47 protein-coding genes and 3 pseudogenes (1 of these 50 cut by a window edge) are annotated in these 56596 nt (G+C 71.3%); 27 read left to right on the top strand and 23 right to left on the bottom strand.

Features of this window, described 5'->3' with window-relative positions; genetic code table 11:
- Both ACIBAF_RS20500 and ACIBAF_RS20495 read left to right on the top strand, forming a co-directional pair.
- Positions 1-1753, top strand: the 3' portion of a protein-coding gene (locus tag ACIBAF_RS20500) for a hypothetical protein (protein ID WP_399464635.1). 35 nt of this gene lie to the left of the window's left edge; 1753 of the gene's 1788 nt are visible here — the last part of the coding sequence; its start codon lies off the left edge, out of view; the stop codon is at positions 1751-1753.
- Positions 1754-1862: 109 nt separating this feature from the next.
- Complete coding sequence (locus ACIBAF_RS20495; RefSeq protein WP_399464634.1) at positions 1863-2402, top strand: DinB family protein; 540 nt, start codon at positions 1863-1865, stop codon at positions 2400-2402.
- Positions 2403-2404: 2 nt separating this feature from the next.
- On the opposite strand, the gene ACIBAF_RS20490 is transcribed toward ACIBAF_RS20495, so the two are convergent.
- Together ACIBAF_RS20490 and ACIBAF_RS20485 are read right to left on the bottom strand one after the other, a co-directional pair.
- Positions 2405-2920: a hypothetical protein gene (locus ACIBAF_RS20490; protein ID WP_399464633.1), complete on the bottom strand. Its 516-nt coding sequence runs from the start codon at positions 2918-2920 to the stop codon at positions 2405-2407.
- A 274-nt stretch (positions 2921-3194) separates the two neighbouring features.
- Entirely contained in the window at positions 3195-5321 is a 2127-nt protein-coding gene (locus tag ACIBAF_RS20485; protein WP_399464632.1) for an alpha-galactosidase, read from the bottom strand.
- Positions 5322-5458: 137 nt separating this feature from the next.
- Between ACIBAF_RS20485 and ACIBAF_RS20480 the strand changes: the two genes are divergently transcribed.
- From ACIBAF_RS20480 to ACIBAF_RS20460, 5 genes are all read left to right on the top strand, one after another.
- Complete coding sequence (locus tag ACIBAF_RS20480) at positions 5459-6496, top strand: LacI family DNA-binding transcriptional regulator (protein ID WP_399464631.1); 1038 nt, start codon at positions 5459-5461, stop codon at positions 6494-6496.
- A gap of 79 nt (positions 6497-6575) precedes the next feature.
- Entirely contained in the window at positions 6576-7898 is a 1323-nt protein-coding gene (locus ACIBAF_RS20475) for an ABC transporter substrate-binding protein (RefSeq protein ID WP_399464630.1), read from the top strand.
- Positions 7899-7915: 17 nt separating this feature from the next.
- The gene (locus ACIBAF_RS20470) at positions 7916-8839 is read left to right on the top strand and encodes a carbohydrate ABC transporter permease (RefSeq protein WP_399464629.1); all 924 of its coding nucleotides are present in this window, start codon (positions 7916-7918) and stop codon (positions 8837-8839) included.
- A gap of 8 nt (positions 8840-8847) precedes the next feature.
- The gene (locus ACIBAF_RS20465) at positions 8848-9663 is read left to right on the top strand and encodes a carbohydrate ABC transporter permease (RefSeq protein ID WP_399464770.1); all 816 of its coding nucleotides are present in this window, start codon (positions 8848-8850) and stop codon (positions 9661-9663) included.
- A 100-nt stretch (positions 9664-9763) separates the two neighbouring features.
- Complete coding sequence (locus ACIBAF_RS20460) at positions 9764-12238, top strand: CBM35 domain-containing protein (protein WP_399464628.1); 2475 nt, start codon at positions 9764-9766, stop codon at positions 12236-12238.
- 45 nt (positions 12239-12283) lie between these two features.
- Here ACIBAF_RS20460 and ACIBAF_RS20455 read toward each other — a convergent pair.
- A pseudogene (locus ACIBAF_RS20455) lies at positions 12284-13692 on the bottom strand (cytochrome P450).
- Between the two features lie 175 nt (positions 13693-13867).
- Here ACIBAF_RS20455 and ACIBAF_RS20450 point away from each other — a divergent pair.
- Positions 13868-14089, top strand: a complete 222-nt coding sequence (locus ACIBAF_RS20450; RefSeq protein ID WP_327312951.1) for a hypothetical protein — start codon at positions 13868-13870, stop codon at positions 14087-14089.
- 130 nt (positions 14090-14219) lie between these two features.
- On the opposite strand, the gene ACIBAF_RS20445 is transcribed toward ACIBAF_RS20450, so the two are convergent.
- From ACIBAF_RS20445 to ACIBAF_RS20430, 4 genes are all read right to left on the bottom strand, one after another.
- The gene (locus tag ACIBAF_RS20445; RefSeq protein WP_399464627.1) at positions 14220-15488 is read right to left on the bottom strand and encodes a DUF3533 domain-containing protein; all 1269 of its coding nucleotides are present in this window, start codon (positions 15486-15488) and stop codon (positions 14220-14222) included.
- Positions 15489-15756: 268 nt separating this feature from the next.
- Complete coding sequence (locus ACIBAF_RS20440; RefSeq protein ID WP_399464626.1) at positions 15757-17190, bottom strand: DEAD/DEAH box helicase; 1434 nt, start codon at positions 17188-17190, stop codon at positions 15757-15759.
- 173 nt (positions 17191-17363) lie between these two features.
- The gene (locus ACIBAF_RS20435; RefSeq protein ID WP_079664111.1) at positions 17364-17567 is read right to left on the bottom strand and encodes a cold-shock protein; all 204 of its coding nucleotides are present in this window, start codon (positions 17565-17567) and stop codon (positions 17364-17366) included.
- 281 nt (positions 17568-17848) lie between these two features.
- Positions 17849-18271, bottom strand: coding sequence for a secondary thiamine-phosphate synthase enzyme YjbQ (locus ACIBAF_RS20430; protein ID WP_399464625.1), 423 nt, complete (start codon positions 18269-18271; stop codon positions 17849-17851).
- A gap of 123 nt (positions 18272-18394) precedes the next feature.
- Between ACIBAF_RS20430 and ACIBAF_RS20425 the strand changes: the two genes are divergently transcribed.
- The 5 genes from ACIBAF_RS20425 (at position 18395) to ACIBAF_RS20405 (ending at position 22718) form a co-directional block, all read left to right on the top strand.
- Positions 18395-18478, top strand: a complete 84-nt coding sequence (locus ACIBAF_RS20425) for a putative leader peptide (RefSeq protein ID WP_313884353.1) — start codon at positions 18395-18397, stop codon at positions 18476-18478.
- Between the two features lie 163 nt (positions 18479-18641).
- Positions 18642-19580, top strand: coding sequence for an ABC transporter permease (locus ACIBAF_RS20420; protein WP_399464624.1), 939 nt, complete (start codon positions 18642-18644; stop codon positions 19578-19580).
- Positions 19553-20422, top strand: a complete 870-nt coding sequence (locus ACIBAF_RS20415; RefSeq protein ID WP_399464623.1) for an ABC transporter ATP-binding protein — start codon at positions 19553-19555, stop codon at positions 20420-20422. Before ACIBAF_RS20420 ends, ACIBAF_RS20415 begins: the two co-directional genes overlap by 28 nt.
- A 132-nt stretch (positions 20423-20554) precedes the next feature.
- Positions 20555-21580: an ABC transporter substrate-binding protein gene (locus tag ACIBAF_RS20410; RefSeq protein WP_399464622.1), complete on the top strand. Its 1026-nt coding sequence runs from the start codon at positions 20555-20557 to the stop codon at positions 21578-21580.
- A gap of 61 nt (positions 21581-21641) precedes the next feature.
- Positions 21642-22718: an NAD(P)-binding domain-containing protein gene (locus ACIBAF_RS20405; RefSeq protein ID WP_399464621.1), complete on the top strand. Its 1077-nt coding sequence runs from the start codon at positions 21642-21644 to the stop codon at positions 22716-22718.
- A gap of 12 nt (positions 22719-22730) precedes the next feature.
- On the opposite strand, the gene mltG is transcribed toward ACIBAF_RS20405, so the two are convergent.
- On the bottom strand, positions 22731-23588 hold the full coding sequence (mltG, locus tag ACIBAF_RS20400) for an endolytic transglycosylase MltG (RefSeq protein ID WP_399464620.1): 858 nt from the start codon (positions 23586-23588) through the stop codon (positions 22731-22733).
- Between the two features lie 53 nt (positions 23589-23641).
- Positions 23642-25456, bottom strand: a complete 1815-nt coding sequence (locus ACIBAF_RS20395; RefSeq protein ID WP_399464619.1) for an ABC transporter ATP-binding protein — start codon at positions 25454-25456, stop codon at positions 23642-23644.
- Between the two features lie 93 nt (positions 25457-25549).
- Here ACIBAF_RS20395 and ACIBAF_RS20390 point away from each other — a divergent pair, with 93 nt between their 5' ends.
- On the top strand, positions 25550-26053 hold the full coding sequence (locus ACIBAF_RS20390; protein ID WP_399464618.1) for a MarR family winged helix-turn-helix transcriptional regulator: 504 nt from the start codon (positions 25550-25552) through the stop codon (positions 26051-26053).
- Positions 26054-26128: 75 nt separating this feature from the next.
- Here ACIBAF_RS20390 and ACIBAF_RS20385 read toward each other — a convergent pair whose 3' ends face one another.
- The 4 genes and pseudogenes from ACIBAF_RS20385 to ACIBAF_RS20370 form a co-directional block, all read right to left on the bottom strand.
- Entirely contained in the window at positions 26129-27547 is a 1419-nt protein-coding gene (locus tag ACIBAF_RS20385) for a cation:dicarboxylate symporter family transporter (RefSeq protein WP_399464617.1), read from the bottom strand.
- Positions 27548-27718: 171 nt separating this feature from the next.
- A complete protein-coding gene (locus ACIBAF_RS20380) occupies positions 27719-29341 on the bottom strand; it encodes a peptide-N4-asparagine amidase (protein WP_399464616.1) in 1623 nt (540 codons plus the stop codon).
- A gap of 269 nt (positions 29342-29610) precedes the next feature.
- Positions 29611-29769 (bottom strand): annotated as a pseudogene (locus ACIBAF_RS20375) (IS982 family transposase); the annotation flags it as partial.
- A 62-nt stretch (positions 29770-29831) separates the two neighbouring features.
- Positions 29832-30464, bottom strand: a complete 633-nt coding sequence (locus ACIBAF_RS20370; RefSeq protein WP_399464615.1) for a L,D-transpeptidase family protein — start codon at positions 30462-30464, stop codon at positions 29832-29834.
- 365 nt (positions 30465-30829) lie between these two features.
- On the opposite strand from ACIBAF_RS20370, the gene ACIBAF_RS20365 reads away from it, so the two are divergent.
- The 4 genes from ACIBAF_RS20365 (at position 30830) to ACIBAF_RS20350 (ending at position 35619) form a co-directional block, all read left to right on the top strand.
- Positions 30830-32647, top strand: coding sequence for an ABC transporter transmembrane domain-containing protein (locus ACIBAF_RS20365; RefSeq protein ID WP_399464614.1), 1818 nt, complete (start codon positions 30830-30832; stop codon positions 32645-32647).
- Entirely contained in the window at positions 32644-34425 is a 1782-nt protein-coding gene (locus ACIBAF_RS20360; RefSeq protein WP_399464613.1) for an ABC transporter ATP-binding protein, read from the top strand. The genes ACIBAF_RS20365 and ACIBAF_RS20360 overlap by 4 nt, the downstream gene beginning before the upstream one ends.
- A 402-nt stretch (positions 34426-34827) precedes the next feature.
- A complete protein-coding gene (locus ACIBAF_RS20355) occupies positions 34828-35298 on the top strand; it encodes a DUF5709 domain-containing protein (RefSeq protein WP_399464612.1) in 471 nt (156 codons plus the stop codon).
- Positions 35299-35361: 63 nt separating this feature from the next.
- Positions 35362-35619 (top strand): type B 50S ribosomal protein L31, encoded by a 258-nt coding sequence (locus ACIBAF_RS20350; protein WP_399464611.1) that lies wholly within the window; start codon positions 35362-35364, stop codon positions 35617-35619.
- 71 nt (positions 35620-35690) lie between these two features.
- Here ACIBAF_RS20350 and ACIBAF_RS20345 read toward each other — a convergent pair whose 3' ends face one another.
- Positions 35691-36485, bottom strand: coding sequence for a metal-dependent hydrolase (locus tag ACIBAF_RS20345; protein ID WP_399464610.1), 795 nt, complete (start codon positions 36483-36485; stop codon positions 35691-35693).
- A 145-nt stretch (positions 36486-36630) separates the two neighbouring features.
- Between ACIBAF_RS20345 and ACIBAF_RS20340 the strand changes: the two genes are divergently transcribed.
- Positions 36631-39144: a DEAD/DEAH box helicase gene (locus ACIBAF_RS20340; RefSeq protein WP_399464609.1), complete on the top strand. Its 2514-nt coding sequence runs from the start codon at positions 36631-36633 to the stop codon at positions 39142-39144.
- 64 nt (positions 39145-39208) lie between these two features.
- On the top strand, positions 39209-40075 hold the full coding sequence (locus ACIBAF_RS20335) for an acyl-CoA thioesterase (RefSeq protein ID WP_399464608.1): 867 nt from the start codon (positions 39209-39211) through the stop codon (positions 40073-40075).
- 32 nt (positions 40076-40107) lie between these two features.
- Here the strand turns inward: ACIBAF_RS20335 and ACIBAF_RS20330 are convergent, their stop codons facing one another.
- Together ACIBAF_RS20330 and ACIBAF_RS20325 are read right to left on the bottom strand one after the other, a co-directional pair.
- A complete protein-coding gene (locus ACIBAF_RS20330; RefSeq protein WP_399464607.1) occupies positions 40108-41034 on the bottom strand; it encodes a DUF6397 family protein in 927 nt (308 codons plus the stop codon).
- Positions 41035-41173: 139 nt separating this feature from the next.
- Positions 41174-41587, bottom strand: a complete 414-nt coding sequence (locus tag ACIBAF_RS20325) for a roadblock/LC7 domain-containing protein (RefSeq protein ID WP_399464606.1) — start codon at positions 41585-41587, stop codon at positions 41174-41176.
- A gap of 119 nt (positions 41588-41706) precedes the next feature.
- Here ACIBAF_RS20325 and ACIBAF_RS20320 point away from each other — a divergent pair, with 119 nt between their 5' ends.
- Complete coding sequence (locus tag ACIBAF_RS20320; RefSeq protein ID WP_399464605.1) at positions 41707-42135, top strand: PPOX class F420-dependent oxidoreductase; 429 nt, start codon at positions 41707-41709, stop codon at positions 42133-42135.
- Between the two features lie 21 nt (positions 42136-42156).
- On the opposite strand, the gene ACIBAF_RS20315 is transcribed toward ACIBAF_RS20320, so the two are convergent.
- From ACIBAF_RS20315 to ACIBAF_RS20295, 5 genes are all read right to left on the bottom strand, one after another.
- Entirely contained in the window at positions 42157-42762 is a 606-nt protein-coding gene (locus tag ACIBAF_RS20315; RefSeq protein ID WP_399464604.1) for a GTP-binding protein, read from the bottom strand.
- Positions 42763-42861: 99 nt separating this feature from the next.
- Entirely contained in the window at positions 42862-43272 is a 411-nt protein-coding gene (locus ACIBAF_RS20310) for a DUF742 domain-containing protein (RefSeq protein WP_399464603.1), read from the bottom strand.
- A gap of 22 nt (positions 43273-43294) precedes the next feature.
- A complete protein-coding gene (locus tag ACIBAF_RS20305; RefSeq protein ID WP_399464602.1) occupies positions 43295-43732 on the bottom strand; it encodes a roadblock/LC7 domain-containing protein in 438 nt (145 codons plus the stop codon).
- The gene (locus ACIBAF_RS20300) at positions 43729-46329 is read right to left on the bottom strand and encodes a nitrate- and nitrite sensing domain-containing protein (protein WP_399464601.1); all 2601 of its coding nucleotides are present in this window, start codon (positions 46327-46329) and stop codon (positions 43729-43731) included. Before ACIBAF_RS20300 ends, ACIBAF_RS20305 begins: the two co-directional genes overlap by 4 nt.
- A 47-nt stretch (positions 46330-46376) precedes the next feature.
- Positions 46377-47171, bottom strand: a complete 795-nt coding sequence (locus tag ACIBAF_RS20295; protein ID WP_399464600.1) for an MHYT domain-containing protein — start codon at positions 47169-47171, stop codon at positions 46377-46379.
- A 152-nt stretch (positions 47172-47323) separates the two neighbouring features.
- Here ACIBAF_RS20295 and ACIBAF_RS20290 point away from each other — a divergent pair, with 152 nt between their 5' ends.
- Complete coding sequence (locus tag ACIBAF_RS20290; RefSeq protein WP_399464599.1) at positions 47324-47923, top strand: class I SAM-dependent methyltransferase; 600 nt, start codon at positions 47324-47326, stop codon at positions 47921-47923.
- Between the two features lie 4 nt (positions 47924-47927).
- Here ACIBAF_RS20290 and ACIBAF_RS20285 read toward each other — a convergent pair.
- A pseudogene (locus ACIBAF_RS20285) lies at positions 47928-48687 on the bottom strand (alpha/beta fold hydrolase).
- 147 nt (positions 48688-48834) lie between these two features.
- Between ACIBAF_RS20285 and ACIBAF_RS20280 the strand changes: the two are divergent.
- Positions 48835-49164, top strand: a complete 330-nt coding sequence (locus tag ACIBAF_RS20280; protein WP_399464598.1) for a hypothetical protein — start codon at positions 48835-48837, stop codon at positions 49162-49164.
- Positions 49165-49303: 139 nt separating this feature from the next.
- Positions 49304-50224 carry a hypothetical protein gene (locus tag ACIBAF_RS20275; protein ID WP_399464597.1) on the top strand — a complete coding sequence of 307 codons (921 nt, stop codon included), beginning with the start codon at positions 49304-49306 and terminating at the stop codon, positions 50222-50224.
- Positions 50225-50324: 100 nt separating this feature from the next.
- Here the strand turns inward: ACIBAF_RS20275 and ACIBAF_RS20270 are convergent, their stop codons facing one another.
- Positions 50325-50507 carry a hypothetical protein gene (locus tag ACIBAF_RS20270; RefSeq protein WP_399464596.1) on the bottom strand — a complete coding sequence of 61 codons (183 nt, stop codon included), beginning with the start codon at positions 50505-50507 and terminating at the stop codon, positions 50325-50327.
- 249 nt (positions 50508-50756) lie between these two features.
- Here ACIBAF_RS20270 and ACIBAF_RS20265 point away from each other — a divergent pair, with 249 nt between their 5' ends.
- The 3 genes from ACIBAF_RS20265 to ACIBAF_RS20255 all read left to right on the top strand — a co-directional run bounded on the left by ACIBAF_RS20265 (position 50757) and on the right by ACIBAF_RS20255 (position 56502).
- A complete protein-coding gene (locus tag ACIBAF_RS20265; RefSeq protein WP_399464769.1) occupies positions 50757-53705 on the top strand; it encodes a DEAD/DEAH box helicase in 2949 nt (982 codons plus the stop codon).
- The gene (locus ACIBAF_RS20260) at positions 53702-55003 is read left to right on the top strand and encodes an SWF or SNF family helicase (protein ID WP_399464595.1); all 1302 of its coding nucleotides are present in this window, start codon (positions 53702-53704) and stop codon (positions 55001-55003) included. Before ACIBAF_RS20265 ends, ACIBAF_RS20260 begins: the two co-directional genes overlap by 4 nt.
- A gap of 146 nt (positions 55004-55149) precedes the next feature.
- Positions 55150-56502 (top strand): esterase-like activity of phytase family protein, encoded by a 1353-nt coding sequence (locus tag ACIBAF_RS20255; protein WP_399464594.1) that lies wholly within the window; start codon positions 55150-55152, stop codon positions 56500-56502.
- Positions 56503-56596 lie beyond the last annotated feature (94 nt).

The raw sequence follows: 56596 nt of genomic DNA, 5'->3' as shown, positions 1-56596 counted from the left end.
GTCCGTCACCGCGGAACTCGTCGAGGCGCTCTCACCCCGGCTGCGCAAGCGGCTGGACGCGGGGATCGCCAAGCTGGCGGCTCGTCCGGTCGTCCGCGAGGGCGACACCGTACGGATCTCCGTGGACGAGGACACCGACCTCGAACTGCAGGCGCCGGGCGGCACGGTGGCCAGTGCGGACGCGATCCGCTGCGGTTGTCTGCTCGCCCCCGGCTGTCTGCACCGCGCCGCGGCGGCCTCGGCCGCGCCGGTCGCCGACGCCACACCCGACACGGCGCCCGCGTCCTCACCGCACGCGCGGCCGGACGCGCAGACGGGCGCGGGAGACGAGACGGAAGAGGAGGCGGCACAGGGCTCGGAGCCGGAGACCGCCGACCCGGCCCAACTCGCCGCCGCACGGGCCGTGTACGACGCGTCGGCGGCTGTCCTCGAAGCCGGTGCGGACGGCTCCGGCGCCGTGCTCCAGGCGGAGCTCCTGCGCGCCGCGCACACCGCGCGACTGGCGGGACTCCCCCGGGCCGCCGCCTCGGCGGTCTCCGTGGTCACCGGGATCCGCGCGGCCCGCTCCGCCGACCCCGGCTACCGGCAACCCGACCTCGTGGACGCCCTGCGCACCGTCCTCGGCGTGGCCCACCGGCTGCCCTCCGCGAGCGGCCCGGACCTGGCTGAACTGCGCGGCGCCGTACGACAGCCGTACACCCCGGACGGCTCGCTGCGCCTGTACGGCGTCTTCTCCGAGCCGGTGTCGACGGCGACCGGGTACGCGGGCGCGGTCACCTGGACCGCCGACGCCGAGGGCCGCCTCTACACGGTGTCCGACGTGGCCCCGGGCGGCCCGAGCCGGGCGACCGGGGCCGCCGACCGTGCCGTCCGGATCGGCGACACCGCCCTGACCCACCGTGAGCTGTCGCGCGCGGGGCTCGCGGTCTCCGGGGCGACCGTCTCGCCGACGGGGCGGCTCGGCGCGGGAGCGGGGGTGCGGGCGGTGCGCGCGTCCGGCGCCGCCTGGGACGCGGAGCCGCTGGAGAGGCTGTGGGCGGTACCCGTCACCGAGCAGGTGGCCCGCGCTCTGAGCGGTGGCCATGGCCTGCTCTTCCTCGACGTCACTCTGGCGGGCACGGTCCGTGAGGCGGCCGGCGACTGTCTGCTGGCCGACTGCGACGGCCTCCCGCTCCGGCTGGCCACGGCCCACGAGGACCCCGCGCTCCCGTACCGCGACAACCTCCGCCTGTTGGCCGCCGCCCGGGGCAGCCGGCTGCGGGTCGTCGCGCGGCTGGCGCCGGGGCCGCTCCCGCGCGCGCTGCTGCTCGCCGCGGAGCATCCCGCCCGACCGGACGCCCGGGTGGACCTGGGCCTGGACCGCCTGCAACACGCGGACCTGCCCGCCTCCGGGACGGCCCCCGCCGCCACTCCCGCTCCCGTGGAGGACGAGGCGCCGCTGCATCTCCTGCGCCGCCGCGTGCACCAGGCCGTGTCCGGCGGCCGTCGGGTGCTGGCCTTCCCGGACAGCGGGGCGGGCGACGGCGGGCGGCTGCGGCGCGTCGGTCTCGCCACCGCGGGCGACCTCCTCGACGACCTGCGGGCCGCCGCCGCGGACCGCTCCCGCGACGCCTTCGGCCGACTGCTGCCCGCCGACACCGGCCGCTTCGCCCGCGCCTGGCTGGCCGCGGCCGTCTACACCTCCGAGGTCGAACGGGCGCTGTGCGCGACGGCCTGGGGCGCGCGGACGGAGGCGGTCCCGGCGGTGCTGTGAAGACGCGAGCCGATGCCCGCCTCTTTAGGTCAGGATCTGACCTCGATGGCTCCTAACGTGGTCCTCGACCGCGGAACAGCCTTCAGGGCAGTAACGGAAGAAGAGGACCATGAGCGACTCCACCACCCTCGCCCAGACCGTCACCGGCGAGCGCGCCGACCTGCTGGAGGCGCTCGCCAAGCAGCGGCACTTCCTGCGCTTCACCACCCGCGACCTCACCGACGAGCAGGTCGGGCAGCGGACCACGGCCAGCGAGCTGTGTCTCGGCGGCCTGATCAAACACGTCACGTCGGTCGAACGGTCTTGGGCGGCGTTCATCCAGGAGGGCCCGTCGGCGATGCCCGACTTCACCAGCATGACCCAGGAGGACTTCGCCCAGCGGGCCGACGAGTTCCGCATGCTGCCGGGTGAGACGTTGGCGGGGGTGCTGAAGGAGTACGACGAGGTGGCGCGCCGTACCGACGAGCTGGTCGCGACCCTGCCCGACCTCAACGCGGACCACCCCCTGCCGTCGGCCCCGTGGTTCGAGCCGGGCGTGCGCTGGTCGGCCCGCCGGGTCCTGCTGCACATCGTCGCCGAGACCGCGCAGCACGCCGGTCACGCCGACATCATCCGCGAGTCCCTGGACGGGTCGAAGAGCATGGGCTGACCTCAGCTGCTCCCGAAGACCTCCGTGACGTCCAGGACGTGGGTCTGCCAGGGCTCCAGGGCGACGAACAGGCCCCGGTCGGCCAGTTCGTCGCCGTCGCGGTCGTACGACTGCGCGGTGAGCAGGTCCGTCAGGCGGAGCGGGCGCCCGCGCAGGTCGCCCCAGGGCAGGGGCAGCCGGGCCTGGGCCGGCTGGTCGGAGTCGTTGACGACGACCAGGTGGCGGGCGTCGGCGTCCGTCCACGTCCAGGCCAGCAGGTTGCGGTGGCTGTCGTTGTCCGGCCAGCCCGTCGGGGCGAGTGGCCGCCACTGGCCCCGGCAGGCGGCGGCCGCGGCCGGCAGCAGTCGGCGGTGGAAGTCGCGCAGCGGCTCGTCGACGGGCTCCTGCGGTCTGCGGGCGAGGAACACCGGTGGACGGACCCGGCGTCCCTCGACGTCCACGTCCGCCGGTACCTGCGGGGCGGCCACTTCGGGTCCGGCCCGCACTTCGCCGGAAGCTGCGGCGGAGCACGACCTCATCGACGCGATCTACGAGCAACTGCCCGGCATCGTCGCCCGTCAGTACTTCACCCGCAGGCTCGACGAAGGCGCCGATGCCGGCGCCCTGAGCGCCGTCAACCGCACCAACGCCGGGGCGCTCTTCCCCCGCCCGGCCACCGTTCCCCGCCGGTCGCGTCACGTCCGGCTGCGACGCCTGCGCCACTCCGCTCAACGGGCCGCCGTCCGCCTGGTCTTCAAGCTCGTCCACCCCCGCGACAACTGGGGCCGCCCATCACGGCCAACGGTCGGCCCCTCACGGCCGGTTCGCGGGCTGTGCGGTGAGGCGGATCAGCAGGACGGCCGGGGTGCGCGGGAGCGAGACCCGCAGCCCGCTGCCGTCCCAGACCGCCGAGCCGGCGGTCGCGGCGGACGGGTGCAGGATCTCCGCCCGTACTGCGCTGCCCGCCAAGTGCCTGACGGGCAGCCGGAGTTCAGGCTCACCACCACGGCGCCAGACAGAGACGTACGACGTCCGGTCGTCGGGCGTCCGCATCCCCAGGGCCAGCCACTCGTCCGTCCACTCGGGCAGGCCGAGCGGCCAGAACGGCGCGGCCTGTGCGAGATCCCCGCGGATCGTCCGGTACGCGCCCACCGCATCGCGCACCAGGGCTAGTTGACGCTGCGTCATCCGATCCAGATGGCCCGAGAGATGGATGCGTCCGAGGAGGGCGCCGCCGAGGGTGAAGGTGATCAGGTCGTCGTCGTAGCCGGGCTGCGGGTAGGCCCAGACGGCCCCCTGTTCGGGCGGGGCGGCCGTCGGCGCGGCGGCGGCGATGGGCGGGTAGCGCAACGGGTCCTGCTGATCGCTGGTGGACTGGAGCTGGGTGACGGCCAGCGTCGCGCCGTCCATCCGCATGCCGCCCGAGGCGCAGTTCTCGACGACCAGACCGGGGTGGCGGTCGAGCACCTCGGACAGCCAGTCCAGGTAGGCCTGGGCGTGGCCGAGCAGTCCGGCCCCCGGTGCGAGGTCGCCGGGCGCGCAGGTGCCCGGGTCGATCACGATGTTGTAGTCGAGCTTGAGGTAACCCACGCCCCAGTCGCCGACGATGCGGTCCACTGTCCGGTCCAGGTGCGCGCGGGCCGCCGGATGCCGTAGGTCGAGCTGGTGGCGGCCCTGTTCGGCGAGGCGTACGCCGTCGCGCTGGAAGAAGGCGTCCGGCGGCAGCGCGGCGGCGACGGGGCTGCGCACCCCGACGACCTCCGGCTCCAGCCACAGCCCGGGCACCATGCCCCGTTCCCGGATCCGCTCCAGGACCGCCCGGATCCCGCCGCCGGGGAAGCGGCGCGAGGAGGGCAGCCACTCGCCGACGCTGTCCCACCAGCCGTCGGCGTCGTCGTACCAGCCGGAGTCGACGCAGAAGTACTCCGCTCCGGCCTCGGCCGCCGCGTCGATCAGGGGCAGCAGTTTCTCCGTCGTCGGGTCGCCCATCAGCGTGTTCATGTAGTCGTTGAAGACGACGGGGAGCGCCGTGTGGTCCGGGTGCGGGCGGCGGACGGCACGGCGGTACGAGGTCAGCGCGCCCATCGCCGCGTCGAACCCGGCGCCGAGGGCCAGGACGCCGGGAACCGTGGTGAACTCCGCGTCGGGGGCGAGGCGGACCCGCCACTGGTGCTCCGCGTCCGTGGGGCCGTTCAGCGCCAGACAGGTACGGCGGGCGCGTTCGCCCAGGTCCCAGCGCCAGCCGGCCGGGGACTCGACCTGCCACAGCCAGGTCCGGCCGCTCCCCCGCTCGGTCAGCGCGCCCATCGGCAGATGCCCGTCGGTGGGCCAGCTGCCGCGTCCGGTGAGGGCGAGGGCGGCCCGGCTGTCGTGCTGGTGGGCGTCGACGTTGATGTCGGCGACCGTGTCGCGCAGCGGCTCGGCGTACCAGCGGCACTCCGCGAGCCAGTCGTTGCGGGCCCGGTGCACGTCGAGGTCGTCCGGCGAGGGCAGGCCGCCGAGCAGCAGACTGCTCACGGACTGGACGACGACAGGCTCGGCGCCCTCGTTGCGCAGCCGGACGCGGGAGCACAGGACGGGCAGTCCGGCGGGGGACGTCAGCTCGACGAACGCCGTCAACCCGGTTGCCCTGTCGTGGAGTTCGACGGTCAGCCACTGTTCTTCGGGGCCGCTGCCGCTGAGATGCGAACGGTAGCGGAGCCGCGAGCCGAGGGCCGTGCCCGTGAAGCGTGGGCCGGACCAGCCGCTGCCGTGGCCGAGAGCGGTCAGCTCGACGAGGGGGAGGGCGGATTCGGGGTCCGGGGCGGACCCGGTGTCGTCGTCGGCCCGGTCCAGCCGGAGCAGTCGCAACGTCCCGTCGGGAGCGGTGCCGAACTCGATCTCAAGGGCCGGATGAGCCCAACTGAACCGAACCTGTGGGTAGTTGATGACTCTCCGCATCGCATCCGCCGTACCGGTCAAGGTGCTTCCCCTCCCGACCCCGCCCCTGTCGGTGCGCCGGCGGCGGTCGCGTCACTCGCGTGAATCCCTCGTTACGGTCTCTTGACGACCTCTGTGTGACCGGTCACAATCCTGGCATGAATGTGACCGGTCACACAAGGCGTCCGGCGAGCATCCGGGACGTCGCGACGGCCGCCGGAGTCTCGTACCAGACGGTCTCCCGGGTGATCAACGGGCATCCCAGCGTCAAGCCCGCGACCCGGGAGCGGGTGCTCGCCGCCATCGACGAGCTGGGGTTCCGTCGCAACGCGACCGCGCTCGCCCTGGCCAGCGGGCGCAGCCGGGCCGTGACCGTGCTCACCGCCAACACCACCCACTACGGCTACGCCTCCATCCTCCAGGGCATCGAGGAGGCGGCCCGCGCCGCGTCCTACGCGGTGGGCATCGGCGTCCTGGAGTCGGCGGACGAGCCCGCGGTCGCCGCCGAGGTGCAGCGGGCGGCGGACGCGAGCGGCGGACTGATCGTGATCGCCTACGATCCGGCCGGCGTCCGGGCCCTGACCGCCGTCCCCGCCGGACTGCCCGTCGTCGGGGTGGTCGAGACGCCCGCGAGCCCGCCCGCGGGCGACCGGCCCTGGGTGTGGACCGACGACCGCGAGGCCGCCTACCAGGCGACCCGGCATCTGCTCTCCCTCGGCCACGAGACCGTGCACTACGTGGCCATCCCGTCCAGCACCCGGCGCACCGGCGCCCGCACCACCGGCTGGCGCGAGGCGCTCAAGGAGGCCGGGGCTGCGCAACCCCGTCCCGTGCAGGGCAGTTGGGGTCCGGCGGGCGGTCACGCGGCGGGCCGCAGGCTCGCCCGGGACCCGGCCGTCACCGCGATCCTGTGCGGCAACGACGACCTCGCCCTCGGGGTGCTCCGCGCCCTGCACGAGGCAGGTCGGTCCGTCCCCGGCGAGGTCAGTGTGGCCGGGTTCGACGACGCACCGCACTCCGCCTACCTCACGCCGTCCCTGACGACGGTGCGACTGGACTTCACCGGCCTCGGCAGGTCCGCCTTCGCCCTGCTGCACGGGGCGCTGGAGGAGTCCGCGCAGATCGCCCCGCACCCCGTCTCCGTACCGGAGCTGGTGGTGCGGGAGAGCTCGGGGGCCGCGCCCGCCCGCCACTGAACACCCCTACGAGCCCCACGGATACGTCCCGCAGAAACGAGTCCTGCCTCCTGCACCACCTGCTCCGGAAAGGCACGTGATGATGAGAAGAGCTCTCCCTGCCCTGGCGCTGGCCTGCGCCCTCGGCCTGGCCGCCACCGCGTGCAGCGACCCCACCGCCGCCGACTCCGGCACGGACGCGAAGAAGTCCGCCGTCGACCCGACCGCCCGCCTCGACGGCGTACGGCTGACCATGTGGACGGCGCAGAACACCCTCAACGCGCCCCGCCAGGTCATCGACGCCTTCGAGAAGGCCACCGGCGCGAAGGTGGAGACCCAGGCGATCCCCGACCTCTACGAGCAGAACGTGCCGACCAAGCTCGCCTCCGGCGACCGCCCCGACCTGATGTTCTGGCAGCCGTCGATCTCCACCCTCCCGTTCGTCCAGCCACGGCAGAACCTCCTCACCCTGGACGGCGAGGAGTGGGTCTCCAAGCTCGGCGGCACCGAGAGGTCGCTCGGGGTCATCGACGGCAAGCGGTACGCGGCGATCGTCACCAGCCCCGCCATGCTCGGCGTCTACTACAACAAGGACGTCTTCCGGCGGGCCGGGCTGACCGAGAAGGACTTCCCGAAGTCGTACGACGAGCTGCTGGCGCTCGGTCACACCGTCAAGGACAAGGCCGGCACGGCCGCCTTCTACGAGGCCGGCGGCGACAAGTGGCCCCTGCAGTGGCAGATGCAGGTCCAGCTCACCGACCTCGACCAGCAGTGGTGGGCCGGCCTGAACGAGAACAAGGAGAAATGGACCGACCCGGTGGTCGTCGCCGCGATCAAGAAGTACAAGGAGAAACTGCTCGACGCGGGCCTCGCCCAGAAGAACTACCGCACCGGCACGTTCACAGGGCAGGCGGACGCACTGTGGAACGGTGACGTCGGCATGGTCCTCAACGTCACCTCCTTCCAGAGCCAGTTGCAGGCCAAGCACTCCACCGCGGAGATCGACTCGAAGATCGGCTGGTTCCCGGTCGCCAACTCCTCGGCCACCGGCCTGTACTCCCCCGACCAGACCAACGGGGTCGTCGCCTTCAAGACGGGTGACGAGAAGCGGCAGAACGCGGCCCGGCAGTTCCTCGCCTTCTGGCTCGGTCCCGACTACCCGGCCTACATCAAGGCGATGAAGATCCCGTCCGTGGAGCCGTCCGTGCCCACCCCCGACGGACTTCCACAGACGTCGAAGGCCCAGGTCGCGGCCCTGCCCAAGGCCATCGGGGTGTTCCAGGCCAAGGCGATCGTCGCCCCGGACACACATCTCTACCTCGCCGACATGATCTACGACAAGAAGAGTCCGCAGCAGGTCGCCCAGGCGATCCAGGACCAGTTCGCGCAGGTGGCCAAGGCCCAGGGCGCGCCCGGCTTCTAGACGACACGGGGCTTCCCATGGCGGACACAGCCATACGCACACACGAGCAGGCACCGACGGGCAGCGGACCGAAGCGGGTGGGACGGCTCCCGCGGGCCGCCGTGCACCACCCCTGGTGGTTCGCGCTCCCCGCGATCGCCGTCTTCGCGGGCTTCTTCCTGGTGCCGAACCTGCTCAACTTCTACTACCCGTTCACCGACTGGTCCTCCTACCACCCGGGCATCTCCTTCACCGGCCTCGACAACTTCCGGACCATCGCCGACGACGGCTCGCTGCTGCGCGCCATCCGCACGACCCTGCTGTACGCCGTGCTGGCCGCGCTGTTCCAGAACGGCTTCGGGCTGGCGCTGGCCCTGCTGCTGGAGGCCGACACCCGCTTCAACCGCTTCTTCCGCGCCGTCTTCTTCCTCCCGGTGCTCATCTCCGCGCTCGCCACCGGTTACGTCTTCCAGGCGCTGCTCGACCAGGACGGCGCCGTCAACTCGGTGCTGGGCACGGACATTCCGTGGCTGGGCTCGACCACCTGGACGCTGGTCCTGGTCACCGTCGTGCACGGCTGGAAGTGGATGGGCCTGTCCATGCTGATCTATCTGGCCGGGCTCAAGGGCATTCCCGGCGAGATGCTGGAGGCCGCGAAGTGCGACGGGGCGGGGCCCTGGCGGACCTTTCGGTCGGTGCGCTGGCCGATGCTCGCGCCGGCCCTCACCTTCAACGTGACGACGGCTCTGATCGGGTCGATGAACACCTTCGACATCGTGCAGGCCACGACGGGCGGCGGGCCCGCGGCCTCCACGGAGGTCTTCAACATCTACATGTTCCGGGTCTTCGGACAGGGCCTGTACGCCCAGGCCTCCGCGATGAGCCTCGTCCTGTTCCTGGTCGTGGTCGCCGTCGCGATCCCGCTGGTCGTCGGCCTGCGGCGAAGGGAGCAACTGCTGTGACCGCGCTGATGTGGCGCTACGGCCGCCCGGTCCTCGTCCTCCTCCTGGCCGGCCTCGCCGTCGGCGTGCCGCTGTGGCTGGTCGTCGTCACCTCGGCCAAGCCGCAGGCGGAGGCGCTCAGGCCGAACCTCGACCTGCCGCGGCACTGGCAGCCCGGCAGCAACTACGCGGACGCCCTCGGCGAGGGCGAGATGCTGCGCGGCTTCGTCAACTCGACGCTGGTCGTGGTGCCTTCGGTGGTCCTCGTCCTGGTCCTCGGAGCGGGCGCCGCCTGGGTCTTCGCCCGCCGCAGGTCCTGGCTCGTCTCGGCGGCCTACGCGCTGTGCGTGAGCGGGCTGCTGCTGCCGCCCGCGGTGATCACCATCGTGATGGAGCTGCGGCAGCTGGGGCTCGCGAACACCCGGCCCGGGATGATCGCCGTCTACACCGCGATGTACCTGTCCACGTCGATCTTCTTCATGACGGGGTTCATCCGCGCCATCCCGCTGGAGCTGGAGGAGGCGGCGCGGATCGACGGGGCGCGGCCGCTGCGGATCTTCCTGCGGATCATTCTTCCGCTGCTCAGGCCCGTGATCGCCACCGCGACGATCATGGTGATGCTGTACGCCTGGAGCGATGTCTTCTACTCCTTCTTCGTCCTCGGCGGCGGTGAGCGGGCCACCCTCCCGCTGAACCTCTACAAGGTCGCCTCCGCCCAGCTCTACCTCAACAACTGGCATCTCGTCTTCGCCTACGTCGTGGTGATGAGCCTGCCCATGGTCGCCGTGTTCCTGGTCGGCCAGCGAAAGATCGTGTCCGGAATCACCAATGGAGCCGTCAAATGACCGGAGGTCCAGCAGCGTGAGCCCCCGCACCGGTACGACACCCCGCATACGCACCCGTACGAGAACCGCCCTTGTCACCGCCGTACTTGGAGTCACCGCCATGGCAGGCACCCTCCCCGCAGCAGGCCCGGCGGCAGCCGCGGCCGACCCGCAGCGTCTCACCGTCGACCTCGCCGCCTCCGAGGGCCCGGTGCTGCGCGGCGCCAACGGCGCGCTGTACGGGCTCAGCGACGACGGTGTGCCCAGCGACGCCGCGCTGGAGCCGCTCAAGATCACCAGCATCTCGCAGAAACCGGAGGGCGGCGCCCAGCACCCCAACGGGGACGCGCTCTCCGTCTCCAAGTCGTTCTTCCGCACCGGCGGCGGCGAGATCAACGTCATGATGCAGGACATCTACGCCAAGTGGCCGTACGAGGACCTCGGCATCGACGACTACCTCCCCAAGGTCGACAAGATCGTCAAGGAGGTGTCGGCCGACCCGAACAGCGACCGCTTCGTCTACATCCCGTTCAACGAGCCCGACTGGATCTGGTACGACATCGGCGTCGCCGACCAGGCGCAGTACGAGGTGAACCGCGACCGGTTCTTCAGGGACTGGAAGACGGTGTACCAGCGGATCCGCGCCATCGACCCCGACGCGAGGATCGCCGGCCCCAACGAGACGGGCTACCACACCCGGCTGATGACCGACTTCCTCACGTTCGCCAAGCGGGAGAACGTCCTGCCCCAGGTGCTGACCTGGCACGAGTTGAGTTCCAGCTCGCTCCGGGACTTCCAGGCGCACTACGACGACTACCGTTCCATCGAGCGTCGGTTGGGCATCGCACCGCTGAAGATCAGCATCGACGAGTACGCCAACCGGCGTGACCTGTCGGTGCCGGGCCAACTCGTGCAGTGGGTCTCGATGTTCGAGCGGAACAAGGTGTACGCCAACCAGGCCTACTGGGACGCGGCCGGCAACCTGGACGGCAACGTGGTGCGCACCAACATTCCCAACGGCGGCTGGTGGTTCTTCCGTTGGTACGCCGGACTGACCGGCGACACCGTGAAGGTCACCCCGCCGCACGCCGACACCATCGACACCCTCCAGGGCCTGGCCTCGCTGGACGCCTCGCGCCGCCAGGCCCAGGTGCTGCTCGGCGGCTCGGACGGCGACTCGGACGTCGTGCTGCGCAACGTCCCCCGGTCCGTCTTCGGCCGTACGGTCACCGCGACCGTCGCCGAGGCCGCCTGGTCCGGCTACGAGGGGCAGCACGCCGCCCCGCAGGTCCTCGCCCGGACCAGGCTCAAGGTGGCTGACGACGGTTCGGTGACCGTACCGCTGCGCGGCGGCCACAAGATGTCCGCGTACCGGATCGTGCTCACCCCGGGCGGCGCCGGCGCCCCGTCCCCCGCCGCGGTCCCCTGGTCGGCGTCGTACGAGGCCGAGGACGCGGCCGTCACCGGCGGCCAGATCTACACCCAGGGAACGGTGAGCAACGCCAACGGCTACGCGGCCTCCGGCACCAAGGACGTGGGCTCCCTCAACACCCCTGGCAGCAAAGTGGACTTCACCGTGACGGTCCCGGCGGACGGGACGTACGACCTGGCCGTCCTGTACGGCAACCAGTCCGGCGCTCCCGCGACGCAGAAGCTGTCCGTCGACGGCGCGGCCCCGGTGACGGTGACGTATCCCTCCACGGAGAACTGGACCTACCGCGCCAAGAAGGACCTCGGCGTGGAACTGTCGGCCGGCACGCATGAACTGACCCTCGCCAAGGGCGACGCCGAGGTCACCCTCGACCGCATCGACCTGACCGCGCGCACGGGCGCCCCCTCGGCGTCCTACGAGGCGACGCTCGCGGACATCAGCGGCAGGCCGTCGTACGACTACTCCTCGTCGGCCGGCGTGGGCACGGGCGCCCTCGTCCTGCGCCGGGGCGACAGGGCCGTCTTCGACGTGTACGCCCCGCGCGACGGCTACTACACGGTGGTGCCGCGATCCTCGGCGCCGGTGCAACTCGCCCTGCACGGCGAGAAGGTGACGGCGGCGCCGAGCAGGCCGCTGCGGCTCTACCTGGTGGCTGGCAACAACCGTGTGGCGCTGACCGCCGGACACGCGGCCGTCCGGTCCCTCGACGTCTCGGGCGCGGGCTCGACCACCGGCGTCCTCTCCTACGAGGCCGCGTCCGCCGCCCTCGCGGGAGGGGCGAAGCTCGTCGACTCCGCGCACGCCTCCGGCGGCTCCTACATCGGCGATCTCGGCAACGACCCTGCCAGCACCGCCCAGTTCACGGTGCAGGCGCCCGAGTCCGGCCGCTACGTCCTGGTCGTGTACTACGCGCACAACGACCGCCGTGACAACGGCCACGCCTACAACACCGACATCATGTCCCGTACGGCGGACATCACGGTGGGCGCCGCAGCACCGCGGAAGGTCACCTTCAAGAACACCTGGAGCGTGAACGACTACTGGACACTGGGCGTACCCGTCTCCCTGAAGAAGGGCGCCAACAGCGTGACCTTCGCCAACGCGAACGCGTGGGCCCCGAACATCGACCGCATCGAACTGGGCCGCGTCGTCCGCCAGTCGTAGTCCGATGTGCGCGGCTGATCCCGGGGCGCCCGCGGCGTCCCGGGATCAGCGGCCGACGCCGATGAGTCCCGTCAGATAGCGCCACAGGGAGGAGCGCTGACGGACGGCCGGATCCGGCAGCACCGCCTCCGCCGACTCGGCCGGATCCGCGTCCGGTGCGTCCGCCGACGGCTGCTCCGGCATCGCGGCCAGTTCGTACCGTACGGGAAGTGAGCGCAGGCCCCGCATGAACGGCGAGGAGCGCCACGGCAGTTGGTCGACGGGGAGGGCGAGCTCCAGGTCGGAGAACCGCTCGAACAGCCGGCCCACACCGACCGCGGCGACCGTCGAGGCGAGTTCGCGCGCCGGGCACTGGCGGCGGCCCGCGCCCCACGACAGATGTGCCGGGTGCTGACCGTGGTGCTCGGGCACACGTTGTCGGCGAAGAGCGGGTCGGCGTGCGCCGCCGCGGAGGAGACCCACACCGGATCGCCCGCCCGGATCGTGTAGTTGCCGAGCGGGGTGTCCTCGGCCGCGAACCGCGGCACGAAGTTCACCAGCGGCGGCTTGCGCATCACCACCCGGTTCATGCTCTCCCTGACCATCCCGGCCGACAGACTGGCCCGCACGCCGCCCTCACCCGAGATGACCTCGACCACCGTGTTGGAGATGAGGATGCCGACGTGGTCGGACGTCATGCCCAACAGCATGAACAGCTCACGGGCCAGTTCGTCGAGCGACAGCTCCGGGTGCGCGGCCAGCAGGTAGGAGGGGAAGTCCTCGCCCGGCTTCTCCAGCTTCACCGCCGCGAGTTCGGCCAGCGCCGCCAGCAGCCGCTCCAGCGCGGGCTCCGCGTCCGGACCGGCGTCCAGCACCCGCCACATGTCCATCAGCGCGTCGTCGCCCTGGGAGCCGGGGAAGCCGAGCAGATGGCTGGCCACCATCAGCGGCAGCGGACGGGAGAACTGGGCGGACAGATCCGCCAGACCCGTGCCGCCGGCCTGCCCCACCAGGCTGATCAGTTCGTCGGCGTAGGCGGCGACGGCCGTCTTCAGCCGCTTCGCCTGGGCGTGACGCGGGTCCTGGAACGGTTTGAGAGCCGCGTCCCACGCCGTCCGCAACGGCCGGTAGCCGGGCCCGCCCTGGATCAGTACGTGGTTGACCTCCAGGGACGGCCCGAGCGGCCAGTCGGCCGGCACCCTGCCCTCCGAGCGGGCCCGCCAGTTTTCCAGCCCCTTCGGCCAGTCGGCGTCGTCCTGGAGCACGTCGAGCGCCTCGCGGTAGCCCAGGACCAACCAGGCGGGCACGCCCAGGAGATCGACCGGAGCGACCGGGCCGTGCTGCTGGCGCAGCCTCTCGTACACGAGTGAGGGCCGCGTCTCGTAGTCCCGGGTCAGCAGCGGTTGCGGAGTCATCGTCTCCAACCGCGCGCCGTCCAGGTCCACGGATGCGCCGTCGCCCACCTGGGATTCCATGCTCTGCCGCCCCTCCGACACTCCCCGTACCGGCGCGTTTTCATGAGGTAGCCGGAACCGGGGGGACCATATCCCAGACCACGCCTGCGGTGAACCGCGGGGGCAGGCCTCGGGGGATCCGGCGTCGTCGACCTGCGCCGTGTCCCGGCGCCCGGTCTGCTTCTACAGTGCGGGTATGGAGATCAGGTGCTCTCAATGCCAGGGGTTCGACCTGGAACCGGGGTTCGTCGAGGACTCCGGCGACCACTCCCGGGGATACGCGCGGTGGATCCCCGGCCCGCTGCAGCGGGGGGTTCTGGGCGGAGCCAAGCGCTTCGGCCGGCCGCGCTTCCAGATAGACGCCCACCGCTGCCGCGCCTGCGGCCACTTGGAGCTCTTCGCCCCGCATGAGGTGTGAGGGGAGTCAGGTGTACGGGGAGTGAGCTGCGCGGGGAGTGAGCTGCGCGGGGCGACACGCGGCGGGGGCCTGAGGGGGCCCGTCCCCGCCGCGTGTTCCATGTGCAAAGGCAATGACGGCGGCCTCGGGGTCAGGCGGGTTGTGGTGTGAAGCGTCGGTGTCCCTTGCGGTCGTAGTACCTCGTCATCGCGAAGCCGAAGAGCAGGGCGAGCGCCGCGCCGATCGCGATCATGATCCAGGAGCGGGTGAGTCCGGCGTCCCCGCGGGCGTCGAAGAAGAGGATGGCGCGCACGCCGTCGCTGAGCTGGCGCATGGGCTCGAAGTGCGACAGGAAGCGGTAGAAGTCGGGGATCGCCTGCAGCGGGACCGTGGCGCCCGAGGACGGCAGGCCCAGGACGATGAACACGAACATGGACACCAACTGGCCGATTCCGCCGAAGGCGGCGTTGATGGCCTGTACGCCCAGGCCGACGGCGAGCGTCGCGCAGTAGGAGAACACCCACAACAGGGGCAGATGGGACGCGTCCATGCCGAGGACGGCCACGCAGGCGAGCATCACCAGTGAGGCGCTGAGGAGCGAGATGCCCGCGGTCATGCCCATCTTCAACAGCAGCGTCTGCGTGCGGTTGATCGGCACGGTCGGGCGGCGGGTGTGCCAGGGGCCGATCTCGTTGTCGGCGTAGCCGAGGGCGGTGTCGACGCCGTTGCTGATCACGTTGCCGCCCATGAAGCCGGCCAGGACGAGCAGCAGGGTGTAGTAGAAGGCGGTCAGGCCGAGACCGCTGTGGGCGCCGATGGGGTGACCGACCTGGGTGACGACGTCCACCGGGTCGGCGAGCAGCAGTCGCGTGGTGGAGTTCGCCCGGGTGCCGACGCCTGTCGTGAGTTGCTTGCCGACGGTCCGCGACACCTGGTGCGCCGCCTTCGTCGTGATCTGGGAGGCGAGGGAGGAACCCAGGCTGCCCTTGCCGGGGTTGGTGAGCACGGTGAGCACCGGCTTCTGGGTGGCGCCGGTCGTGCTGAGAGCGGTGACGGAGGCGGTGAAGTCGGCGGGAATGACGAGTGCGCCGTAGACCTTGCCGGAGTCGAGCTGTTCCTGGGCCCGGGCGCGGGTGAGCGTACGCCATTCGGCCTTGCCGCCGGCCGTGTCGGCGGCGATCGCGGCGGCGACCTGGGTGCCCAGGTTCTGCTGCTGTCCGGCGGGCGGCTTGCCGGTGTCGCTGTTGACGAGGGCGATGGGCAGGTCGCGCAGGTCCTGGTTGGGGTTGACGATCCCGCCCATGTAGAGCAGGGACAGCAGCAGGGCGAGCAGTCCCGTGAGGATCGTGGGGACCAACCACAGTTTGGGGCGGCGCAGCAGCACGGCGGCACTGGCCTGAGGGGTGGTGGACTCGGCCATGGTTCTCCGTGAGTTCCGGGCTGTGCGAGTGACGAACAGCGAATGACAACGGCTGCACGAGCGATCCTGCCGACCGCACGAGTCGCCAGGATGGGGCGTGGGCCGACGCAAGCTGCCGCACGCCCCGCCTTCCTCCCCCCGTTGCAGTACAAGGGGAGGCTACGCTCCTGGGCGCTCCCGCACGCATCCGCTCGAAGAACACCGGATTGCGAGCGTCCACGACCGCGACCTACGACCGGAACGGCCGCGTTCGTGCGGGTGACGCCGGCTATGCGCCGCGCCGGAACCGGGCGGCCTTGCGCGCCTCCGCCATCTGGCGGGTCTCGGCGGACCGGCGGGACCCGCCACCGCCTCCACCGGCCTGCCCCGGGCGGGTGCCCAGACCTCGGAAGAGTGCGCCGCCGCGCTTCGGGCGCTCCGCGACCGGCGCGCTTCCGTCGACGGGGACGCCGGAGGGAGCCTGCGCGCCGGTGATGCGGCTCAGCTCGGCCTCGCCGGAGCGGACCCGGGTGATCTGCGGCCTGATACCCGCCTCGGACAGCAGACGGGCCATGTCCCGGCGCTGGTCGGGCAGGACGAGCGTGACGACACTGCCGGACTCCCCGGCGCGGGCGGTACGGCCGCCGCGGTGCAGGTAGTCCTTGTGGTCGCCGGGCGGGTCGACGTTGACGACGAGGTCGAGGGCGTCGACGTGGATGCCTCGGGCCGCGACATCGGTGGCCACCAGGACCGTGACGTGACCGTCCTTGAACTGGTCCAGGGTGCGGCTGCGCTGGGGCTGGGACTTGCCGCCGTGCAACGCCGCGGCCCTGACGCCGCTGCTCAACAGGTGCCTGGTGAACCGGTCGACAGCGTGCTTGGTGTCCAGGAACATGAGCACGCGCCCGTCGCGGGCGGCGATCTCGGTGGCGGTGGCGTACTTGTCGGCGCCGTGCACCTCGAGCACGTGATGCTCCATCGTGGTGACCGCGCCCGCCGAGGGGTCGACCGAGTGGACCACCGGGTCGTGGAGGTAACGCCGGACGACGAGGTCGATGTTGCTGTCGAGTGTGGCCGAGAACAGCATGCGCTGACCGTCGGGGCGTACCTGGTCGAGCAGTTCGGTGACCTGAGGCATGAAGCCCATGTCGGCCATCTGGTCCGCTTCGTCCAGAACGGTGATGCTCACTCGGTCCAGGCGGCAGTCCTTGCGCTCGACGAGGTCCGCGAGACGGCCCGGAGTCGCGACGACCACCTCGGCGCCGGCTCGCAGCGCGCCGGCCTGCCTGCCGATCGACAGGCCGCCGACCACGGTGGCCAGCCGCAACCGCAGCAACTCGGCGTACGGGGCGAGCGCATCGGCGACCTGCTGGGCGAGTTCGCGCGTGGGGACAAGGACCAGGGCCAGCGGCTTCCGTGACTCGGCGCGTCGCCCGGCCGTGCGCACGAGGAGCGCCAGACCGAAGGCGAGCGTCTTGCCCGAGCCTGTGCGCCCCCGGCCCAGGACGTCGCGCCCTGCGAGGGCGTTCGGCAACGTGGCCGCCTGGATCGGAAACGGCTCGTGCAGGCCGCGGCCGGTGAGCATCTTCAGCAACTCGGCCGGCATGTCCAGCTCACCGAAGGTCGCAGCCGGGGGGAGGGCGGGAGTGGCGGTGACCGGCAGCGCGAACTCCGCCGGTGCCGGTGCTGTGGGACGGTCATTCGTGCGAACTGAACGGCTCATGGAGAACCTTCCTCGACGGGGGCACGCATCGAGGAATTCCCGACGGAAACGAGCCGGATGAATTGCAAGAACGAGCCGAAAATAAGACGGAGGGAATACTGACCGGAATGCGGAACGCAGCAAGCTGGGGCCCGCCCCATGGGCGGACCCCAGCTACTTCATGCGCTTCGGCGTCAGGCGGGAGTGATGTTCTCCGCCTGCGGGCCCTTCTGACCCTGCGTGACGTCGAAGTTCACCTTCTGGCCTTCCTGGAGCTCACGGAAGCCCTGAGCGGCGATGTTCGAGTAGTGAGCGAAGACGTCGGGGCCGCCGCCGTCCTGCTCGATGAAGCCGAAGCCCTTTTCCGAGTTGAACCACTTGACGGTGCCAGTAGCCATGTCATATCTCCTTCGGGGCAGTGCCCAGGGGCCCACACCGTGTGGACCCGTGTGTTGCCACAATGACCCCGTCCGGATAAGCACCGGAGATACAAAAATGCCCGACGACATATAGCCGCCGAGGCACTTGAAGTTTCGGGAACCACAACTGCAACTGACGTCAAGCCTAGCACGGCACATACATTCGCACCACCTTTCGCGCGCGCCCGAAAGGTTAATTTTTAGATTACACAAGGTGCGGCAATGAAGAATGAGGTCGACCGCGCAACCCCGCCGGCCGGCTAGGCGAGGAAGCTCAACCGAACCTTGCGCTCCGGATTGTCACGGTTCGTATCCACCAGACACACCGACTGCCACGTCCCCAGTTCGAGCCTGCCGCCCACGACCGGCAAGGTCGCGTGGGGCGGGACGAGGGCCGGGAGGACGTGGTCGCGACCGTGGCCCGCGCTGCCGTGACGGTGCTGCCAGCGGTCGTCGGCGGGAAGCAGCGTGTGCAGCGCGGCCAGGAGGTCGTCGTCGCTGCCGGCGCCCGTCTCGATGATCGCGATGCCTGCCGTGGCGTGCGGCACGAAGAGATTCAGGAGACCGTCGCGGCCGTCGGCCACGTCACGGAGGAACGCCTCACAGTCCCCGGTGAGGTCGACAACCCTCTCCCGCGAACCGGAGGCGACGTGCAGAACTCGGGTGGTGAACGCATCTGACATAGCCCCATCCTGACCCATACGCCGCGTTCCACACCCGACCGGCCGCCCACTGTGCGATACCGGGGGTCCGATCTGCGAGACGGCCGTTGACCGTGGGCATGCAACCTGGCTACGTTCAACCGCATGTTGCGTTCAGCCCTGCTCACCACGCGCGGTCATATCGACCTGCTGCGGGTGGCCTCCGCCGCGTGTCGTCGCGGCCGCTGACGCCCTCTCAGCCTCTCGTTACACCTCTCGCACCACCCTTCCCCCTCGCCTTCGCCCGCCCCGCCCGCACGTCCGGTCGCACCTGAGCCGACCGTGACACGGCGGCGCCGAGGTGCGCCCGCCCGTCCCCCACCGGCCGCCGTTCCTCCCCCGTGGAGCCCCCATGAGCATCAGCCATGCCCCACCCGAATCGTCAGAGCCGGATATTTCCCCTATATCCGCTGCATCTGCTCCATCTGCTGCGCCCGCCGTCTCTGCCGCGTCTGCTGTACCCGAACGGAAGGACCACGAGGCCGACCTCGACCTCGAACCCATCGTCCCCCGTTCCTCCCGCCGCACCCGCGTACCCCGCTGGCTGCGCCGGACCACCGGGCCGGTCGTGCTGCTCCTGCTGTGGCAACTCCTCAGCAGCACAGGCGTGTTGACCTCCGACGTCCTCGCCTCACCCGGCCGCATCGCTCAGGTCGCCGGTGATCTCGTCTCCGACGGCTCCCTGCCCTCGGCCATGGGCACCTCGCTCCAGCGGGTGGCAGCCGGACTGCTCCTGGGCACCGTCGTCGGCACCGGACTCGCCCTGGTCGCCGGGCTGTTCCGGATCGGCGAAGACCTCGTCGACGCCCCGGTGCAGATGCTGCGGACCGTGCCGTTCGTCGGCCTCATCCCGCTGTTCATCATCTGGTTCGGCATCGGCGAGGCCCCCAAGATCGCCATCATCACGCTCGGGGTGACCTTCCCGCTCTACCTCAACGTATATGCCGGAATCCGGGGCGTGGACGCTCAGTTGATCGAGGCCGGGGAGTCGCTCGGGCTGTCGCGTCGGGGCCTGGTACGGCACGTGATCCTTCCCGGCGCGCTGCCGGGCGCGATGACCGGCCTGCGCTACTCGCTCGGGATCGCCTGGCTCGCGCTGGTCTTCGCCGAGCAGATCAACGCCGACTCCGGCATCGGCTTTCTGATGGTGCAGGCGCGGGACTTCCTGCGCACCGACGTGATCGTGGTCTGCCTCATCGTCTACGCCTTCCTCGGCCTCCTCGCCGACTTCGTCGTCCGAACCCTCGAAAGGCTGCTGCTGCAATGGCGACCGACGTTCACCGGCCGATGACCCCCCAGCCGAGCCGGACGTCACAGACGTCCCAACCGTCCCAGAGCTCCGAGGCCTCCCCGATCTCCGCGGACTCGCCGACGCCCGCCTCCGCGCCCGATGCCTCGCCGGTGCCCCGCGCGATCCGCGCGCCGCAGGCGGTCCGTGTCGAGGGGCTGACCCGGTCCTTCGACGGCCGCGCCGTCATCGACGACCTCCGACTCGACATCCGTCCGGGCGAGTTCGTGGCGCTGCTGGGCCGCAGCGGCTGCGGCAAGTCCACGCTGTTGCGCATCCTCGCCGGGCTCGACCGCGACATCGAGGGCACAGTACTGGTGCCGCGCCGCAAGGCCGTCGCCTTCCAGTCACCGCGGCTCATGCCGTGGAAGAAGGTGTGGCGCAACGTGCTCCTCGGACTGCCGGGCCGACCCGAGCGCCCCGTCGCCGACAAGGCCCTGGACGAGGTGGGGCTCGGGCACCGGTCCGACGCCTGGCCGAAGACCCTCTCCGGCGGCGAGGCCCAGCGCGCCTCCCTGGCCCGGGCCCTGGTACGCGAGCCCGATCTGTTGCTGCTCGACGAGCCGTTCGGCGCGCTCGACGCGCTCACCCGCATCAAGGCCCAGCACCTGGTGGGCGAGTTGTGGCAGCGCCGCGGCTGCGCCGTGCTGCTCGTCACGCACGACGTCGAGGAGGCGGTGCTGCTGGCCGACCGGGTCCTGGTGATGGACGACGGGATCATCGCGCACGAGCAGCAGATCGACCTCGACCGCCCCCGCGACATCGCCGACCCCCGGTTCGCGGAACTGCGCGCCGGCCTGCTGCGCCGCCTCGGCGTGGCCCCGACGGCCGCCGAAGCCGCCTGACACCCCGGCTCACCCTCCCTCCCCTCCCCTCCATTGCCCTCCCCACCCGCTCCCCTCCCCCACCCCGGCCACTGCTTGCTCTGCCCCCACTCCTCGCCCCGCCGCCCTCGCACTCCCTCGGAACGGACCCCCATGCGACGACGCCTCGTCCCCGCCGCTGCGCTTCTCCCTCTCGCCCTCCTGCTCACCGCCTGCGGCGGGAACTCGTCCGCCGGCACGGGCGCCGGCGGCGGCACCGACGGCAAGGGCTCTCTCACACTCGACGTCGGAGACCAGAAGGGTGGTTCTGAAGCCATCCTGCGGGCCGCCGGAGAGTTGAAGAACCTCGACTACAAGATCAAGTGGTCCACGTTCACCTCCGGTCCGCCCCTCCTGGAGGCCGTCAACGCCGGGGCCGTCGACATCGGCGGCGTCGGCAACACCCCGCCCGTCTTCGCGGCCGGCGCCGACTCGAAGATCACGGTCGTGTCCGCCTTCCACGGCGCCTCCAAGGGCGACGCCGTGCTGGTGCCGAACGACTCCAAGCTGACGAAGACCGCGCAGCTCAAGGGCAGGTCGATCGCCGTGGCGCAGGGCTCCTCCGCGCACTACCAGCTGGTGGCCTCCCTCGAGGCGGCCGGTCTGACGCTGAGCGACGTGAAGGTCAAGTACCTCCAGCCGGCCGACGCGCTCGCCGCGTTCACCTCCGGCAAGGTCGACGCGTGGGCGGTGTGGGACCCGTACACCTCGCAGGTGTTGCAGGCGGAGAAGGGCAGGGTGCTGACCACCGGCGAAGGGGTCACCAACGGGCTCACCTTCCAGGTGGCCGCGCCCTCCGCGCTGAAGGACGGCAAGAAGGCCGCCGCCATCAAGGACTATCTGGACCGGCTGCGGCGTGCAACGGCGTGGGTGTACGACCACCAGGAGGAGTGGGCCAAGGTGTGGGCGAAGGACACCGGGCTGCCGTACGAGGTGGCGCTGGCCTCGGTGAGGCGGACGAACTCCACACGGATCTCGGTGGCGGTCGACAAGCCGCTGATCGCCTCCGAGCAGCAGATCGCCGACACCTTCACCGAGCTGAAGCTCATCCCTCGCAAGGTGGACTTCGCGGCCTTCGTGGACCCGCGCTACAACGACGACCTGCCGCCGTCCACCACTCCCGGTCGCGTGTCCTCGTAATCACACCCGACGGCACGGCCGCTCCGGGAAGATCCACGCTCACCCTTCCGTTGGTAGAAGCGTGAACAACTTGCGTGAGGTCGAGGTGGTCGTCATAGGCGCCGGTCAGGCAGGTCTGGCCGGCGCCTACCATCTGCGGCGCACCGGTTTCGAGCCGGAGCGCGACTTCGTGGTGCTCGACCACTCCCCCGCTCCGGGCGGCGCCTGGCAGTTCCGGTGGCCCTCGCTGACGTACGGCAAGGTGCACGGAATGCACGCGCTGCCGGGCATGGAGCTGACGGGCGCGGATCCCGACCGCCCGTCCTCCGAGGTCGTCGCCGAGTACTTCGACGCCTACGAGCGCACCTTCGACCTGCGCGTACGGCGGCCGGTCGACGTGACGGCCGTACGGGAGGGCACGGGCGGGCGGCTGCTCGTCGAGACCTCCGACGGCACCTGGTCCACGCGGGCCGTGATCAACGCCACCGGTACCTGGGACCGGCCGTTCTGGCCGCGCTATCCCGGTCAGGAGACCTTCCGCGGACGCCAGTTGCACACCGCTCAGTACCCGGGTCCCGAGGCGTTCGCCGGACTGCGGGTGATCGTGGTGGGCGGCGGTGCGTCCGGTACGCAGCACCTGCTGGAGATCGCGCCGTACGCGGCCGACACCACGTGGGTGACGCGCCGGCCTCCCGTCTTTCGCGAGGGACCCTTCGACGAGGGTGCGGGCCGTGCGGCGGTCGCGCTCGTGGAGGAGCGGGTGCGGCAGGGGCTGCCGCCCAAGAGCGTGGTGTCCGTGACGGGGTTGCCGCTCACCGACGCGATCCGGCAGGGCCTGGCCGACGAGGTGCTGGACCGTCTGCCCATGTTCGACCGGATCACTCCGGACGGCGTGGAGTGGGCCGACGGGCGACGCGTGGACGCCGACGTCATCCTGTGGGCGACCGGCTTCCGGGCCGCCGTCGACCATCTCGCGCCGCTGCGGCTGCGTGAGCCGGGCGGCGGGATCCGGGTCGAGGGCACGCGTGCGGTCGCCGATCCGCGCATCCACCTGGTCGGCTACGGGCCGTCGGCCAGCACCATCGGCGCCAACCGGGCCGGACGCGCGGCCGTCCGGGACATCAGGCGGCTGCTCGCCGAAGAGACCGTCGCCGCCTGACGCCCCGCCAGGTCACTTCGCCGCCGCCGACGTGCTCTTCTGGGCCTTCTGGTTCCGGTTGAACTCGGCGACGTTGCGCTGGTGCTCCGCATAGCTCGCCGTGAAGCGGGTGTCGCCCGGCTTGACCGTGACGAAGTACAGCCAGTCGCCCGGGGTGGGGTTGATCGCGGCACGCATGGCCTCCTCGCCCGGGTTGTCGATCGGGGTCGGCGGCAGGCCCATCCGCTGGTAGGAGTTGTAGGGGCTCTGGATGCGGGTGTCGTTCTGCGTCGTCCTGAGCGTGGAGCGGTTCAGCGCGTAGTTGATGGTGGAGTCCATCTGCAACGGCATCCCGCGCTCCAGGCGGTTGAACACGACCCGGGCCACCTTGCCCATGTCCGCCTTGGTGGCGGCCTCTGCCTGGACGAGGCTGGCGATGGTGACCGCCTGATAGACGTTCATGGCGTTGCGCTGGGCGCCGGCCGCGATCGGCGCCCCGTTGAACTTCTTGTTCGCCGTGTCGACCATGTGCGACAGCACCGTCTGCGGCGTCGCCTTCTCGCCCAGCGGATACGTCGCCGGGAAGAGGTAGCCCTCCGGGTTCCCCTCGGCGTCGTTCGGCAGCTTGAGTCCGGCCTTCGGCAGTGTCCCCCGGGTGGTGCCGGACGGCAGGGCGAGCGCCTTGTCGACGGCCTCGTAGATCTGGCTCGCGCGCCAGCCCTCCGGGATGGCGAGGGCCGTCGGCTTCGGCTCCTGGTCCTTCGATCGCTCCAGGCTCAGCAGCGGCACCGCCACGGCGGCGCCGGCCACGACGGCTCCGGTCGCGATGAGGACGAGACGGCCGCGGCGCGTCAGTCGAATCATGGTCCGTGGCGGAGTGTTCTTACGCATGCGGGCACGGTAACCCCCATATCGTCATAAACTCGGCATAACTTGCCATACTTTCATCTTGTCGGCTCCAGGTGGGCGTCTCGTCGCACGAGGGCCGCATACCGCCCGTCGCGCTCCAACAGTTCGTCGTGCGTGCCCCGTTCGGCCACCTGGCCGGAGTCCAGGACCACGATCTGGTCGGCACCCCGAATGGTGGACAGCCGGTGGGCGATGGTGAGGGTGGTGCGGTTCGCCGAGAGCGCGTCGATGGCCTCCTGGACGGCCCGTTCCGTACGGGTGTCCAGGGCGCTGGTCGCCTCGTCGAGGATGAGTACCGGCGGGTCGCGCAGGATGGTGCGGGCGATGGCCAGCCGCTGCTTCTCACCGCCGGAGAACCGGTGGCCGCGCTCGCCGACGACCGTGTCGTAGCCGTCCGGCAGGGCGGCGATGTGGTCGTGGATCTGCGCCGCCCGCGCCGCCGCGTGCAGTTCCTCGTCGGTGGCGTCCGGCTTGGCGAAGCGCAGGTTGTCGGCGACGGTGGCGTGGAAGAGGTACGTCTCCTGCGAGACGACGCCGACCGCGCGGGCCAGGGTGTCGAAGTCGAGGTCGCGGACGTCGACGCCGTCGAGGGTGACCCGGCCGCCGGTCACGTCGTACAGGCGCGGCACCAGGTAGCCCAGCGTGGACTTGCCGGCTCCGGTCGGGCCGACCACGGCGAGGCTGCTGCCGGCGGGGACGGTGACGTCGATGCCGTCGAGGACGGGCCGGACCGCCTTCTCGTCGTCGTTGTCGTAGCGGAAGGCGACCTTCTCGAAGCGCACCTCGCCCTTGATCTGGTCGAGGTGGACCGGGTTGTCGCGCTCGGTGATGTCGACGGGGAGGTCGAGGTACTCGAAGATGCGCTGGAAGAGCGCGAGGGAGGTCTGGATCTGCACGCCGGTCGCCAGCAGGCTGACGGCGGGGCGGAACAGGCCCTGCTGGAGCGAGACGAAGGCGACGATGGTGCCGAGGGAGACGTCGGGACCGCCGAGCTGGAGGGTCACGCCCGCGGCCCAGTAGATGACGGCCGGCATGGCGGACATGACGATCCCGATCACGGCCATCCGCCAGCGGCCGGCCATGCTGGACCGCACTTCGAGGTCGACGAGCTGCTCGGACTCCTCGGAGAAGGACCGTGTGAGGGAGTCGGAGCGGCCCATCGTGCGGCCGAGCAGGATGCCGCTGACCGACAGCGACTCGGTGACCGTGGCGGCCATCGCGGCCATCTGCTTCTGACGCTGCGTGGTGATCTTCTTGCGTTCGTTGCCGACGCGGCGGCTGATCCACACGAAGACCGGCAGCAGGAGCAGGGAGACGACCGTCAGCCGCCAGTCGAGGGCGACCATCGCGATGATCGTGGCGACCACGCTGGTGAAGTTGGAGACCAGCGAGGTGGCGGTGGAGGTGACGGTGGCCTGCATGCCGCCGATGTCGTTGGCGATGCGGGACTGCACCTCGCCGGTACGCGTGCGCGTGAAGAAGGCGAGGGACATGCGCTGCAGGCGTCCGTAGACGGCCGTGCGCAGGTCGTGCATGACGCGCTGGCCGACCGTCGTCGAGATCAGCGTCTGCAGGACGCCGAACACGCCGCCGAGGACGGCGCTGAGGATCATGCCGAGGGCGAGCAGGCTGAGCAGGCCCGTGCGCCCCTGCGGGATGGCGACGTCCAGCGTCTCCTTCAGCAGGAACGGCGTGGCCACGGTGACCAGCGACGAGGCGGCGACCAGCACGCCGACGACCGCGAGGCGGGCACGGTAGGGCTTGAAGAGGGTGAGGATGCGGCGCACCTGCCGGGGTTGATCGGTCGAGGTGCCGGGCGAAGGGGTCCAGTCGATGTGGTCGCGGGGCATGGCTCCTACGGAGGGTGAGACGGTGAGGACTGACGGAGCATAGCTCATTGTTACCTATACTCACAATGAACGGCGTCCTGATATTGTTCCCGTATGACCACCCCGGATTCCGACGGCCTCCTCGCCGAGCAACTGCTGCGGCTCACCCGCCGGGTGCACCGCATCCAGAAGCGTCACCTGGAGCAGCGCGGGCTGGGCGTCACCCCGGCCCAGGCCCGGCTGCTGCGCACTCTCGCGCACTGCGACGCACCGCCGCGCATGGCCGACCTCGCCGAGCGGCTGGAGGTGGTGCCCCGGGCCGTGACGACCCTGGTCGACGGACTGGAGGCGAGCGGGAAGGTGCGCCGGGTGCCCGATCCCACCAACCGGCGGGTGATCCGGATCGAACTCACAGAGGACGGCGGCGAGGCGCTGCGGGAGCTGCGCGGTGCGCGGGTGTCCGCCGCGAAGGAGATTCTGGATCCGCTGACGGACCTGGAACGCCAGGTGCTGGGCGGGTTGCTCGACGCCCTGGTGGACGGGACGCCGGAGCGGGAGCGGACGCCGGGGCGGGAGCAGGGGCGGGGACATGAGCAGGAGCCCGGGCGGGCCTGCTGAACGACGTGACGGGCCGTGGCCGCCCCTCCGTATTGCGGGAGGGGCGGCCACGGCCCGTTGCGGTGTCGCTGTACGTCAGCCGGTCTCGGGGGCCGTCTCCTTGGCCAGCGGAGCGGGAACCACAGCCACGGGCCCGGTCGTTTCCGGGTTTTCGGCGCCCTCGGGCTGCGCGGGAGCTGTCGGCCCTTCCTCCGCCGCGGCGACGTCCTCGCCGTCCAGGACCTTCTTGGCCCGCTCCAGGTCCAGCGCGCCCTCCCAGCGGGAGACGGCGAACACCGCCACGCAGTTGCCGAGGAGGTTGGTGACGACGCGCATCGAGTCCATGATGCGGTCCACGCCCAGCAGCAGGGCCACCGCCCCGGCGGGGATGGCCCCCAGCGAGGAGGCCGTCGCGGACAGGGCGAGGAAGGCCGAGCCGGGGATGCCGGCCATGCCCTTGCTGGTCAGCATGAGGACCAGGACCACGGTGATCTGCTGCCCCAGGCTGAGGTCCACGCCGACCGCCTGGGCGATGAACAGCGTGCCGATGGACAGGTAGAGCGAGGCGCCGTCGAGGTTGAAGGAGTAGCCCGTCGGCAGCACCAGGCCGACGGCGTCGTCGCGGGCGCCGGCCTTGCGCAGCTTCTGCATCACGCGCGGCATGACGGACTCGGTGGAGGCGGTGCCGAGCGCAAGGAGCATCTCCTCGCGGATGTAGCGCAGGAACTTCCACAGGCTCAGCCCGGTGACCAGCCGCAGGGCGACGGCGAGCAGCGCGATGAACAGGGCCGCCGCCGCGTAGCACAGGGCGATCAGCTTGCCGTAGGTCTCGATCACACCGAGTCCGTAGTTGCCGATCAGGACGGCCATCGCGCCGAACACCGCGATCGGCGCCAGCCGCATGACGAACCCGACGATCGCGAAGATGATCTCCTGCGCCTGCTCGACGGCGGGCAGCACCTTGGGCACCTTGGTGTGGCCGAGGTGCAGCAGCGCGGCGCCCACCAGACAGGCCAGGATGAGCACCTGGAGCAGGGAGTTCTCCGCGAAGGCGCCGATGAAACTGGTGGGCAGCGCGTTCACGATGAACTCGGTGGTGGAAGGCAGCGAGCCGCCGCCCGTCTTCGCGTCGACCGCCGAGGTGTCGAGCGTGGACGGGTCGACGTTCATCCCCGAGCCGGGCTGGACGATGTTGGCGGCGAGGAGCCCGATGATCAGGGCGAGCGTGCTCGCGACCTCGAACCAGATCAGGGCCTTGAGCCCGATCCGGCCGAAGGCCTTCAGGTCACCGGCCTTCGCGATGCCGACGACCACCACGCAGAACACGAGGGGCGAGATGATCGTCTTGATGAGCCGGGTGAACCCGTCGCCGAGCGGCTGGAGATCCGTGGCCACGTCGGGCCACAGCTTGCCGACGACGATGCCGAGGACGAGCGCGCAGGCGACCTGCGCGAAGAGTGAGGTACGCAGTATGCGTGCGACGCGTCGTGGCAGGGACGGGGCGGACGACGGCACGGGCACTCCTTGGGGGACGACTGGCACGCAGAAGCCGGGGACGGCGACTTCTGCGATACGGAAAGCGGATTCCGTTGCGATCACTTTGAAGGTGACGTTGATCGCGCGCAAGACCGCTGCGTTTCAGCCGTGTAAATCCCGCCACGAGTGACGGTTCGCCCGCACTGCGTCTCAGCAGCCGCTGTGATCCTCGGTCAGCACCCCCTGAACGGTGGTCAGCCGACGGTCGTGACAGCCGTCCGAGCCGTACAGCCGGTAGCGCTCGCTCGTCCTGCCGACGGCGTGCCGCTGGTCGCGGGGCACGTTGACGGTGAAGGCAGCGTCGCCCGTGTAGGTGTCGTCGAGCCGCGACCACCCCGTGCGTCGACCGTTTCGCATGGTCACGGCGTCGGCCCGGTCGCCGAGGGTCAGCACGGTGCGCAGCCGGTCGGCCGCGCCGAGGGTGGTGGCGCCGTTCATCGTGTACGTCCGGTCGGTGCGTGTCGCCCGGGCCGGGCCGCGGCCGTCGACGGTGACCGACTCGTCGTCCGTCCAGGTGGCGTCGAGGCCGTCCACGCTCTCGTCGTCGGTCCAGCGGTGCACGGAGGTGTTCGCGAGCGTGCGGGTGACGGTGGTGCGCACCCGTCCGTGCGAGGTGTCGAGATAGCCGGCGACGGTCAGCCGGTGCCGGCCCTCGGTGTCGAGCCGGTGCTCCGGGCCGGGCGTGTAGACGCTGGAGTCGGTGAGCTCACCCGCATCGTGCGTGACGAGCTTTCCGCCGACGACGGCCTCGCCCGGGTCCTGCCAGACGAGCACGTTGACCGGCGTGCTCCAGCCGCTCTGTCCCTCGGGGACCCCGACGACGGACACCTCGACGCGGTGCGGGCGGCCGTCGTTGAGAACCCCGGCGAACGGGGTCAAATCGTATTCGATCGGTTTGACGTCGAAGGCGCGGGGGCCCGGGATCACGTACCAGAGAAAGGGGTTGGACCAGCCGCCGGTCCAGACGGTCGGGAAGGGAGCGGCGATTCCCGCCAGTTGTCCGTCGACCTTGACCTGCACCTCCCGGTAGGGGCCGTCGTCGGCATGACAGGAGTAGGGAGCCGCCGCGGGCACGGTCAGGTACCAGTACTCCTCGCACCCGCCGCCCGAACCCGTGGCGTACACCTCGGCGACGACGCGTTCGCTGTTGCGCGGCGTGGTGAGGGTCGCACCGTCGGGGCCGTCGGCCAGGGTGAGGACCCGGTCGGGGACGGCGGCCGGTTTCCCCTCGTAGAAGGTGAGGGTCACCTTGACGTCGATCACACCCGTGTAGGTGTCGTCGACGACGTTGCCGATGAGCATCTCGACGTCCTGGGCGGAGCGGAACGTGTCGCTGTAGCGGGTGACGTCCTTCTCGACGGACCACTCGATCCCGTCGGGCGAGGGCTCGGGCGTCGACGTACGGAAGATCTCCACCCCGCCGACGTGCAGATAGCCGAGCCGGTCGAACTGTCGCCCCTTGACCTTGCCGTCGAGCCGCAGCACCACCTTGCTCCAGCGGTCGCCACAGCCGTCCGGCGGGGCGTACGCGCCCCGGTACGGCGTGAAGTCCCGGAACTGCGCCTCGGCGAGGGCGACCTGGCAGGACTTGGCGTCAGGCCTGGTCACGGGCGGGGCGGCGGTAAGGGGGTCGTGCCAGTCGGTGCCGAATTCGGCGGGTACCTCGACCGCCGCGGACGTGGATGGGGCGGCCTGCGCCGTGCCGCCCCCGAGGACGGCGCCCGCCAGGAGGATCGCTCCGGTGAGCATGGACATGATGATCCGACTTCTCATGGCCGGTGTTCTACGGCGAGTCGCCGCCTCCCCGCAATGACGCGTCCGCCGGAAGTGCTGGACGAGTGGTTCCGATGTGACTCAGTGGCCGTAGGCGATCAGCGACCTGGTGAAGCGTGCGCCGATGGCGCGGTTGTGCCGGATCGCGCAGGTCAACGCCAGGACCCGCGGGGCCACCCGGACGCCGACGCCGTCGATGGCGCATCCGCCGGTTGGACGCCGCGGGCGGCGAGGAAGCGGCCGAGTTCGGCGGCGATGCAGCCCTTGGCGGCCAGGGCCCAGGTGACAGGCAGGCCGGCGGGAGCACACACCAGGTGCAGTTTCAGGCCCCAGTAGAAACGGGAGTCGGAGCGGCAGTAGTTCGCCCAGCCGGCGAGGTCGGAGCGGCGCACGGTCTCGCGGGAGCGGGCGCACTCGACGGGGGTGGAGCCACGATCCGATGTCGGACACTCTCCCCACGTCTGAGAACCCCGCATTCGGAACTGCTCGTCTAGTTCTTCAGTGCGGCCCTGTCCCCCATGACCACCACGGGATGCCCAGCCGGGTCGAGCGTGCGCAGGAGATACTCCATCGCCGCCCTGGACAGGCTGACGCAGGCCGACGTGCCGCTGCCATGGTCCAGGTGCAGCCAGATCCCGCCGCCTCTCTCCTCGCCCAGGGGCTGCTCCGCATCGTCGGGAGGCGCGCCTTTGACGCGGTTGTAGTCGATGGCGATGACGTAGTCGAAGTCGTGCCAGTGCGCCTCGTCCCACCACTGGGGCGCCGCGTAGTCCTCGGACTGCGTGTACGGCAGCCGGGTTCCCGGGTCGTCGAGGACGCCGGCCGCGGCAGTGAGCGTGAACACGCCGACGGGACTGCGGTTGTCGCCGAGACGGTGCTCGGCGGTCCAGCCCTTCTTGCCGTTGTGCGCGGGCCACGTGCGGACGCGCTCCCAGGCCGCGCCACGTTTGGCGTAGAACACGACGGTAGAGGTCGCGGAGTCCCTTCCGTCGCCGTACACCGCCACCACCTGGCGCGACGCAGCGGGGATCTGCCGTTGCAACCGCTCCCCGACGCCCGGGACGCTGGTCGCCGCTGCCACGCTCGGTAGCGAGCCGCCGCCCTCGGCACCCGCTCGCGGCATGCCCGCCTGCCTGTGTTCTCCACCCGAGCCGCCGCACGCGGCCAGGACCGCCAGCAGAAGACCACAGGTCACCGTCGCGGCTCCGACGCGCCGCACCTCGCCATGTCGCACCGGGCCATGTTCGCATCACTTTCCGGCCATTTACGTCATGTTGCGGACATTCAGGCCGTGTCGGGCGGCTGCCGGATCCTGCCGCCTCAGCGGAAAACCGGTTGATTCTGACCACGCTGCAACGCGAACCTTGCACGGTTTGCTGCCGCTTGTTGCCGCTCTCTGCGGACCTTCCGCTGGTCCACTCCCCTGCCCCTCCCCCCTCCCCTCCCCCGCCTATTCCCCCCTCCCCTGACTCGAGCCACTGGGACGTCATGCAGATCCAAGACCTTCCGTACCTCGACCCTGGTGTGCCGGACGCACGCTCGGGCCCCCGCTTCCTGTGGTGGCTCGGCCGCAATCAGCTGGGCGGCCAGCTCAAGGCCCTGGCCTGGGGGCTGCTGCACTTCATCGCTGTCTCCGCGCAGCCGTTCTGCGTCGGGCTCGCCGTCGAGGCCGTCGTGGACCGCTCCGGTACCCGGCTCGCCCTCGCCGGCGGGCTGATGCTGCTGTGCGGCGCCGCCACCGCGCTCGGGGACACCTTCCTGCACCGCGCCGCCGTCACCAACTGGATCACCGCCGCCGCCCGGGTCCAGCAACTGCTGGCCCGCAAGGCCTCACAGCTCGGCTCCGCGCTGACCCGGCGGGTCGCGGCCGGCGAGGTGGTGGCCGTCTCCACGGGTGACGTCGAGAAGATCGGCTGGTTCGTGGAGGCCGTGTCCCGCTTCACCGCCGCGGCCCTCACAGTCCTGCTGGTCTGCGTCGGCCTGGTCGTCTATGAGCCGGCCCTCGGCGTAGTCGTCGCCGTCGGCCTGCCCGTCCTCGCGCTCGCGGTGCTGCCCCTGCTGCCACGTGCCACGCGCCGCGCCGACTTCCAGCGCGAGAAGGCCGGACGGGCCACCGAACTCGCCTCGGACACCGTGGCCGGCCTGCGGGTGCTGCGCGGGATCGGCGGTGAGGAACTGTTCCTCGACCGCTACCGCAACGCCTCTCAGGAGGTCCGACACGCGGCCGTGCGCAGCGCGCGCATGTGGTCCCTGATCAGCGCCATCCAGGTGCTGCTGCCCGGTCTGCTGCTGATCGCGGTCGTCTGCTACGGCGTCCACCTGGCCCGCGAGGGCCGCATCACCGTCGGCGAACTGGTCACGGTCTACAGCTCCGTCATGGTCCTGGCCTATCCCCTCAGGCACTTCGAGGAGATCGCGATGGCCTACTCCTTCTCGCGTCCGTCGGCCAAACGGGCCGCAGGCGTGCTGGCTCTGGAGCGGGTCACCGACATCAGCGGGTCGCGCGCCGCAGACGCTCCGTCGGGCGACCTGTACGACCCCGCCACCGGCCTGCTCGCCCCGGCCGCCCAGCTCACCGCCGTGGTGTGCGGCGACCCGGACGCGGCCGGACAGCTGGCCGAACGGCTGGGCGGACACCCCCCGGAGGACGGCCCGTCGGTACTGCTCGGCGGCGTCCCTCTGGACGAGCTGCCGCTGGACTGCGCGCGCACGGCGGTCCTCGTCCAGGACAAGGACCCGGTGCTGCTGTCCGGTTCGCTGCGCGACCTGCTCGACGTGCCCGCCTCGGGTGCGGTCGACTCGGATGCGGCGCTGGCCGCCGCCCAGTGCGGGGACGTCCTCGAGGCGCTCGTCCAGGGCTCGTTGGACGCCGACGATCCGCTGGACGCCCGCATCACCGAACGCGGCCGGTCCCTCTCCGGCGGCCAGCGGCAACGGCTCGCGCTGGCCCGCTCCCTGCACACGGACCCCGAGGTCCTCGTCCTGGACGAGCCCACGTCCGCCGTCGACTCGCACACCGAGGCACGGATCGCCGAAGGACTGCGCGCACTGCGTGCAGGGCGTACGACGATCGTGTTCACCTCGTCGCCCCTGCTGCTGGACCGGGCCGACCGGGTCGTGCTCGTGCACGAGGGCGAGGCCGTGGCGGTCGGAGTGCATCGCGAACTGCTGCGCACCGAGCTCCGGTACCGGGCCGTGGTGACCAGGGAGACCGACGAGGAATCCGCCCTGAACGGCGTGTTGAAGGACCTGCACGACAACGAACTCGAAGAGATCGAACGCGAAGAGATCGAGGAGACCGCATGATCGGCGTGGCGCCGCCCGCGTACGACCCGGCGGCACCGACGACGGCGAACACCCTGCCCGTCGGCGCCCCCGCGACCGTACGCGCCTACGTGGCCGAACTCCTGCGCCGGCACCGCCGCGCCTTCCTGCTCCTCCTCCTCGTCAACACAGTCGCCACGGTCGCCTCGATGGTGGGTCCTTGGCTGCTCGGCGATCTCGTGGAGCGGCTCTCGGACCAGGCGCGCGAGCTCCATCTCGGGCTCACCGCCTCGCTGTTCGTGCTCGCCCTGGTCGTCCAGGCCGCCTTCGTACGGCAGGTGCGGCTGCGCGGCGCGATGCTCGGTGAGCGGATGCTGGCCGACCTGCGCGAGGACTTCCTCGTACGGTCGGTCCGACTGCCGCCGGGCGTACTGGAGCGGGCCGGAACGGGCGACCTGCTGTCCCGCATCACGACGGACATCGACCGGCTGGCCAACGCGATGCGGGAGGCCGTGCCCCAGCTGACGATCGGCGTGATGTGGGCCCTGCTGCTGCTCGGCGGGCTCGTGGTCACGGCGCCGCCGCTGGCCCCTGCCGTGCTGGTCGCGGTGCCCCTGCTGGTCGTCGGGTGCCGCTGGTACTTCAAGCGGGCGGCGGCCGGCTACCGCTCGGAGGCCGCAGGCTACGCCGCCGTGGCGGCCGCCCTCGCCGAGACCGTGGACGCCGGCCGCACCGTCGAGGCCCATCGCCTGGGCGACCGCCGCATCGCGATCTCGGAGCAGCGCATCCAGCAGTGGACCGCCTGGGAGCGCTACACGCTGTGGCTGCGATCGGTGCTGTTCCCGGTGATCAACCTCGTGCACGTCACGGTGCTCGGCTCGGTCCTCATGCTCGGCGGGGTGTTCGTCCTGCAGGGCTGGATCGGGGTCGGCCAGCTGACGACGGGCGCACTGCTGGCGCAGATGCTCGTCGATCCGGTGAACCTCATCCTGCGCTGGTACGACGAGCTGCAGGTGGCCCAGGTGTCGCTGGCCCGCCTCGTCGGGGTGCGCGACATCGAGCCGGACGGCGGGGACTCCGGGCTGGCGCCCGACGGCCGCGACGTCCTCGCCGACGGGGTTCACTTCGGCTACCGCGAGGGCGTCGACGTACTGCGCAAGGTGTCCCTGGAGGTCTCCCCCGGGACCCGGCTCGCCCTGGTCGGCCCCTCGGGTGCGGGCAAATCCACGCTGGGGCGGCTGCTCGCCGGGATCTACGCGCCGCGCGACGGCCGGATCACCCTCGGGGGCGCCGAGCTGTCGCAGATGACCGCCGAACGGGTCCGCTCCCACGTGGCGCTCGTCAACCAGGAGCACCACGTCTTCGTGGGCTCCCTGCGCGACAACCTCCGGCTCGCCCGGACGGGAGCCGAGGACGCCGAGCTGTGGGCGGCCCTGGGCGCGGTCGACGCGGACGGCTGGGCACGGGCGCTGGACGACGGCCTCGACACCGAGGTCGGCTCCGGCGGTGTCGCGCTCACCCCGGCACAGGCCCAGCAGATCGCACTGGCCCGCCTGGTGCTGGCCGACCCGCACACGCTGGTCCTGGACGAGGCGACCTCGCTGCTCGACCCGCGGGCCGCCCGCCATCTGGAGCGGTCCCTCGCCCGCGTCCTGGACGGGCGCACCGTCGTCGCCATCGCCCACCGGCTGCACACCGCCCACGACGCCGACGTCATCGCCGTCGTCGAGAACGGCCGCATCAGCGAGCTGGGCAGCCATGCCGAGCTGGTCGAGGCGGACGGAGCGTACGCGGCACTGTGGCGGTCGTGGCACGGGTGAGAAGGGAAGTGCCCGACGCCGCAGGGCAGCGTCGGAGCCAGGCCCCTCTGTACGGCGGCCATGACCGGTGCCGGTACCGGTGCCGGCGTTCTCGGCAGAGCCGCCGTGAGCAGTGGTGCACGGGCCGGGAGCGGAGCAGACACCCGTGTCGGCGACCCGCGGGACAGTGCGGGCGTCTCCACGTCGCGAGCGCGCCGCGCCGGCCCGGGCGACGCGCTCCCACGACCGTGTGACCTTTGGCGTTGCGCGCTCCCGAAGCGGGGTGGAACGCTGGATAGCGGCACCCGCGCGGGAGGCGCCCGGAAACCGTCCGAAACGCGCCTCCCCCGGCCGGTGCTCCGTCCGGCGGTATCCCATCGCCGACCGCGGAGAGTACGGGCCCGTCACCCCCTGGAGGTACCCGTGAACAGCGCCGACGGATGGGGAGACGACGTCTACCAGCCCGACGCGTCCGACATCCAGGAGGACGCGGGGCTGCTCGACGTGGAGGACACGCTGGACAACGACGGGGTCGGAGACCCCCTCGACCGCGGCTGGTCCCCTCCGGACCGCCCCTGGGCCGTGGAGCACACCGGTGTGACCGCCGCGGAGCGTCAACAGGGGGAGACACTGGACCAGCGGCTCGCTGAGGAGCTGCCGGACCTCGATGCGCCCGACGGCGACGGCCTCGGCGACTGTGACGGCACCGACGGGGAACTCCTCGACAACGAGGTCGGCAACGCCCGCTCCGGTCGGCTCGTGGCGCCGGACGAGGGCGTCCACGAGGACGAGGAGAGCGCACTGATCGCGACGGACGTGGGCATCGACGGCGCGGCCGCCTCCGCCGAGGAGGCCGCGATGCACATCGTCGACGAGGACACCCTGTCCGGTTGACCCGCCCGCTGCCGGCCCGGCCGTCCCCGGTCCGTCACCACCGCCACCGCACGAGGAGCACGCATGCAGCAGGACAAGCAGCCCGACTACCACCCGGTCGTCTTCCGCGACCGCACGGCCGGTTACGCCTTCCTGACCCGGTCCACCGCGACCAGCGACCGGACCATCGAGTGGGACGACGGCAAGACCTACCCGGTCGTGGACGTGGAGATCTCCTCGGAGAGCCACCCCTTCTACACCGGCAAGGCACGCACCGTGGACACGGAGGGCCGCGTCGCCCGCTTCGAGCGGCGTTACGGCGACGGCGGGGCAATGACCTGAACCGCCGCTGCCACCGCCCCCACCCTCACAGCCCCTGGCGCGACGGCCCACCGCATCCGTCGCGTCGCGCGTCAGATGTAGTTGAGGGCGGCAGCCCCGCCCACTCCTCCGAGCAGCATGAACACGGGCATCAGCACCTTCAGCTCGACCCAGCTGCCCGCGCGGAACCGCATCACCTTGGGCGGGCCGATCGGATACCAGCGTTTGCGCCCGATCGGGATGGGCCACAGAACCGGGCATCCGGAGACGGTCAGCGCGTCCCCGATGTCGTGCACCAGGGCGCCCAGCACGATCGGCAGCCCCAGCCACAGGTACCCCTGGCCCGGATCCGTGAACAGCCAGTCCGAGCCGTTGCCCGGCTTGTCCAGCACACCGGCGAGGATCCACGCACTGGTCGCGGCGAGCAGCCACACCAGCACGTCGCTGCTCGACCCCCGGGCCGCCCGCCACAACAGGCCCTCGATCGCCAGCACCATGTGCACGAAGAGGATCGCCAGCACCGCCCAGCGGCCACCGGTGATCGCCAGCGCCGAGGCGCCGGCACCGATCATGACCGCCCACAGCCAGGTGTGGGTGAGGGTGCGGTGCCCTCCGGAGCGGCGCGGGTCGCCCTGCTTCTTCGTGGCCTTGTAGACGGCGTAGGAGAGCTTGTCGACGATCTCGCACAGCCAGCGCGAGACGGGACCGAAGGCACGGGAGATGGTGGCGGCCTTGTGATCGAGGTCCGGGGCGAGTGCGGCGCCGGCGCAGATCAGCGCACCGACGAGCAGGACCGGCCAGGGCATCGTGTGCCCGGCCGCAGCGGCGGCCGCACCGACGCCGAGCCAGGCTGCGGCGCCCGACAGTGAGTGTGCTGGTCCCATCATGGCCGTTGCCCGCCCTATTCCTCGTGTGCCGCTGTCCAGTTGACCGGGTGCGATGACGCTCCGTCGGCGACACAGCGTAGCGGCCGTGATCTTCGGGCCGACAGCCGATTCCCCCATCAAGGGCGAGGGCAGGCAAGATGGGGTCGTGACCCTCATCGATCAGCTGCCACCGACCGCAGATCCCGACGCCCTGTACGAAGCCTTCGAGTCCTGGGCGCAGGAGCGCGGTCTGACGCTCTACCCCCATCAGGAGGAGGCGTTGATCGAGGTGGTCTCCGGGGCGAACGTGATCGTGTCGACGCCCACCGGATCCGGCAAGAGCATGATCGCGGCGGCCGCGCACTTCGCGGCCCTCGCCCGCGACGAGGTCACCTTCTACACGGCCCCGATCAAGGCGCTGGTGTCGGAGAAGTTCTTCGAACTGTGCAAGATCTTCGGCACGGAGAACGTCGGCATGCTCACCGGCGACGCGTCCGTGAACTCCGACGCCCCGGTCATCTGCTGCACCGCTGAGGTGCTCGCGTCGATCGCGCTGCGCGACGGCAAGGACGCCGACGTCGGCCAGGTCGTCATGGACGAGTTCCACTTCTACGCGGAGGGCGACCGCGGCTGGGCGTGGCAGATCCCCATCCTGGAACTGCCGCAGGCGCAGTTCGTCCTCATGTCGGCGACGCTCGGCGACGTGTCGTTCTTCGAGAAGGACCTCACTCGGCGCACCGGTCGCCCCACGGCGGTGGTCCGCTCGGCGACACGGCCTGTACCGCTGTCCTACGAGTACCAGTACACGCCGATGACGGAGACGCTCACCGATCTGCTGGCGACGAGGCAGGCGCCCGTCTACATCGTGCACTTCACCCAGGCGCAGGCGGTGGAGCGGGCGCAGGCGCTGATGAGCATCAACATGTGCTCGCGGGAGGAGAAGGAGCAGATCGCCGCCCTGATCGGCAACTTCCGCTTCACCACGAAGTTCGGCAGCAACCTCTCGCGCTACGTACGACACGGCATCGGCGTCCACCACGCCGGCATGCTGCCCAAGTACCGACGCCTGGTGGAGAAGCTCGCCCAGGCCGGTCTGCTGAAGGTGATCTGCGGTACGGACACGCTGGGTGTAGGCGTCAACGTGCCCATCCGCACCGTGCTGTTCACGGCGCTGACCAAGTACGACGGCAACCGGGTGCGTACTCTGCGGGCCCGCGAGTTCCACCAGATCGCGGGCCGGGCCGGGCGGGCCGGCTTCGACACGGCGGGCTACGTGGTCGCCCAGGCGCCCGAGCATGTCATCGAGAACGAGAAGGCCCTTTCCAAGGCCGGTGACGACCCGAAGAAGCGCCGCAAGGTGGTGCGCAAGAAGGCGCCGGAGGGCTTCGTGGGCTGGACGGAGAACACCTTCGACAAGCTCATCGAGTCGGACCCGGAGCCGCTGGCGTCCCGCTTCCGCGTGACGCACACGATGCTGCTGTCGGTGATCGCCCGGCCCGGCAACGCCTTCGAGGCGATGCGGCACCTGCTGGAGGACAACCACGAGCCGCGCAAGCAGCAGCTGCGGCACATCCGGCGCGCGATCGCGATCTACCGCTCGCTGCTGGACGGCGGAATCGTCGAGAAGCTCGACGAACCCGACGCCACCGGCCGCATCGTCCGCCTCACCGTGGACCTGCAACAGGACTTCGCGCTGAACCAGCCGCTGTCCACCTTCGCGCTGGCCGCGTTCGAACTGCTCGACCCGGAGTCGCCTTCCTACGCGCTCGACATGGTCTCCGTCGTGGAGTCCACGTTGGACGACCCGCGCCAGATCCTCGCCGCTCAGCAGAACAAGGCACGCGGTGAGGCAGTCGCCGCGATGAAGGCGGACGGCGTCGAGTACGAGGAGCGCATGGAGCGCCTCCAGGACATCTCGTACCCGAAGCCTCTGGAGGAGCTGCTCTTCCACGCGTACAACACCTACCGCAAGAGCCACCCGTGGGTCGGCGACCACCCGTTGTCGCCGAAGTCCGTCATCCGCGACATGTACGAGCGGGCGATGTCCTTCACCGAGCTGGTGTCCCACTACGAGCTGGCCCGCACCGAGGGCATCGTGCTGCGCTACCTGGCCAGCGCCTACAAGGCCCTCGACCACACCGTCCCCGACGACCTCAAGTCCGAGGATCTGCAGGACCTGGTCGAGTGGTTGGGCGAGATGGTGCGCCAGGTCGACTCGAGCCTGCTGGACGAGTGGGAGCAGCTCGCCAACCCGGAGGAGATGACCGCCGAGGAGGCCCAGGAGAAGGCCGACGAGGTGAAGCCGGTCACCGCCAACGCCCGCGCCTTCCGGGTCCTGGTGCGCAACGCGATGTTCCGTCGCGTCGAGCTCGCCGCTCTCGACCACGTCGGCGAGCTGGGCGAGCTGGACGGCGAGTCGGGCTGGGACGCCGACGCTTGGGGCGAGGCGATGGACAAGTACTGGGACGAGTACGACGACCTCGGCACCGGTCCGGACGCCCGGGGGCCCAAGCTGCTCGTCATCCAGGAGGAGCCGCAGAACGCCCTGTGGCGTGTCCGCCAGATCTTCGACGACCCGAACGACGATCACGACTGGGGCATCAGTGCCGAGGTCGACCTCACGGCCTCGGACGCCGAGGGCCGGGCTGTCGTCCGCGTCACCTCCGTCGGCCAGTTGTGAGCGCAGCAGCCGCCGAAGCGCGGAGAGAACAAGGAACGGCACAAGGCACAGGAGAAGCGCACCGATGACGAATCCGGCCGAGAAGCTCGTGGACCTGCTCGACCTGGAGCAGATCGAGGTCAACATCTTCCGTGGCCGCAGCCCGCTGGAGTCCCTGCAGCGGGTCTTCGGCGGCCAGGTGGCGGGCCAGGCGCTGGTCGCGGCCGGGCGGACCACCGACGGCGACCGGCCCGTGCACTCATTGCACGCGTACTTCCTGCGCCCGGGCCGGCCGGGTGTGCCCATCGTGTACCAGGTCGAACGGGTGCGGGACGGGCGGTCCTTCACCACCCGCCGGGTGACCGCCGTGCAGCAGGGGCGCACGATCTTCAATCTCACCGCCTCCTTTCACAAGCCTGAGGTGGGTCCGTTCGAGCACCAGCTGCCGCCGGCCCGGGAGGTCCCGGACCCGGAGTCCCTGCCGACGGTCGCGGAAGAGGTCCGGGAGCATCTGGGCGCGTTGCCCGAGCAGTTGGAGCGCATGGCGCGCCGTCAGCCGTTCGACATCCGGTACGCGGACCGGCTGCGCTGGAGCGCCGAGGACGTCAAGGGAGCCGAGCCGCGCAGCGCGGTGTGGATGCGGGCGGTCGGTCCGCTCGGCGACGATCCGCTCGTCCACACCTGCGCGCTCACCTACGCCAGCGACATGACTCTCCTGGACGCCGTCCGCCTCCCGGTCGAACCCCTGTGGGGGCCGCGGAACTTCGACATGGCGTCGTTGGACCACGCGATGTGGTTCCATCGGCCGTTCCGTGCGGACGAGTGGTTCCTGTACGACCAGGAGTCGCCGATCGCCACCTGCGGCCGAGGGCTGGCCCGCGGGCGTATCTACGACCTGGACGGGCGTCTGCTGGTGTCCGTCGTCCAGGAGGGTCTCTTCCGGGCGCTGTAGCTCCCGTTCCCGTACCGTCACGTTCCTGTACGTCACACGTTTCGGCGGCGCCATCGGCTCAGCAGGCCTCGCGTCGATCGGCCGGGCTCGTCGGGCTTGTCCGGTCGCGGCACCGGATGCGTCGGGGCCGGATGCGTCGGGGCCGACGGAACAGGCGTCGACCTGAACGGCTTCGGCGAGGGGCGCGGCGCGGGCTGGTCGGCACGGGCCTCGTCCAGGGTGCGTTCCAGGTCGGACCTCAGCCAGGCGATCTCGTCGGGGTCGTCCGCCGTCATGATCTTCTCGACGAGTTGCGCACCCGGCGTACCCGGGGTGCCGTGGGCCGGCGGCCCTGGCCGGAACCTGTTCAGGTGGGAGCGTTCGTAGGGGTCCCTGACGATCTCCGCGACCTGGAGGGGGTCGAGGAACCCGGCCAGAACTCCGGCGTGCTGCCAGGGGCCGTCGGCCTGTCGGAGCAGGAAGCCGAGGTGGCGTCCCCGCCAGTTCCGGGCCCGCAGGTCAATGCCTTCGGCCAGCTGCTTGCGCAACGTTTCGGGTGTCCGACCGGTGAGCAGGGACGAGTTGGTCCTGTCGGCGGCGAACTGGCGTAGTTCTTCGGCGAGATACAGCCAGACGACGGCTCGGTAGCGGTTGAGATAGAACCTGACGGGCACCACCAGTCCCACCCGCGCGAGGCGGGTGAACCGGGCGGGAGGCACGTCCAGGACGGCCGCTGCTTCGCCGGTGCCCACGGTCAGCACGCTCTCGCGCAGCGCTTCGGGGAAGCCGGGTCCCGAGCGCAGGCGGTCGATCTCCGTGCGGGCCACCCGAGGGCCCCCTCCTCCGTCGTCGGGCAGGGTCCTGATGCGCCCGAGGTGCACGGCGAGGTCGAACTCACTTCGCTTCAGGTTGAGTTCCCGCGCCGCCCGACTCGGCGTGCAGGAAACGGAGTGTGGTTGCGTGACGGTGTTGCCGGACATGGTCGGTCTCCCCCGTGGAGTCAAGTGGAGTGCAGCAGGCCCGCGCTGTCCGCGGTGGCCTCGGGAAAAACCGTAGCCGGAATCGCCGATCTCGTGGCAAGCCTGTGGATAACTCCCCGGGGGAGACCAAAAGCGCAGGTCAGAGATCGGTCAGCGGGGCGCGCTCGGGCTGTCGGGCGTCCACCGTGAGGTGTTCGCCGACCCGGTTGACGAGCAGGGTCATCTCGTAGGCGATCTGGCCCATGTCGGCCTCCGCCGCACTGAGCACGCACAGGCAGCTGCCGGTTCCCGCGGCGGTGACGAACAGCACCGCGTCGTCGAACTCGATCATCGTCTGACGGACTCGGCCCGCGCTGAAATGGCGTCCTGACCCCTTGGCCAGGCTGTGCAGTCCGGACGAGACCGCGGCGAGGTGCTCCGCGTCCTCCCGGCGCAGTCCCGTGCTCGCGCCCGCCACCAGACCGTCGTTGGACAGGACGAGCGCGTGCCGCACGTGGTCGACGCGCTCGGTCAAGTCGTCCAACAGCCAGCCCAGCTCCTGGTTCTGCACCATGTGCCACTCCCCGTGTGACGTTCCCCGTATGAACTTCCCCATGTGATCCTCCACCTGGCCGGAGAACCTGTCCGCCACCCTTCCCCAGGATCGGCCGCCGGATCAAGGAGGATGGCGGCATGGCACAGAAGATGACCGATGAGGAATGGCGGGCCTTCGTCACCCACGGCACCCGCACCGGAAAACTGTCGACCGTGCGAGCGGACGGCAGTCCGCACGTGGCGCCGATCTGGTTCCTGCTCGACGGGGACGACGTGGTGTTCAACACGGGAAAGGAGACGGTGAAGGGACGCAACCTGGCGCGGGACGGCCGGATCGCCCTGTGTGTGGACGACGACCGGCCCCCGTTCGACTTCGTGGTGGTGCAGGGCCGGGCCCGGATCTCGGAGGAGCTCGACGAGCTCCGGCACTGGGCGGCTCGGATCGCGGCACGCTACATGGGCGAGGAGCGCGCCGAGGAGTTCGGGGCCCGCAACGGCGTCCCCGGGGAACTGCTCGTCCGGGTCCGGATCGACAAGGTGCTGGCGCAGAAGTCCATCGCGGACTGACCCGGGCCTACGACGGCGCGGTCAGCCCACCGAGTCGAGCAGCCGGGCGGTGTGCATCCGTCCGGCGTACTCGACCAGCCGGATCAGTACCTCCTTCCCGGAGTCGCGGTCACGGGCGTCGCACAGGACGACGGGGGTGCCTCCGTCGAGGTCGAGGGCGCGCGAGACGTCCTGGGCGCCGTATGTCCGCGTGCCCGCGAAACAGTTGACGGCCACGACGAAGGGGATGTGCCGGTGCTCGAAGTAGTCGACCGCGGGAAAACAGTCCGCGAGGCGACGGGTGTCGGCCAGGACCACCGCGCCGAGAGCACCCTGCGACAGTTCGTCCCACAGGAACCAGAAGCGGTCCTGGCCCGGTGTTCCGAACAGGTAGAGGGAGAGACCGGATCGGATGGTGATCCGGCCGAAGTCCATCGCCACGGTCGTCGTGACCTTCTGGTCCACGCCGTCGGTGTCGTCCACCAACTGCCCGGCTTCGCTGAGCAGTTCCTCGGTGCGCAGTGGTTTGATCTCACTGACCGCGCCCACCATGGTGGTCTTGCCCACGCCGAACCCGCCGGCGACCAGAATCTTCAACGCCAGGGGGGCCGTCTCGCCGCCTGTGGCATCGGAGTGCTCGGAGACCATGGATCACTTCTCTCGGGAGAGTACGACTTCGGCATGTGTGCGAAGCCAGCAGCATGACAACTTGGGTCGTTTTCCGTCCGGGTGGGGTTGAGCGTTCCGCTACAGCGCTCGCAGCCCCTCGATCACCTCGCGCAGGATCCGCTCGTCGGGCAACTGGGCGGGCGGGACGGGACGGCTGACGGTGACGCAACCGAGTTCCAGCAGGTCTCCGAGGAGCACCCTGACCACGCCGACGGGAAGATCCGCGCCCGCCGCGAGTTCCGCGACGGACTGGGTCTCCGTACGGCAGAGGTCGATGAGGGTGCGATGCTCCGGCCCGAGCGCCATGCCGTCCGTGCCCGGCGCGCCCGGGTCCAGGGTGACCAGGGCGATCAGGTCGAAGCGCACCCCGGTGGGGCCCGGTTTCGTGCGTCCGCCCGTCATGGCGTACGGGCGGACGAGCGGACCGGCCTCGTTGTCGTACCACTGGCTGCCCAGCTCGCGCTGGGCGCCGGTCATGTCCTCGGTCATCTGCGCGGGTCGCTCTCTCGCCTCATCCGCCGGCGGGTGGCCGCGCGCCGAGGCGTGCCGGCGTGTAGAGGTGCTCTCCGACCCGCTTGACCAGCCGCGCCATCTCGTAGGCGACCAGGCCTATGTCGGCGGTCACGGCGGTGAGGACGGCCAGGCAGGAGCCGTCGCCCGCGGCGGCCACGAAGAGGAAGCCGTCGTCCATCTCCACCATGGTCTGGCGCACGCCGCCGGCGCCGAAGTGCCGGCCCGCGCCCTTGGCGAGGCTGTGGAAGCCGGAGGCGACGGCGGCGAGGTGTTCGGCGTCCTCACGCCTGAGGTCGGTCGAGGCGCCGACGGCGAGGCCGTCGTTCGACAGCACCACGGCGTGCCGTACCTCGCTCACGCGCATCACCAAGTCGTCCAGCAGCCAGTCGAGTTCGCCGGACCGCTGGGCCGACCTCGTGCTCGGGTCCTGGATCATGCGGGGTCTCCTTCGCTGCTGTCGCTGCCCGGTGCAGGGTCCGGGGTGGCTCCGCGGCCGGGTTGCCTGCCGCCGCCCCGGGCCCAGCCGTCCCGGTAGGCCGCCATTCGGTCCCGTACGAGTTCGGGGGTGCGCCCCTCGTCGCCGCGCGACTCGGGCGCCCGGGTCTGTTCTTCTGGGAGCGGGCGGCGCAGTTGGGGGGCGAGATGGGCCTGCCGCACCCGGCGCGGGAGGTCGTCCGAGCCTTCGGAGTCGTCCGGGGAGCGGTGCAGGCGCAAGGTCGTGACTCCGGGAGGCGGGGGGTCGGCGGCCGCCGGTTCGGCGGCGGCCCGTATGGGGGCCACCAGCGCGGGGCGGTCGGCGGCCGCGGTCACGGCCTCCGGATGGCGGTCCGGGACATGGCGGTCCGCGGCTTCGCGGTCGTAGGCATGACGGCTCGAGGCAGCGGCGACACGGTCGGAGGCATCGCGGTCGGCTTCCGGCACGCGCGCGTGCTCGCGTTCCGTGGACTGTTCCGCCTGCGCGATCTCACGGGCGGAACGTTCCGGCTTGCTGCTGTGGAGCAGGGCCGTCGGCAGCAGGACGACCGCTGTGGTGCCGCCGTAGGGCGAGGTGCGCAGGTGCACCTTGATGCCGTGACGGGCGGCGAGCCTGCTGACCACGAACAGGCCGAGCCGGTCGCTGTCGAAGAGGTCGAGGGCCTCGGACTGCGCGATACGCCGGTTGGCGTCGGTGAGGGTTTCCTTGCCCATGCCCAGGCCCCGGTCCTCGACCTCGACGGCGTATCCGTTGCCCACGGGTTCGCCGGTGACGCGCACACGCGTGTGCGGGGGCGAGAACTGGGCGGCGTTCTCGACGAGTTCGGCGAGCAGGTGGGTGAGGTCGGCGACCGCGGTGCCGATGACGGCCGCCTCCGGGAGCTGCCGTACCTCCACGCGCGCGTAGTCCTCGACCTCGGAGACGGCGGCGCGGACCACGTTCGTGAGGGACACCGGCATGCGCCAGGCCCGGCCCGGCGCCGCCCCGGACAGGATGATCAGGCTCTCCGCGTGGCGCCGCATACGGGTGGTGAGGTGGTCCAGCCGGAAGAGGTCGCTCAGCTCGTTCGGGTCGTCGGAGCGGCGTTCCATGCTGTCCAGGAGGCTCAACTGGCGGTGCACGAGGACCTGGCTGCGGCGGGCGAGGTTGACGAACACCCCGGAGATGCCGCTGGCGAGTTCGGCGCGCTCCACGGCGGCGCGCAGCGCGGCACGGTGCACGGTGCCCAGAGCCTCGGCGACCTGGCCCGTCTCGTCCTCGGAGGGAGGCCCGGGCGGGGCCTCTGCGCGGACGTCGATCTCCTCCCCGGCGCGCAGTTTCCGCATGGCCTCAGGGAGTTTGCGCCGGGCGATCTCCAGGGCGCTGTTGCGCAGGCTGACCAGTTCGACGACGAGTCCGCGGCCGATGCGCACGGAGATGACGAGTGAGGCGACCACGGCGGCGAGGCCGAGCAGGACCGCGGCGCCTGCGGCGGTGAGCAGACCGCGGGTGAAGGGGTCGGCCCGGTCGGCGACACCGCGTCCGGCGTCCGCCTCGATGGTCCGCATCCCGCTCTGCACGCGCGCGTGGGCTTTGTTCCAGGTGCTCGCCGGAGCAGCCGCGATCGCTTTCGCACCGGGCCCGTCGGCGAGCACCTTGTCCTCTGCGGCGTCCAGGGCGGCGTAGGCGCTGCCGGCGGCGAGGCGCTGCCAGGCGGTGCGTTCGGGGCCGCGCAGGTCCGCCACGGCCGACTCCGTCAGGGTGCGGCGTGCGGCGACGGCGCCGGTGAACAGACGTAGGCGCTGTCCGTCGAGGCGCCCGGCCCGGCGGGCGCCGGCGAGCACGACGTCCTCCTGGGAGAGCGCCTCGCCCGCGCGGGAGAACTCGAGCAGCACGCGCGCGTCGGAGCCGAGTTCGGCGTCCTGGATGCCGGAGAGCGCGCCGCCGACCGAGAAGGCCGCGGAGATCGTGCTCGTGTACCGGCCGTACGTCTCCTCCCAGCCGGTGCTGCCGTCGAGCACGGCGGTCCGCACCGAGGGGAGTCCCTCGGCCCTGGAGACGAACGACTCGAGCCGCTGGGCCACTCCCGCGGGCAGTTCCTGACCGTCGGCGACGGTGCTGTCGTCGCCGAGCCGCAGTGCGGCGACCGCCCGGTCGGTGCGTTCCGCGAGCGCCCTGAGGTCGCCGTCCTGACCGGACGCGGGAGCGGTCGCGTACCGTACGGCGGCTGCCCGCTCGGTCTGCAGGGCGGCCACCGCCGCCGCGACGGGGGCGCGCACCTCGGAGTCCACGCGCTGCAACTGGCGCAGTCCGGCGACGTTCTGGGCGGTGCTGACGGTGGCGTACGCCCACAGGGCGAGCAGGGAGACGACCGGCACCATCAGCAGGCAGACGATCTTGGCGCGGACGGTGCGCGGACGGATCCGCCAGCGTTCCGCGCGCGGGGGTATCGCGCCCGCCGGTGTGTCCGTCTGCTCGTCCGGCCCCTCGTCGGCGGGGGGACCGGCGTGGGCGCGGCGCCCGCGCGTGGGGGGCGGCGCGTCGGCGCCTGCCGTGTGGGTCCTACGGGGTGTACGCATGGCCTCCTCGCTCGGAAGTGGTTCGGGGGCGTGCCGTGCCGGTCGCGTCAGACGGTCCGGGCCTGCTGTCGACCGGGCGGGTTCTCCACCGGTTGTTGTGCCGTGGCGGATGCCTCGCGCTCCCCCGTGGTGGGCGACAACGCGACGAAGGCCGAGGTCAGGAAGAGGTAGGACCCGAGGCCGACGGCGAGGGGGAAGATGAACTGCATCGCCGTGGCCCCGGGCAGTGCCTCCCCGGAGGGCGTGACGTGGACGCTCACCGCGAACATCGCGGTGTAGTGCATGCTGCTCACGGCCGCGCCCATGACGAGGGAGGCGACGGTGACCGCGATCGGCGACTTGATGTTGAGTGCCGCCCAGAGGGCCGCGGTGGCCGCGACGACGGCGATCAGGACGGAGAGTCCGACGCGCACCGGATCGTAGGTCACGTCGCCGTGCAGCCGGACTGCGGCCATCCCCAGGTAGTGCATGCTCGCGACCCCCAGGCCCGTGGTCAGTCCGCCGATCAGCAACGCGCGCGTGCGGTCACGGCTGTAGCCGACGGAGAAGACGCCGGCGCAGACGACGACCATGGCGACGAGGAGGCTGAGCACGGTCAGCGGAACGTCGTAGCGGATGTCGGTGCCGCTGACGCCGAAGCCGAGCATGGCCACGAAGTGCATGGTCCAGATGCCGGAGCCGATCGCCGAGGCCGCGGTGATCAGCCAGTTCCGGCGCGAGCGTCCGGTGGCGCCGAGGGCGCGCACGGTGCAGCGCAGCCCGAGGGCGGCGCCGATGCAGGCCATCACGTACGACAGCACGGGGGTCAGCCAGCCGAAGGCGGCGTGGTCCAGGTGTCCCATGGCCACGGGACGCTAGCCGGGGCACGGGAGCACAAAGGGGGCGCATTTCGAAAGGTGTTGGAATATGACGGAGAAATGCGCCGGATCGATCGAGTCACGCTCGAACATGTGCGCCGAGGCGCCGTCCGCGTCAGTGAGGGATCATGCGGAACATGAGCGACGACCACACACATGTTCAGGAGTTCTTCACGGCCCGCGCCGCGGACTGGGACCGCCGGTTCCCCGACGACGGCCCCGCCTACGCGGCCGCGGTCGGCGACCTCGGTCTGCGCGAGGGCGACCGCGTACTGGACGCCGGCTGTGGCACCGGACGGGCCCTGACGCCGCTGCGTGCGGCCGTGGGGCCCTCGGGAGTGGTCATCGGGGTCGATCTGACTCCGGCCATGCTGGAGGCCGCCGTACGGGCCGGACGCGACCGTGACGGGCAACTCGTGTCGGCCGACGTCGCCGCGCTTCCCCTGCGCTCCGCGTCGCTGGACGCCGTGTTCGCTGCGGGCCTCATCGCCCATCTGCCCCGCCCGGCCGAGAACCTCGGGGAGTTGGCGCGGGTGGTGCGCCCCGGCGGCACGCTGGCGCTGTTCCACCCGATCGGCAGGGCGGCGCTCGCGGCCCGGCAGGGCCGGCAGATCACCCCGGAGGACCTGCGCGCGGAGCCCAGCCTCCGCCCGCTGCTGGCCGCGTCGGGGTGGCGCATGACGTCGTACGTCGATGAGGACGACCGTTTCCTGGCCCTGGCCGTCCGCGAGCCCTGAGGGCTCACGCTCCTTCGGCGACCGCCTGCACGAAAGCGTCGGGGTTGTCGAACATGACGTTGTGCCCGGCGCCCGGCACCGTCACCACGCGCACGCCCGCCGTCTCCAGGGCGTCCGCTCCGTCGAGCTCACCGGTGAGCTCACCCTGCAGGTAGACCCGCTCGACCGACTTGAGACCGGCCAGGATCTCGCGCATGACCCGGCTCGGATCCGTGCCTGAGTCCCACCGCGCTGCGGTGCAGGGCGCGCGCGTCGGCCAGCCGCATGGTCGCGGCCCACAGGGGCCCCACTTCTGCCAGCACGCGCGCGTGCCCGCCGTCCACGAACTCGTCCTCCGCGTACGAGGCGATGCCGCTGCTGCCTGCGGTGGGCGGCGGGAAGGCGTCGAGGTTGGCCTCCGCCAGCACGAGCCGCGCGACCATGTCGGGCCGGCGGTGGGCGAGGACGATGGCCACGGAGTCGCCCATGCTGTGGGCGACCAGCTCGGCGCCGGTCACGTCCGCCGCGTCCAGCGCGGCCGCCAGAGCGTCGGCGTGCTCCTCGAGTGTGTAGCCGAAGTCCGCGGGGCGGTCGCTGATGCCGTGTCCCGGCAGATCGACGAACAGGCTGCGCCGGCCGGCGAGTTCGGTACGGGCCGCCACATGCGCGTGGTAGACGGCCGAGGCCGCGCCGAGCCCGTGCACGTACACGCGCGCGGGTTCCGCGCCCGGTGTCTCGGTCCAGCGAACGTGGCTGCCCGCGCCGTCGAACTCGGCCTGATGCATCGTTTCCCCCTGGGGCCGCCCCGTGCAGCGGAGCCGCGTGACGCCCACCGCTCCGGCCCTCTTCTGCCGCCGGAGCTCCAACTCTAGGTTGAGCAGCAGGAGATGAACGATCAGTTGCGGCAATCGCGCAGGGGGAAGGTGGTCGACATGCTCGACTGGATCCGCAAGGCCTACAGCAGACTCCTCGGCGCGCCGCGCACCCGGTCGCGTGCGGACGGGGAGGGACGTCCGGACACGGCCTCGGGCGCCGGCGGGAAGCGCACGCACAATCTTTTCGAGGCGGCCGCCGCGTACGTCTCGGCCTGCGCGCAAGACGATCAGGACGGGATCGAGGAGGCGGCGGGCTGGGTGTCGCCGGAGGCGTTGTCCTTCGGGGTCAACGAACTGGCCTGTCGCGCCGTGATCGCTCTCGCGCGGGAGCGCGACGAGTCGCCCCAGACCGTGGCCCGTGCACTCCTCGGACTGCCGTCGGCGTGATGCATTCAACGGCCGACGGGGGGCGATTCGCCCCGTCCGGCCGGAAAACTGCAGCTCCGGGCGTGTTGGGCAGCCGTGACAAGCGCCTTCCCGTCGCACTAGGGTGCGCGCCGTTGGACGAACCGATGGGGAGGCTGGGATGGCCGGGACGGACGAGGACGCCGTCGCCGCCGCGGACGAGGCGCTCTATGTGCTCACGGCGGTGCTGCTGACGCCGGCGAAGTTCCCGAGCGCGCTGGGCGACGACTACCCGGAGGCCTGTGCGGCGCTCGGCCTCCCGCCGCTCGCCGATGGGTATGGCCTGGTGCTGGGCCAGGACGGCGAGGGCGCGCGATGGACTGTCGTCATCGACGACGTGTCGCTGGTGGCCGTGGCCATCGCGTCGTGGGACTGCGGCATGGAGTACGACCTCTCGCCGGACGAGCGGACGGTCGTCGCCGCGCTGCCCGGCTGGCCGCTGGCGGTCGCCGTCGCGGCTCCGGGGGTGCCCGCGCCGCACGATCCCGGCCCCGAGGTCGCGGACAGCCCAGCGCTGTGCCCTCCGGACACGACCACGTGGGGTCCGGCGCAGCGGCGGCTCGGGGCCGACGAGATCGCGCTCCAGTGGGCCCTGTGGCGCGAGCAGATCGACGACACGGAGTTCGCGCCTCCACGGGCGGGCGCCGGAGCGGATGCAGGCAGCGACGACGAGGGCCGGTCCGACGAGGTCGTCGAGTCTGACGAGTCCGGAAGGTCCGACGAAGCCGACGTGGCCAACGGGTCCGACAAGGCCGAGAAGGGGGTGCCGAAGGGGCACAGGGGGGTCCGACGCGTCCTGGCCGAGGTGCGTGCCTATGTGGACACCCCGCCTCCCCTCGGCCGCGTGCGTTCTTCGTTCGCTCCCGGTGACGCGCGCACTCTGCGTGCCGACGGCCCCGGCTGGTCGCTGGTGGCCAGGACCGACGACATCGCGTTCGTCCTGCTCGACGAACAGCCCGGCGAGGTGCTGCCGGTCGGCCGCGGCCCCGAACTGCCCGGGCTCCTGGAAGCGCTCGACAAGATGGCCGTGCGACCCCTCTGAGCTGCTGCGGCCGTAGGGGTCTTTCCGGTCGCGCGACGCCCGCGGGCCCCGGCGGCCGGCATGTGCCGGAAGACGGGGACCGCGGTGCGGTCCCCGTCGCTCACCGGCCGAGCTCCTTGCGTGTGACACGGCGCAGCCTGCGCCGCTGTGAGGGATCCAGCGTGAGGTAAGCCGCCGCCGGGACTCCCAGCACGATCAGCAGGGCCGCCCACCAGGGCAGCCAGATCAGCAGGAGGAGCCCAGCCGCCACACCTCCTGCGGCGATCTTCGCGTTCTTCGACATCTGTGTCGCCTCCTTCGCGGCCACTGCCGCTCTCTGCCATGAAAACGGGTCCGCGCCTCCCGCGGTTCCGGAATCGACCCTGAGACCTCCCTGAGGTGCATCCCCGAGACGCCCCTGAGGTCCTTCTCGCCCCGGGTTCCCAGACGACAGGGTCCCTCGGCCCCAAGTCGGCGCGCATTCCCCGCCGAAGTGCTGTACCCTCGGCGACCGCAACCCCAGTAGTCAAATTTGAGGAGCGAGCTCATCACCGTGCAGTCGGTTCCCGTGGAAGCACCGTCCGAGATCTCCGAACTGGCCCGTTGCTGCGCCGTGTTCGTGCCCGGCACCCCGGCCCGTACCGGCACTGTCGCCTTCTGGCGCCCCGACGATGACGCACCTACCGTCGTCGCGTCGAGGGTCGCACAGGATCTGACCGTCGTCAGGCCTGCAGGCGCCGGTGTGGCACTCGCACGCGTGCCCGCCGTGCTGCTGTCGGTACGGGACGCCCTGCCCGCCCTCGCCCGCGCGCGCGTCACGCCGGACGCGCATCGCGCCACGGCCTTCTGGGGCGCGGCCGCCCTGCTGGCCCTGGACTGTGTGGCACGTGGACTGCTGTTGCCCGGTCTGTCCCAGGAGGACCACGACGCCTGGCGGGTCGGCCCCCTGAGCCCGGAGGACGTCGAGCAGGTGCACCGGCTGGCCGCCTCGATGCCACCCGAGGCGCATGCCGTGCCGGTGAACGAAACACCGCCCCTGCGGCTCCCGTCCCCCGAACGACTCCTCCGTGCGTTCTTGGACGCCGTCGCTGACGCTCTGCCCCGCACCCCCGCAGCGCCGCTCGTGACGGGCGGGCCCGCCTATGCGGCACAGCAGCCCCACCGCATCCCGGAGCTGCGCCCATGGGCGGCCGATGTCGCCGCGGGTCACGACGCCGGCCTGCGGATCTCGCTGCGGATCGAGGTGTCGGGCATCCACCACGTGTCGGGCATCGACGACGTCTCGGGCATCGCCGACGTGTCGGAGCCCGACATGTCCGGGGCCGATGCCGTCGGGACGGCCGGCTCTCCGGCGAGCCCGGCGCAGCCCAGGTTCCGGGCCGTTCCGCAGGTGCACAGTGTCAGTGATCCCGCGCTCCTCGCGGACGCCTCCGAGATCTGGGGAGACGACGGGGACACGGACCAGGCGTTCGGCCCGCGCGCGCGGATGGACGCCCTGCTCGCCCTGCGCCGTGCGGCCCGGGCCTGGCCCGCGCTCGCCCCACTGTTGTCGGCGACGGTTCCGGACGCCGTCGACCTCCTGGACGAGGAGGTCACCGAGCTGCTGGCCGAGGGCTCGCGGGCGCTCGCGAACGCGGGAGTCGAGGTGCACTGGCCGAGGGAGCTGGCCCGCACGCTGACCGCCCGCGCGGTCGTGGGTCCGCCGCAGGAGGCAACGGAACCGGACCGCACCGGCTCGGACACACCGTCCTTCCTGTCCGCGGACGCGCTCCTGACCTTCACCTGGTGGTTCGGGTTGGGCGACCAGCAGTTGACCCGCGAGGAGCTGGATCGTCTGGCCGAGGCCAACCGGCCCCTGGTGCGGCTGCGCGACCAGTGGGTCCTGATCGACCCACGAGAGCTGCGCCGTGCCCGCGCCCAGCAGGACCGCAAGATGACCCCCGTAGACGCGCTGGGAGCCGCTCTGACGGGCTCTGCGGAGGTGGACGGCCGCAGGGTCGACGTGCAGCCCACCGGGTGGCTGGCGGCCCTGCGGGAGCGGCTGACGCGGCCGGAGGGGCAGGAGCCGGTGGAGCAGCCCGCCGCGCTCGACGCCACGCTGCGCGACTACCAGCGGCGCGGCTTGGACTGGCTGGCCCGGACCACGTCCCTCGGGCTGGGCTGTTGTCTGGCGGACGACATGGGGCTCGGCAAGACCGTCACGTTGATCGCCCTGCACCTGCACCGCCAGACGGACGTCTCATCGGCAGGTCCGACCCTCGTGGTCTGTCCGACGTCCCTGATGGGCAACTGGCAGCGGGAGATCGAGCGGTTCGCGCCGGGCACTGCGGTGCGTCGCTTCCACGGGCCGCGTCGCGATCTGGAGGCCCTGGCCGACGGGGAGTTCGTGCTCACCACCTACGGCACGCTGCGACTGGATCCAGGCAGGCTCCGCGGGGTGCCGTGGGGTCTGGTGGTGGCGGACGAGGCCCAGCATGTGAAGAACCCGTACTCGGCGACGGCGCGGGCGCTGCGCACGATCGGCGCACGCGCGCGGGTGGCGCTCACGGGCACCCCGGTGGAGAACAACCTGTCGGAGCTGTGGGCGATCCTGGACTGGACGACGCCGGGGCTGCTGGGCCGGCTCGGCGCCTTCCGCACGCGGTACGCGCGAGCCGTCGAGGGCGGCGGGGATCCGGCCGCGGCGGAGCGGCTCGCCCGGCTCGTGGGACCGTTCCTGCTGCGCCGCCGCAAGTCGGACCCGGGGATCGCCCCCGAGCTGCCGCCGAAGACCGAGACGGATCGCCCGGTGTCCCTCACCAAGGAGCAGGCGGGCCTTTACGAGGCCGTGGTGCGCGAGACGCTCGAGGCGATCGCCGAGGCCGACGACATGGCGCGACGCGGGCTGATCGTGAAGCTCCTGACCGGCCTCAAACAGATCTGCAACCATCCGGCGCAGTACCTGAAGGAGGAACAGCCGAGGACCGCCGGGCGCTCCGGGAAACTGGAGCTTCTGGACGAACTGCTCGACACCCTCCTCGCCGAGGGAGCGAGCGTGCTGATCTTCACGCAGTACGTGCGCCTGGCACGTCTCCTGGAACAGCACCTTGCAGCGCGTGGTGTGCCCACGCAGTTCCTGCACGGCGGCACGCCCGTCGCCGAGCGCGAGGCCATGGTGCGGCGATTCCAGGACGGTGAGATTCCCGTGTTCCTGCTGTCCCTCAGGGCGGCCGGCACGGGCCTCAACCTCACACGCGCGGAGCACGTGGTGCACTACGACCGCTGGTGGAACCCGGCTGTGGAGGCGCAGGCCACCGACCGGGCGTACCGCATCGGTCAGACCAGGCCCGTACAGGTGCACCGGCTGATCGCCGAGGGCACGATCGAGGATCGCATCGCCGACATGCTGCGCCGCAAACGGGACCTGGCTGACGCCGTTCTCGGGGCCGGTGAGGCGGCGCTCACGGAACTGACGGACGCCGAGCTGACCGATCTGGTGGAGCTGCGAGGGGGCACGCGATGAACCGGCACGACAGCATCGAGGAACGAACCTTTGCCGCGTTGCCTCCCGCGCACGGGAGGGGGTTCGCGCAGACGTGGTGGGGTCGGGCGTGGCTGGCCGCGTTGGAGGACGGAGCGCTGGACGGGGAGCAGGTCAGGACGGGCCGCCGGCTCGCGCGCGCGGGCGCCGTGGGCGCGGTGTCGGTGCGGCCGGGACGCATCACGGCCGTCGTCCAGGACCGCGATCGCACACCGCGCCGGGCCGATGTGCTGCTCGACCGGCTGTCGGACGCTCAGTGGGACCGTTTCCTGGATCTCGCGGTCGAGCGGGTCGGGCACGTCGCCGCGCTGCTCGACCGCGAGATGCCGCCGCATCTGGTCGAGGACGCCGAGACGGCCGGCATCGACCTGCTGCCCGGGCTCGGTGACCTGGAGGCGGAATGCGACTGCGGCGCCTGGGACCACTGTGGTCACACCGCGGCGGTCTGCTATCAGGTGGCAAGGCTGCTCGACCAGGACCCGTTCGTCCTGCTGCTGCTTCGGGGGCGCGCCGAACAGACCCTGTTGGACGACCTCCAGGCGCGCGGCACCGTCGCTCGGACCGACGCGGAGCCGCTCCGGGCGGAGGGGGTGGACGCGGCCGAGGCATACGCGGCCGGGAGCATTCTGCCTGCGCTGCCCGCCGCGCCCGAACTCCCGGAGGAACCAGGCGTTCCGCCCTCCTTGGACACGGAGGCCCCAGCCCCGCCCGGGGTGGAGTCGGCGGCCCTGGAGATCCTGGCGGCCCGGACGGCCGCCACGGCGCACCTGATGCTCGCTCAGGCGCTCCGCGACGGCTCCGGACGGAGTGCGCCCACGGTCGAGTTGGCGGTCGGCCAGGACGCGGCACGGCTCGCGGCAGGCGTCCTTGAGAGCGCTCAGGCGGCGGATCCTCCCGCCACGGCCGTCGTCGGCCGGCTGGCCGCCGGGTCGGGGCGCAGCCGGGAGCAACTGGCGTCGGCCGCGCAGGCCTGGTGTCACGGAGGGGCGGCCGCACTGTCGGTGCTCGAGGAGGAGTGGACCGTCGAGGGCGAGGCTCTTGCACGCGCGCGTGCCGCGTTGGATGCGGCCTGGGAGGAGGATGAGCGGCCGGTGCTGCGGGCGCGGGGGAACCGGTGGACGGTCGTCGGGGCGGCCTGCCAACTGCGGTTGGGGCGGGACGGCCGTTGGTGGCCGTACCGCAAGGAGGGTGGCCGCTGGATGCCGGCCGGGGACGCGGCCCATGACCCGGCGACGGCCTTGACCGTCGCCCGGCCCGACAGCGAGGAAGCGCTTTCCTGAACGCGCGTTCGTTGCCGTGGCACGGGGGCGGCGGCCTGACGGGCGGCCGACGCCCCGTGTTCACCCGGAGGTCGTGCGGCGTTCGGTGCGCGCGCCAACTCTGGCCGCTGTCACCGAACTTGCCGCACCGCCCCTCAGGAGGCCCGATGTCCCCGCATACCGCCGGTCGACGCCGCGTCAACCGTTCCGTCGCCGCGGGCGTACCGCTCGCCGTGCTGGCCGCGCTCGCCCCTGCCGGACCGGCCGCCGCGGGTACACCGTCCCAGGGGGCCCAGGAGGCCCATGTCACCAGGACCGCGACGCTCGGCGACATCCCGCTCGGGGCGTTCAGCGACGCGCTGCTGCCGGGCACGGTGGACGACGACCGCGGCGTGGACCTCGGCGGCATCGGCAGCGACATCTGTCCCACGGGCCGCAAGGGCGAGTTCTGGACGGTCACCGACCGCGGGCCCAACGGCCAGATCAAGGTGAGCGGCACCAAGCGTCGCACGTTCCCCGTGCCCGGATTCGACCCGGCGATCGTGCGGATCCGGGTGTCCGCAGGCACGGTGAAGGTGGTGCAGGCGATCCCGGTCACCACGTCGTCGGGCAAGCCCGTGACGGGGCTGCCGAACCAGGCGGGACGCGACGAGGCGCCGTACTCCTACAACGCGCAGACGCCCCTGGCGTACAACCCGAACGGGCTGGACACGGAAGGCCTCGTGCGGGCGGCGGACGGGAGTTTCTGGCTCGTCGACGAGTACGGGCCCTCGCTGGTGCACGTCTCCGCGCGCGGGAAGGTGCTGACGCGTTACGTTCCCCAGGGGCTGAACCTGACGGGCACGGACTACCCGGTCGTGGAGGCGCTGCCCGCCGTCCTGCTGCACCGGAAGATCAACCGCGGTTTCGAGGGGCTCGCCCAACTCCCGGCCGGCGACCTCGTGCTGGCGGTGCAGAGCCCGTTGTCGCTGCCGGACACGGCCGCGGGAGAGGGCTCGCGGACCGCGCGTCTGCTGCGTTTCTCGCCGAAGAAGAAGGCTGTCACCGCCGAGTACGCGTACCGATTCGACCCGGTCGACGTGGTCGACCCGAGCGAGGACGACACCTCCGAGCTCAAGATCTCCTCCGTGGTCGCCGTGGGCGGCGACCGGCTGCTGGTGGAGGAGCGCACGGACAAGGCCGCACGGCTGCAGCTGGTGAGGCTGGGGCGGGAGGCGGACATCCTGGGCGGCCGCTGGGACGACGCGGCGACGTCACCGTCGCTGGAGCAGCTCGACGATCCCGCCGCCTCGGGGGTCCCGGTGCTGTCCAAGCGGCTGGTGGTCGATCTGGGCAAGGTCGCCGGGGTGCCCGGGAAGATCGAGGGCGTCGCGCGCGTCGACCACGACACGCTGGCCCTCATCAACGACAACGACTTCGGGATGACGGACGGCGCCGGCGCGTTCGACGCTGAAGGCCGGCTCGTCGACAGCGGCATCGAGACGACGGTCACCTACGTGCGGCTGCCGCGGCGCATGTGAGTGGACGTTAAGTCCGTTTCTCGTAGCGACCTCGTCCGGGTTGGGTGAGGAAGCCTTGTCGGACGAGGCGTCCGAGGCGGCTGCGGGTGACGTT

This window comes from Streptomyces sp. NPDC051677 (genome assembly GCF_044453465.1).
Classification (GTDB): domain Bacteria; phylum Actinomycetota; class Actinomycetes; order Streptomycetales; family Streptomycetaceae; genus Streptomyces.
Note: the sequence above shows the minus strand (reverse complement) of the source record. Positions and strands in the feature narration are given on the sequence as shown.

Coding starts and splice junctions, on each gene's coding strand:
- ACIBAF_RS20290 (WP_399464599.1), top strand. CDS start 47,324: ATGAGCGACGACCACACACATGTTCAGGAGTTCTTCACGGCCCGCGCC.
- ACIBAF_RS20345 (WP_399464610.1), bottom strand. CDS start 36,485: ATGATGGGACCAGCACACTCACTGTCGGGCGCCGCAGCCTGGCTCGGC.
- ACIBAF_RS20255 (WP_399464594.1), top strand. CDS start 55,150: ATGTCCCCGCATACCGCCGGTCGACGCCGCGTCAACCGTTCCGTCGCC.
- ACIBAF_RS20325 (WP_399464606.1), bottom strand. CDS start 41,587: ATGGTGCAGAACCAGGAGCTGGGCTGGCTGTTGGACGACTTGACCGAG.
- ACIBAF_RS20485 (WP_399464632.1), bottom strand. CDS start 5,321: ATGCGGAGAGTCATCAACTACCCACAGGTTCGGTTCAGTTGGGCTCAT.
- ACIBAF_RS20300 (WP_399464601.1), bottom strand. CDS start 46,329: ATGCGTACACCCCGTAGGACCCACACGGCAGGCGCCGACGCGCCGCCC.
- ACIBAF_RS20495 (WP_399464634.1), top strand. CDS start 1,863: ATGAGCGACTCCACCACCCTCGCCCAGACCGTCACCGGCGAGCGCGCC.
- ACIBAF_RS20420 (WP_399464624.1), top strand. CDS start 18,642: ATGAGCATCAGCCATGCCCCACCCGAATCGTCAGAGCCGGATATTTCC.
- ACIBAF_RS20435 (WP_079664111.1), bottom strand. CDS start 17,567: ATGGCTACTGGCACCGTCAAGTGGTTCAACTCGGAAAAGGGCTTCGGC.
- ACIBAF_RS20475 (WP_399464630.1), top strand. CDS start 6,576: ATGATGAGAAGAGCTCTCCCTGCCCTGGCGCTGGCCTGCGCCCTCGGC.
- ACIBAF_RS20445 (WP_399464627.1), bottom strand. CDS start 15,488: ATGGCCGAGTCCACCACCCCTCAGGCCAGTGCCGCCGTGCTGCTGCGC.
- ACIBAF_RS20335 (WP_399464608.1), top strand. CDS start 39,209: ATGACGAATCCGGCCGAGAAGCTCGTGGACCTGCTCGACCTGGAGCAG.
- ACIBAF_RS20260 (WP_399464595.1), top strand. CDS start 53,702: ATGAACCGGCACGACAGCATCGAGGAACGAACCTTTGCCGCGTTGCCT.
- ACIBAF_RS20380 (WP_399464616.1), bottom strand. CDS start 29,341: ATGAGAAGTCGGATCATCATGTCCATGCTCACCGGAGCGATCCTCCTG.
- ACIBAF_RS20320 (WP_399464605.1), top strand. CDS start 41,707: ATGGCACAGAAGATGACCGATGAGGAATGGCGGGCCTTCGTCACCCAC.
- ACIBAF_RS20330 (WP_399464607.1), bottom strand. CDS start 41,034: ATGTCCGGCAACACCGTCACGCAACCACACTCCGTTTCCTGCACGCCG.
- ACIBAF_RS20440 (WP_399464626.1), bottom strand. CDS start 17,190: ATGAGCCGTTCAGTTCGCACGAATGACCGTCCCACAGCACCGGCACCG.
- ACIBAF_RS20410 (WP_399464622.1), top strand. CDS start 20,555: ATGCGACGACGCCTCGTCCCCGCCGCTGCGCTTCTCCCTCTCGCCCTC.
- ACIBAF_RS20280 (WP_399464598.1), top strand. CDS start 48,835: ATGCTCGACTGGATCCGCAAGGCCTACAGCAGACTCCTCGGCGCGCCG.
- ACIBAF_RS20395 (WP_399464619.1), bottom strand. CDS start 25,456: ATGCCCCGCGACCACATCGACTGGACCCCTTCGCCCGGCACCTCGACC.
- ACIBAF_RS20460 (WP_399464628.1), top strand. CDS start 9,764: ATGGCAGGCACCCTCCCCGCAGCAGGCCCGGCGGCAGCCGCGGCCGAC.
- ACIBAF_RS20295 (WP_399464600.1), bottom strand. CDS start 47,171: ATGGGACACCTGGACCACGCCGCCTTCGGCTGGCTGACCCCCGTGCTG.
- ACIBAF_RS20360 (WP_399464613.1), top strand. CDS start 32,644: ATGATCGGCGTGGCGCCGCCCGCGTACGACCCGGCGGCACCGACGACG.
- ACIBAF_RS20315 (WP_399464604.1), bottom strand. CDS start 42,762: ATGGTCTCCGAGCACTCCGATGCCACAGGCGGCGAGACGGCCCCCCTG.
- ACIBAF_RS20470 (WP_399464629.1), top strand. CDS start 7,916: ATGGCGGACACAGCCATACGCACACACGAGCAGGCACCGACGGGCAGC.
- ACIBAF_RS20305 (WP_399464602.1), bottom strand. CDS start 43,732: ATGATCCAGGACCCGAGCACGAGGTCGGCCCAGCGGTCCGGCGAACTC.
- ACIBAF_RS20365 (WP_399464614.1), top strand. CDS start 30,830: ATGCAGATCCAAGACCTTCCGTACCTCGACCCTGGTGTGCCGGACGCA.
- ACIBAF_RS20350 (WP_399464611.1), top strand. CDS start 35,362: ATGCAGCAGGACAAGCAGCCCGACTACCACCCGGTCGTCTTCCGCGAC.
- ACIBAF_RS20430 (WP_399464625.1), bottom strand. CDS start 18,271: ATGTCAGATGCGTTCACCACCCGAGTTCTGCACGTCGCCTCCGGTTCG.
- mltG (WP_399464620.1), bottom strand. CDS start 23,588: ATGCGTAAGAACACTCCGCCACGGACCATGATTCGACTGACGCGCCGC.
- ACIBAF_RS20390 (WP_399464618.1), top strand. CDS start 25,550: ATGACCACCCCGGATTCCGACGGCCTCCTCGCCGAGCAACTGCTGCGG.
- ACIBAF_RS20270 (WP_399464596.1), bottom strand. CDS start 50,507: ATGTCGAAGAACGCGAAGATCGCCGCAGGAGGTGTGGCGGCTGGGCTC.
- ACIBAF_RS20415 (WP_399464623.1), top strand. CDS start 19,553: ATGGCGACCGACGTTCACCGGCCGATGACCCCCCAGCCGAGCCGGACG.
- ACIBAF_RS20275 (WP_399464597.1), top strand. CDS start 49,304: ATGGCCGGGACGGACGAGGACGCCGTCGCCGCCGCGGACGAGGCGCTC.
- ACIBAF_RS20490 (WP_399464633.1), bottom strand. CDS start 2,920: ATGAGGTCGTGCTCCGCCGCAGCTTCCGGCGAAGTGCGGGCCGGACCC.
- ACIBAF_RS20450 (WP_327312951.1), top strand. CDS start 13,868: ATGGAGATCAGGTGCTCTCAATGCCAGGGGTTCGACCTGGAACCGGGG.
- ACIBAF_RS20425 (WP_313884353.1), top strand. CDS start 18,395: ATGTTGCGTTCAGCCCTGCTCACCACGCGCGGTCATATCGACCTGCTG.
- ACIBAF_RS20370 (WP_399464615.1), bottom strand. CDS start 30,464: ATGCCGCGAGCGGGTGCCGAGGGCGGCGGCTCGCTACCGAGCGTGGCA.
- ACIBAF_RS20465 (WP_399464770.1), top strand. CDS start 8,848: ATGTGGCGCTACGGCCGCCCGGTCCTCGTCCTCCTCCTGGCCGGCCTC.
- ACIBAF_RS20480 (WP_399464631.1), top strand. CDS start 5,459: ATGAATGTGACCGGTCACACAAGGCGTCCGGCGAGCATCCGGGACGTC.
- ACIBAF_RS20310 (WP_399464603.1), bottom strand. CDS start 43,272: ATGACCGAGGACATGACCGGCGCCCAGCGCGAGCTGGGCAGCCAGTGG.